The sequence below is a fragment of the Pygmaiobacter massiliensis genome, from assembly GCF_900199435.1.
Taxonomy (GTDB): domain Bacteria; phylum Bacillota; class Clostridia; order Oscillospirales; family Ruminococcaceae; genus Pygmaiobacter; species Pygmaiobacter massiliensis.
The window spans coordinates 1-57,671 of the sequence record NZ_OAML01000002.1; the positions used below are offsets into that span (position 1 = coordinate 1).

Genomic DNA, 57,671 nt, shown 5'->3' on the forward strand with positions numbered 1-57,671 from the left:
AGACGACCCGGGAGGATAGGTAGGTGCCGGCTCTTTTTCTTTTTTATGGCCCGTTGGTCAAGCGGTCAAGACGGCGGCCTCTCACGCCGCAAACGGGAGTTCGATTCTCCCACGGGTCACCAAAAGCTTCTGTACGATTGTACAGAAGCTTTTTTCTTTGTTTTTGGCCATGGATGGTGTGTGATGCAAGAAATTAAAAACGGGATGCTTAAAATTATTGATTTAAATACAAGCCGTAAAAATATTTCAGTGAAAGTTTGCATTAGGAAAAAGGCCTCATATACGATAAAAAGAAATTGAAAAATCTAGGCATATGATGGCGATATGAGCAAATGATTCAAAGAGAAAGACAGGAAAAATGATTTTAATTAGCAATGATAGATAAAATTTTTCATTCCCGCCGAGCTGTAAATTTATGATTTTAGCATTTTGGAAAATATTGTCTAATATGTATATCAATGTAAATTATTTTTTATTCAAGATCCTGTTTTTTATAGGGTGATTAATACATGTTAGGATTTCCTTGAAGATGCATTAACTTTTACACGCTGCAATCTGAATATGTTGCTATTAGTAAAAGAATGCATGAAAAATAAAGCCATGGCAATTTATCAGATGCAATATAATAATAGAGTGCTAAGCTTTAGAATAAGAGTGCGATGAATTTGTTTTGATGTAAAATTTGTAGATGGGGGAGAATAATTCTCTTAAAATTCATTTAAAAAGGTAAATCACCAAAAGACAAAAAATCAGCCAGCAACTTTAAAAGCTGCTGGCTGGAAAATAATTAGTGAGAAGCCTCATGTTTTTCGAGCATGATAGCGGCAAAATCTAATGCATTATAAAGACCGTTCTTATCGGATTGCTTTAAGATACGATCTTTAGGAGACAGAGAGGTGTCGGTAGAAAGCAACATCAGGTGGACGCGATCTGCGACCTCCTCGCCTACTTCCTGTTTCGTGGTAAGGATCTGCATAAAAACAACAGCTTTTCCTTCCGGCATGCCGTAATAAAGTTCATTTTTGCATCTCAACAAAGGCCGCCCTTTGTATGTCAAAGGCGCATTATAAGCCATAACTTCCATCCTCCGTGTTGTTTTATTGTATATATATGATAATTAATTGTAACATAAAAAGCAATCGATTACAAGCGCGCCTGGTGTTCGAGTGTTTTGTTAGAACAGACCATGTGTAAAATAAAACCATAAGTTTAGCCTTGGACGGGCTAAACTATTTATACAGAAAAAATAGGAATATTTTACGCTTGCCATTTTTGTTTGGTAATTGGTAGGGGCTAAAAAAGAAAACCGGGAGGTACAGATACCACCCGGTTTTTGTTTTATACATCAAGAAAATTTTTGAGCAGTGCTTGCAATAAATCGTCTCGATCTATTTTGCGGATTTTATTGCGAGCGCCATCAAAAGTTGTGATGTAGGTAGGGTCTTCGGAAAGAATATATCCAACCAGCTGATTTACTGGATTGTACCCTTTCTGTTTCAAGGCATCATACACTTCCGTGAGTGTTTCGCGGATTTCTGTATCTTTGTCTCGATTAATCGAAAAAATAGTTGTCGGTTCGCTCATGAAGTCCCCTCCTTATCGCTTCGCTTGTCTTTTATTATACTGTCATCCGCATATTTTTGCAAGGGGAAAAGCCAAAACTTAACGAGGAGGAAATATGTTTTTAGCTACGCAGCACTACATTAATTTCTTCCAGATTTTTAAGCACTTTTTTTACCGCGTTATCGGCTTCCTCGTCGGTGAGGGTTCTTTCAGCAGTACGCAGTACAAGCTTGTAAGCAAGGCTCTTTTTGCCGGTGCCCAAGTTTTCGCCACGATAGATATCAAAGAGAGTCAAGCTTTCGAGCAGTTTGCCGGCGCCTTTTTGGATGCGGGCAGCAATATCTGCAGCAGCTACTTCTTCCTCGCAAACGAGGGCCAAGTCACGCGTCATTGCAGGATGTTTCGGCAAAGGCTTGAACTCGGGGGTGCCGCCGCGGTGCTCAAACAGCAGGTCAAACGAAATATCCGCAACGCAAGTACGCGGTTTAATGCCATAGTTGGCGAGAACTTTCGGGTGCAGTTCACCGATGCAGCCGAGTTTTACATCGCCCAGCATAATGTCAGCAGTGCGGCCCGGATGGTAGGTGGTTCCATCTGTGTTGCGCACAAATGCAGCGTTTTTGATGCCAGCACTTGCAAGCAGTTGCTCCACAATACCTTTCAAAGCGAGATAATCGTGGCCTTCGCCATACATTGCAAGAATGAACTTTTCATTTTCAGTAGGCAGCTCTTCCGGATTTTCGGCGGAAATATATTCCGTTGCATTCTCAAAAACCGCCACTTCTTCTACGCGAGCGTTATAGTTGCGCGCTACGACGTCGAGCAGGCTCGGTACGGCGGTGGGACGCATAATAGAGGGATCTTCACCGAGGGGGGTGGGAATGACCACAGCGCGGCGCAGAGGGGGGGTCTCAGGGAGGGTGATGTTGTCCCAGGCTTTTTTGCCGTAGAAACTGAACGTTTCGCATTCATACAGGCCATAGCCCACCAGTGCCTGAATCATCTTATCATGGAAAATCTGACGCTCGGAAGGACGAGCCGTAGCCGTACCGTGCATGATGGTGCTGGGCACTTTGTTGTAGCCTACATAACGGCAGACCTCTTCGGCGAGGTCGCAGTCCCGAGCAACGTCGTAGCGCTCGGGCGGCACAATAACAGTGTACGCATGCTCTTTGTCAAACAGTCCAGCCAGTGCTTTTTTCTCTACTTCAAAGCCGAGCGGTTCGAGAATATTAATCATTTCTTCCACCGAAACATCGGTGCCCAGTAATTTGTTGATAGCATCAGGACGCAGCGGAATTTCGCGCGGCAGACGGGGCTGGGGATAAACGTCGATAACGCCACCGATGATGTCGCCCGCGTCCAGCTCTTTTACCAGCTCGAGTGCACGGTAGATAGCGGGCAGGCAATTGGCGGGGTTGAGACCTTTTTCAAAGCGACCGCTTGCCTCAGTGCGCATACCCAGCTTTTTTGCAGTGACGCGAACCGAAGGACCGTCGAAGCAAGCACCTTCAAATACGATGGTTTTGGTGGTGTCATAGATGCCGGAGAATTCGCCACCCATAACGCCGGCAACGGCCATCGGCACCTTATCGTCTGCAATGACCATCATGTCTGTGGTCAGGGCACGCTCTACGCCGTCCAGAGTAACAATTTTCTCGTCCTCTGTGGCCATGCGAACCTGAATCGACTTGCCTCCAACATAAGCATAATCAAAAGCATGCATCGGGTGGCCGTATTCCAGCATGACGTAGTTGGTAATATCAACGATGTTATTGATGGGGCGAACGCCGCACAGACGCAGACGCTCGCGTAGCCAGCGGGGGCTGGGTGCAACGCGCACGTTGGTAACCATAGCAGCAACGTAACGGCTGCAAACCGGAGCGGAAATATCAACCTTAAGCATCTCCTGAATATCGCCCTCGCCACGGGGGGCTTCCGGAGTATGGTCTTTGAATTCCACACCATAGGTAGCAGCGGATTCGCGTGCCAAGCCACGGATAGAAAGACAGTCGGGCCGGTTAGGGGTGATTTCAAATTCGACCGAAACATCGTCAAGACCGAGTGCATGCACGGCATCGGTACCGGTGGGCCATTCTTCGTCCAAAACCATGATGCCGTCTTCGATGGCATTCGGGAAATCGTGTACGGTTAGGCTCAGCTCGCCAAGGCTGCACAGCATGCCGTTGCTTTCTACACCGCGCAGTTTGCCACGACGAATTTTGATGCCGCCGGGAAGGGTGCTGCCATCCAGTGCAGCGGGGCAAAGGTCGCCCACTTTAAGATTCTGCGCACCGGTGACGATAACGATGGGGTCCGCCTCGCCAATATCAACACTGCAAACCCAGAGATGATCTGAATCGGGATGTTTTTCAAGGGAAAGAATTTTACCGATGACGACGTTTTTGATTCCGTCAGCCTCACACTCGAAGCCTTCTACCTTGCTGCCGCTCATTGTCATACGTTCTGCATATTCATGGGGCGTCGTAACGATATCTGCGAAGTCGCGCACCCAGCCGAGAGGTAATTTCATATATAATCTTCCTTTCAGGGGAATTTATTTAAGGTAAAGTATGCCTGCTTTACATAGTGTGAAAATTTATGGTGTTTCACAAAAGCAGTTTTTGAAAAATAGAATTAAAACTGGCGCAGGAAGCGCAGATCGTTTTCGTACAGCAGACGCATATCGTCGATGCCATAACGCATCATTGCAATGCGCTCAAGGCCAATGCCAAAGGCGAAACCGCTGAACTCTTCTGAGTCGATACCGCAGTTTTCCAGCACTTTGGGATGAACCATGCCGCAGCCCAGAATTTCAATCCAGCCTTCGCCTTTGCAGAGGCTGCAACCTTTGCCACCGCATTTAAAGCAGCTCATATCCATCTCGGCAGAAGGCTCAGTGTAGGGGAAGTGATGCGGGCGGAAACGCACGCGGGTGTTTTCGCCATAGAGCTTTTTGATAAAGGCTTCGAGAGTGCCTTTTAAATCGGTAAAGGTAATTCCCTTGTCGACTACCAAGCCTTCAATCTGATGGAACAGGGGAGAGTGGGTAGCATCTACGGCATCGCTGCGGTAAACGCGACCCGGGCAAATGATGCGAATGGGAGGCTTTTGAATCTCCATGGTGCGAATTTGCATCGGGCTCGTCTGAGTGCGAAGCAGCATATTCTCGGTAATATAGAAGGTATCTTGCGTGTCGCGAGCAGGGTGGCTTTTAGGCATGTTGAGCATTTCGAAATTATAATGGTCGAGCTCAATTTCCGGACCTGCTTTGATTTCAAATCCCATGCCGAGGAAGATTTCTTTCATCTCATCCAATACCTGCTGGAACGGATGTCGTTTACCCTGTGCCACTTTAGCGCCGGGCAGGGTAACGTCGATGGACTCTGCAACCAGGCGTGCTTCCATAAGTGCATCAGCAAGCTCTTTGCTGCGAGCACGAATTTCAGTATCCAATGCGGTGCGAATCTCGTTTGCCAAAGCGCCCATGACGGGGCGCTCTTCATTAGAAAGGCTGCCCATCTGCTTTAAAATGGCAGTTAACTCGCCCTTTTTGCCAAGAAAGCGAACGCGCAGCTCTTCCAGCGCAGCTTCGCTGTCTGCTTTTTTCAGCAGCTCTTCGGCATTGGTGCGAATAGTCTCCAATGCTTGTTTCATCATGTTACATTCACCTCATAGAAAAAATGTGTTGTGCGGGGCATCGCCCGCAAAGAAAAGTGAGGGACAAAAAAAGCTTCGCCCCCGAACAAACAGGGGCGAAGCTGTAAACTCCGCGGTACCACCCAGCTTTCCGCCATTAAAAAAAACAGCAGACACTTTACTGCCGAATAACGAGGCAAACCGTTTTGACCTACAAGAACAAACCTTCAGCCAAACCTCTCCTGAGTGAACTTCTGATGCATATCTGCCTGCAACGCTTTCAGCCGGTGACGCTGCTCTCTAAAAAGCCCTTTTGCACATACTCTCTCATTCTGCGAGTTTATGGATATTCTAACACGTTTTGAAAACAAGCGCAAGCATTTTTGCCTTGAGTATGGTACAATAAAGCAAATATCCTGCAAGCTGCCAAACATATGGCTTGCAAACGGAAAGGAAAGTCCAACATGATCAATATCGGTTTTGATGCGGTGACCGTTTCGCGCATCGAAAAAAGCATCCGCAACCAGCATTTTTTAGAGCGTCAGTTTGCCCCCAGCGAGCTGGCACTTTTTGAAAGCCGCGGCAATAAGCCAGAAACCATTGCTGCAAATTTTGCCGCAAAAGAAGCACTCTCAAAAGCTTTAGCTTGCGGCATTTTTGGCTTTGATTTGCGAGAAGCTGCGGTGCTGCGCCGAGATTCCGGAGAGCCCTATTTTGAGTTTACCGGTATTTTAAAAGAGAAGCTGCGTTCGGTGGGGCTGGCAGCAGAGGTTTCGCTTTCGCATGAAAACGGAATGGCCTTTGCTATGATTTTATTGCAGCCAGAGATGGAATTTCGCGGCGAATAAAACAAAAAAACGATTCTCCTGTAATTGGAATGATTAAAACCCTGCGTGCGCGCACAAAATATTTCCGGAAGCTAAAATAACGTGCAAAGCACGTAAGCCAAAGGAGGACCGCACCAGGAATGGATATCAAGGATGTGAAACGAGGAGAGGTTTTTTATGCAGATCTTTCCCCCGTTGTCGGCAGTGAGCAGGGCGGCACAAGACCGGTACTTATCCTGCAAAACGATGTGGGCAACAAATACAGCCCGACGGTGATTGCAGCAGCTATCACTTCACGGCAGGATAAAAATGCAATGCCGACACATATCGGTATTCGGGGAGATACCTGCGGATTACCCAAAGACAGCATAGTGCTGCTGGAACAGGTACGTACATTAGATAAACGACGGTTGCATGAGCGCACCGGCCGTATTGACGAGCAAGACCAGCAGCGGGTCGATCAGGCACTTAACGTCAGCCTTGGCCTTTCGACCTTTTAAAATAGTTTTGTGTCAAAGTAAAATAAGATGATAAAAAGCCGAAAGCAAAATGCTTTCGGCTTTTGTTGTTTAGCGCAATGTTAAAGCGTGAATACCACATGGTAAAAATAGGCTTTTGCACCAACCCTGCAAACAAAGGGAAAAGATGCGCCTCTTTTACAGCTTACAAAAAATGTGTTATACTGTCGAAAAAGCAAAAATGCATCTTTTAAAGCGAGGTGTGCTATGAAGAAATTTTTACTGTGGCTGTTGATGGTGCTACTGGGCATCGCTGCGCTGCTGGGGGGCACTGTGTGGTATTTTTACAGCGGCGCCCAAATAGAGGTACTGCCGCAGATTACCGCAAACGGACAGGCGATAGAAGCATCCGGTTGTGATTATCAGGTGCCGGTGCTGGGAGGCGTGCTGTTTAAGCAGGATGCCCGCGCCATTGACCGACAGCCTGTGCTGATTGAAACAGAGGAGCGGCATATCCCAATTACTACCGATGCGGCAGCGATAGAAACAACTGTGGCCATTATAAAAGAAAATCAGACGGTGTTTGAGGGCAGCTTGGGAGAATATGAAGTGTTTCGTTTTCCTGCCAATGGCACCTATGATTATAAAGTGGTACAAAAATTTGCACCGGCAGCGGAAAACGAGCGCCCGCGTGCTTATGGCAGCGCAAGCTATGAATTTCAGGTGCGCGTTTCGGTAGAACTTAGTGTTACTTCAACCCCATCTACAGCAAAACAGGGGGATATTGTGATGGTGCGGGTGGCAAATAATTTGGATAACACGCAACCTTCAGCAGTACTTTCTGATGGCACTCGCCTGAACTTTATTCAAGTAAATGGCGATTATACCGCCTATTTGCCAATTTCATATATTCAGGAAACCGGCAAGTATACGATTACGGTTACTCTGAATGGGCAGACCTATGAGCTGCCGCTGACGGTAGAATATCTCACTTATTCCAAAATCAATGTGGCGGATGCTTCACAGCTGCCGGATGCAGCGGGCGACAGCAGCCCGGCTTCGACCGAGCAGTTCCGCAGCGCTATCTGGCCTTTGTATCAGCAAATGTCAGCGGAAAAACTATGGGATGGCGTATTTATCGCTCCGCTGCCCGGCGTTAACGTCAGCTTTGGATATGGTACAGGCAGTATGCTGCCAGGGGCCTCCACGTCCATTCGGCATGGCGGCGCAGATTATACGGCACCGGATGCGACCGAAGGCAGTGCGACCAACGCAGCCGCTGTGGTTGCCCCTAACGCAGGCAAAGTGGTATTTGCAGGAGAACTTGGATTGACTGGTAAAACCATCGTGCTCGAGCATGGAGGCGGCCTTAAGAGCTTTTTGTTCCATCTTAGCTCGGTGGATGTTTCCACCGGCAGCGCAGTGACAAAAGGGCAGCAGATTGGCGCCCTTGCACCGAAAGCGACGTTGCACTATGAAGTTCGTATCGGAAATAAAACCGTCGACCCGGTGCGGTTGATGAAAGGTGACAGCGCCTTATATCGCTAACCTTAATAAAAAAGAGCCTTCTGCATAATCGGCAGAAGGCTCTTTTGCTTTTTATTTTACAATCATCATTTTTGCGGCTTTATAGATATCTCCGCAGCCAAGCGTAATGACAAGGTCATGCGGGCCTGCGTGCTCGTTGATATATCCGACAACGCCGTCGAAACCGGGGTACCAAACGCTGCCGGGAATCTGCGCAGCAAGGTCTGCGGTGTAGATATTATACTTGTCGTTGGTTTCGCGGCTGCCGAGGATTTCGGTCATAACCACCTGGTCAGCAATCGGCAGCACCTTTGCAAAGTCGTTCAGCAGCATTTTGGTGCGAGAGTAGGTAAACGGCTGGAACACTGCAAATACGCGCTGGAAGCCCATCTGCTTTGCCGCAGAGAGGGTTGCTTGCAGTTCGGTCGGGTGATGTGCGTAATCGTCCGCCACAGTAGCACCGGCAGCGGTATATCCCAGCACTTCAAAACGGCGTCCGGTTCCTTTAAAAGCTTTTAGTCCGGCAGCGGCTTCCTCTGGGGTAGCACCTGCAAGGGTAGAAGCAACAAAAGCAGCCAGTGCATTGTAAACGTTGTGTTTGCCCGGCACAGAAAGTTCTACTTCGCCAAGCTTTGCGTCTTTGTGCCAAACCTCAAAAGCATAAAAAGCGGGGCGGGCCATGTGCACGTTCTTTGCCACATAATCGCAACCTTCGCCGAAGCCGAAGGTGACCACTTCGCAGTGAATACCTGCAAGGGCCTCCATGGTGTTTGCATCATCGCCATTCGCGATGATGCGGTGCTCGGTCAAATCTGCAAATTTGCGGAAACTGGCTTTGAGATTTTCCATCGAGCCAAAAAACTCGAGATGGTCATCATCAATGTTCAAAATGACACTGGTGTAAGGTGTAAGGTGCAAAAAGGTATTCGCAAATTCGCAGCTTTCTACGACGATGTTTTCGCCTTTGCCGGATTTGCCATAGCCCTTGATCAGCGGCAGTTTACCACCGATGACGGCCGCGGGGTCTTTGCCTGCCATCTCAAGAATCTGGGTGGTCATGCCGGTAGTTGTGGTTTTACCATGGGTGCCTGCAATGCAGATAGAGTGCGCATAAAGCCGCTGCACATAGCCAAGCATGACACTGCGCTCTACTGCGGGAATGCCAAGCTCCTGGGCACGCGCAATCTCTGGGTTGCCGGGCAAAATTGCTGCGGTATACACCAAAAGGTCTGCGCCGTCCACGTTTTCCGCTGCATGAGGAATTTTTACATCTATGCCCATCGCGCGTTCATAATTAATGATGTCGCCGGGCAATACGTCACTGCCGGTGATGGTGTAACCCGCTGCGTGCAGAATCTGCACGATAGGAAACATGCCACTGCCGCCAATGCCGACAAAATGCAGGTGTTTTTTGTTCTTCAATAACTGTTCGTCAAGGATATTCATATCGGTACTCCTTTACCCCTTGTTTTCCAATCCATACACATTATATAATGAAACTACATTAAATTAAACAGCTCGGTAAAAATTTTGCTGCCAGAATGGTCGAAAAGCGACAAAACAGGAGGAATGACGTTGATTTATCTCGATGATGGCGCGCGCTTTATTTTGCAAACGCTGCATAATGCAGGAGAAAGCGGTTATCTGGTGGGCGGCGCCGTGCGAGATTTGCTGCGCGGTGTACCGGCAGGAGATTTTGATATGGCGTGCTCTGCCAGCACCGAAACGCTGCTGGCTCTGTTTCCCTGCGCAAAATGCATTGGGGGTGTCTGCGGTACGGTGAGTGTGCCCGTTGCGGGGCGAAGCTACGAAGTTACCCCTTATCGCAAAGACGGTGCCTATATCGACCACCGCCACCCGGAACAGGTGGAACGAGCCCAAACGATAGAAGAAGACCTTGCCCGCCGCGACTTTACGGTGAATGCTATCGCCTATGACGGTGAGCAGCTCGTAGACCCATTTGGCGGCGCAGCTGATATCGAAGCAGGTTTGCTGCGCTGTGTGGGAGACCCGGCGCAGCGTTTTGCAGAAGATGCACTGCGCATCTTAAGACTTTATCGTTTTGCCTCGGTACTGGGTTTTGAGATAGAAGAAAGCACTGCCGCCGCAGCCCAGCTGCACGCACAGGCGCTGGCAATGTTGCCCATGGAGCGGGTGCGGGAGGAGCTGCAAAAACTAATGCTGGGCAGCCATCCGGATGCAGTGCTGCCATTGCTGCTGGCAAACGGATTGGATGCTTTTTCGATAAACGCGCCGCGCTGCACACTTTCGCTGGACAGTCTGCCCCAAGGGATGCTGATACGGTGGTGGGGGCTTGCCCATCTCACCGGCAGCCAGCTGATGCACATGGTGCAGTCGCTGGGCTTTTCCGCCGCGTTTTATCGCGACCTTGCTGCGGTAGACGCCTTTTACCATAGCGTTGCACCAAAAGACCTTACTGGACTCAAGCGCCAGCTACGTGGGGGCTTGCCGCTACCCGCAGAAGAACTGTATGAAGCCTTTTGCAGTTTTGATTTAGCCTGGCAGCCGCGCCGTACTTTATATGACACACTCAAGGCCAGTAAAGAGCCTTACACGAAAGAAATGCTTGCTGTAAGTGGAGGTGCCTTAATGGCATTTGGCCTGCGAGGTGCAGAGATCGGCCGGGTGCTGGAACTGCTTTTGGACGCAGTGATTGCCGCACCCCAACTAAACGAGCCACAGAAATTGCTGGGGCTTGCAAAACAATTGACGAAACTCGCATAAGCAGTCGAACAAGATTGTACCACATCGAAAAAACACGAAAAACGGAAATAGACAAGCTTTTTACCTTAAAAATAGCAGCCTGCCGCGACGAAATGCCGCGACAGGCTGTTTTCTTTCTCACAGATTGATTTGCCTTCACATATCATAAGGCAAACGATGTGCCTGTGAGGGTCGGGGGTGTTTTTGTGCAAGAGAAAAGTTTCGCAGTCATCGGGGGCGATGGAAGGCAGCAGGCAGCTGCAGCCGCGCTTCGCACCAAAGGATATCAGGTTTATGATGCCGAAAAGATTTCCCTGGCCGACTATATTTTACTGCCAATGCCACTTTCTGCAGAACGTGCAGAACTGACGCGTTTGCTCAAGGCAGCCAAAAAGGGAGCAATTGCGTTTGCTGGCAGAGTCAGCGAAGAGGCGGCCGGGGTCGCGCAAGAAGCAAATGTGGAGTTGATTGACTATCTGAAACGGGAGGAGCTCGCCGTATCCAATGCGATCCCCACCTGTGAGGGAGCCATCGAAATTCTGCTGCGAGAGCGCAGCGTTACTCTGTGGCATTCCAAAATACTTATTACCGGGTTTGGCCGCATTGCCAAACTGCTTGCGCACAAGCTGCTTGCGCTTGGGGCGTATGTAACTGTGGCTGCCCGCAAACCGGGCGACCGGGCGCTGGCAGAAGCGATGGGCTATCGCGCGGTGGATGTTACCGAGCTTGCCGGAGAATGCGTCAAGGCTGATGTTGTCATCAACACAGTGCCGACACGTATGATTACGCGCGAAATGATTGAAGAGATGTCTAAAACGGCATTTTTGCTGGATCTTGCCTCCGCGCCGGGCGGTATTGACCTTGCGGCAGCGGGCACGGCAGAAGTGCGCGCGGTATGGGCGCTTAGTTTGCCTACCCGCAGCGCGCCGGTAACGGCAGGGCAGTTTGTAGCCCAGACAGTATTGCAAATCATAGAAGAGAGGGGCAACATTTAATGAAGGGAACCACCATTGTTTACGGGATGTGCGGCAGCTTTTGCACGTTTGAAAAAAGCCTTGCCGCACTTGCTAAAATAAAAAACGAGGGTGCACGCATTTTGCCAGCGATGTCTTTTAACGCAGCATCGATGGATACCAAGTTTGGCAAAGCGGAGGATTTTCGCAATCGGTTAACCGCTCTCGGCGACGCGCCTATCATCGATACGATTCAGGCCGCAGAGCCCATTGGCCCGCAGAAATTATGCGATGTATTGGTGGTGGCGCCCTGCACGGGCAACACACTGGCAAAGCTTGCGCTCGGCATTACCGATACACCGATTACGATGGCCTGCAAGAGCCATTTGCGCATTGGTCGGCCCATTGTACTTGCTGTGTGCACCAATGACGCACTGGGCGCCAGTGCGCAGAATATCGGCAGGCTGATGAATACCAAAAATATTTATTTTGTGCCGATGTATCAAGACGATCCGATTCGCAAACCCACCTCGTTGGTGGCGGATTTTGACCAGCTTTCGGACACAATAGAGCTTGCGCTGCATGGGCGGCAGGCAGAGCCTGTATATTTTTAATCATTTACGAAAAGATTGCGAAATGCCCTCAAATGCGGTACAATAACGAAGAATAATAGCCCAGCGGGCAGACATATCGGTCTGCCCGCTGGGCTTAAAATAGAACAGATTGGAAAATGATTGCTATGGCTCAAATTGTTATTGTTGGCGGCGGTGCCGCAGGAATGCTCGCAGCGGGAACGGCGGCGCGGCGCGGACAGGCTGTTACAGTTGTGGAGCACAGCAAAGCAACTTGCCGCAAGGTACTGATTACCGGCAAAGGGCGATGCAATGTAACCAACAACTGTGACGCTGCAACTATTATGAAAAACACCCGGAGCAATCCGAAATTTTTATTTTCGGCACTGCATGCGTTTCCGCCTGCTGCCACGATGGAGCTGTTCGAATCGCTCGGGGTGCCCTTAAAAACCGAGCGCGGACGCAGAGTATTCCCGGTGAGCGACCGTGCAGTAGATATTGCAGATGCGCTTGCGCACTATGCAAAAGGATGCCGCATTGTGTCTGGCGATGTTACCGAGGTAACCGCAGAAAATGGCGCAGTTACCGGCGTGAAACTTGCAGACGGGGCCTTTTTGCAGGCTGATGCTGTCATTATCGCCACCGGCGGACTATCTTACCCTGTCACAGGCTCGACCGGTGACGGGTATCGCTTTGCTGAAAGGCTGGGCCACACCGTGGTGCCTCCTCGCGCCAGCCTTGTGCCGCTGGTCGAAAAAGGCAACACCTGCCGAAAAATGACTGGCCTTTCGCTGCGTAACGTGAATCTTCTGGTACGCAAAAAAGGCAAAAAGGTATTTTCGGAACAGGGCGAAATGATGTTTACACACTTTGGTGTTACCGGGCCGCTGGTGCTATCGGCAAGCGCTTTTATTGATGATGCTGATATTGACGAGTACGAGCTTTCGATTGATCTGAAACCTGCGCTTACAGAAGAAGTGCTTTATACCCGCATTACGCGTGACTTTGAAAAATACTCAAACAGAGAAGCGCGCAACAGCATTTCAGACTTGCTGCCCTCCAGCATGGTGCCGGTAATTGTGGCGCGCTGGGGAATAGACCCGGACAAGCGCACCAACCAAATTACCCGCGAAGAAAAATTGAGCCTTGTATCATTGCTCAAAGATTTCACGCTGCGCCTTGCGGGCAAAGATATTGTGGAGCATGCTGTCATTACGGCGGGCGGAGTATCGGTAAAAGAAGTCAACCCGAAAACGATGGAATCAAAGCTGGTACAGGGCCTGTACTTTGCAGGCGAAGTCCTTGATGTGGACGCCTACACTGGCGGGTATAACCTGCAGCTGGCATTTGCCACCGGCTATGCCGCAGGGCAGGCAGCGGGGGAATAGCGCTTTAAGATTTCTGAAAAGAATAAAAACAGCGTGCTCTGCGGCAGAAAAGCAGAGCAATTCAGAAAGGAATGACATCTATGATTTCGATTGCAATCGACGGGCCTTCCGGGGCTGGAAAAAGCACGCTCGCCAAGCGCCTTGCGCAAGAGATGGGCTACCTCTATGTCGATACGGGTGCACTTTACCGCAGCATTGGCCTTGCCGTACTGCGTGCAGGCAAAGATACACAGGACAAAGCCGCCGTGGTCAGCTGTTTGCCGGATATTGTGCTCGATTTGCGTTATATTGATGGCACACAGCACGTATTTTTGTGCGGAGAAGATGTTTCAGACGCGATTCGTAGAGAAGAAGTTTCGATGGCGGCAAGCCATGTGGCGGCCCTTCCTTCGGTGCGCGAGTTTTTGACTGAAACTCAACGTGAACTGGCCCGTAAAAACAATATTATTATGGATGGCCGGGATATTGGTACGGTGATTCTGCCGAACGCGCAGATTAAAATTTTCCTTACCGCTTCGCCTGAGGTGCGCGCGCAGCGCCGTACCCGCGAGCTTCAGCAAAAAGGCCAAAATGTGCCATATGAGGAAGTGCTTGCAGATATTCGCGAGCGGGATGCAAACGATATGAACCGCGCTGTGGCTCCATTAAAACAGGCAGAGGACGCAATTTTAGTGGACAGCAGCGGAGATGATTTCGAGGCCTCCTATCATAAACTTTATGATGTAATTGCAAGTCGACTCCCGAAATAACATCCAGAGAGAAGGAAGGCTGGACGATGTTCTACTATATCATTATCTGTTTGGCATGGATTATTTTTCATATCCCATTCCGCATTCGCACTGTCGGCAGAGAAAATCTTATCACAGATCGCGGTTTTGTCCTTTGCCCTAATCATCTGAGTGCATTGGATCCTGTATTTGTGGTACTTTCTCGCTTTTGGGGCAAACCGATGTGGGTAATGGCAAAAGAGGAACTTTTTCGCAACCCATTTTTCGCTTGGTTTTTTCGCAATGTAGGCGTTTTTCCGGTAGAACGCGGCAAAGGTGATAAAGGCTTGCTGAATGACGCAATTGCTTCGGTGCAGAGCGGACGCGGCATGCTGATTTTTCCGGAAGGCACCCGCTCGAAAACGGGCGAGCTGCAAAAACTCAAAAGCGGCGCGTTTGTAGTGGCCGAAGCTGCCCATGCGGACATTATCCCTTGCCGCATTATCTACAAAGGCGGCAAAATGCATCTGTTCGGCACTGTAACCGTGGTTTACGGCAAGCCGATTTCGATTGAAAGCTTAGGCCTTGGTGGCGAGCACGCAGCAAGCAAACTGCGCGAAGCAAAAGCGCTGTTAATCGAGCGTTACGAGCAGCTTTTAGCAGAAAATTTGCGTTATGTGTGACAAAAATTAAAAATGGTTTTATTTTCCATGATTAGAAGGAGAAATTGAGCGAAAAATGGAAATTGTGAAAGCAAAGACTGCCGGCTTTTGTTTTGGCGTAGATCGTGCAGTAAAATTGACCGATTCGCTCGCTGACGCAGGGCATAAGGTAGCAACGCTGGGGCCGCTGATTCACAACCCGCAGTGCGTAGCGCGGCTTGAGCAAAAAGGCGTGGTCACGGCACATTCGATGGAAGAGTTGCCATCTGGCTATGAGGTAGTGATTCGCAGTCATGGCGTAGATGAGAAGACTTACGATGCACTTGCAGCCAAAGGACTTACGGTGCATGATGCTACTTGTCCCTTCGTCGCAAAAATTCAGCGCATTGCAAAAGAGGCCGGCGAAAACGGCGCATTACTCTTAATTGCAGGCGATAAATCTCACCCCGAAGTGCAGGGAATTGTGGGACATACGCGCGGCGAAGTTTTTGTTTTTAGTGATTTAATGGAACTGGAGGCATTTTCTGGCCCGGAAAATGTCAAAAAAAGCGTCTATGTCGTCGCACAGACCACTTTTCAGATTACAAAATGGTTAGAAAGCGTAAAGTTTATAAAAAAACTCTATACAAATCCCAAGGTTTTTGATACAATATGTAATGCAACGTGGGCGAGGCAGCAGGAGACAGAGGAACTTGCGCATAAATGCGACCTTATGGTCGTAATTGGTGGACGAGATTCTTCTAACACCCAAAAGCTGGTAAAGGTCGCAGGCAACCATTGCAAAACCATTGCGGTTGAAACCGCAGCAGAACTTTCTGCTGAAGATTTTGCAGATGTTCGCTGTGCGGGTGTAACAGCTGGTGCATCCACGCCATCGTCTATAATTGAGGAGGTACTTAACAAAATGAGCGAGACAGTACAGAACGAAGAATTGAGCTTCGCGGAAATGATTGAACAGTCCATGAAGCCCGTCTTCAACGGCAAAGTAGTGACAGGTGTAGTCACCGGAGTATCACCGAGCGAGGTTACCGTGGACATTGGCACAAAGCAGACTGGCTTTGTGGCATCATCCGAGTGGTCGGATGATCCCAGCGTAAAACTTGAAGAGGCGGTGAAGAAGGGCGACGAGCTGGAACTCGTGGTCGTTAAGGTTAACGATCAGGAAGGCACTGTCGCGCTCTCCAAAAAGCGTTTCGAGGCACGTGCAGGCGCTGAGGAGCTTGAAAAAGCTGCTGAAGAAGGCACCGTACTCGAAGCCAATATCACCGAGGCTGTCAAAGGCGGCCTGGTTGGCTTTGTCAAGGGCATCAAAGTGTTCATCCCCGCTTCTCAGGCATCTCTGCGTCGTGGCGAAGACCTGAGCCAGCTTGTCAAAACCAAAGCAAACATCCGCATCATCGAGTGCAACGGCCGTCGTGTCATTGGCTCCATCCGCGCTGTCCTGGCTGAAAAAGTCGCAGCTGCGAAAGATGCTTTCTGGAGCGAGGCAGAGGTTGGCAAGCACTACGAGGGCGTTGTCAAAAACCTGACCGATTACGGCGCATTCGTCGATGTCGGCGGCGTTGATGGCCTGGTTCACATTTCTGAGCTTTCTTGGGATCGCATTAAGCACCCGAGCGAAGTGCTGAAAGTCGGCGATACCATCGAGGTCTACATCAAGAGCCTCGACACCGAGAACCAGAAGGTTTCCCTCGGTTACAAAAAGAGCGAAGATAACCCCTGGGAGCGCCTGAAAAACGAGTTCCCGGTTGGCTCTGTTTTCCGTGCTTCGGTCGTTTCCACCACCAAGTTTGGTGCATTTGTCCGCATTCTGCCGGGCATTGACGGCCTGGTTCACATCAGCGAGATCTCCAACGATCGCGTTGAGAAAGTTACCGACGTCCTGAACGTTGGCGACGAAGTCGAAGTCAAACTCATCGAGGCTGATTTTGACAAACACCGCGTTGGCCTTTCCATGAAGGCTCTGCTCAACGGTGCTGACGAAGAGACTGCTGAATAATCTCTTTGGTTCAACAAAAGCAAAGCGCAAAGTTCACGTTAAGTGAGCTTTGCGCTTTTTCTTTTTGCACTGTATTACTCGCTGCGAAACTCGGCACTTATAAAAAGGCTTAAAAAAATATAAGTATTTTATCACATAGATAAGGGCTGGCAAAGGTTTTGCCCGTTGTCGGTGTGGCAGCATGGCGCAAAGCCCACGGTTGCTATAAAAGCCGAGTGTTGCATAAGCGCACTCTAAAAACGCTTGAAGTAATTCTTCAGGCGCTTTTTTATCCCATCTTTTCTATTACGGCACTCATAGAATCCGCGTGAAACTCATACAGTTTTGAAGGTGCCGGAAAAAGGTGCGCATCGGTGCAGTTTACCCCGTATGGGGCGCTGTATAGCCGAAAAGCGTAAATGTAAAAACGGCAACAAGCCAAAAACCAATGGTTAGAAAAACAGAAGAATGGGGCGGCTTTATGCAAACAAACAGAAAAGGATTGACCAGCGCCGAAGCACGCGCGCGGCTGGATCAGGAAGGGAAAAACGAGTTGACGCAGCAGGCTGTGCCGACTGCAGCAGGTATTTTTTTCTCGCAATTTAAAGATTTGATGAGTATGATTCTTGCGGCAGCGACTTTGCTTTCGGCAATGCTGGGCGAGTTCACCGATGCGGTTACAATTCTTGCGATTGTCGTTTTAAACGCAATTATGGGATTTGTGCAGGAGTACCGTACGGAGAAGACAATGGAAGCACTGGCGCAGCTTTCTGCGCCGGTGGCACGCGCATGGCGTGACGGCAGTCTTACGCGTATCCCCGCAAACGAAGTGGTGCGGGGCGATGTCGTATCCCTCACGGCAGGCGATCGCATTCCAGCGGACGGACGCGCCATCGATCCGGCAGGGATTTCTGCGGACGAATCGCTTTTGACCGGTGAAAGCTTGCCGGTGGCAAAAAAGCCGGGCGATATGCTCTATATGGGCACCAACCTTTCTGCCGGGCGCTGCGAAATGGAAGTCACATCCACCGGAATGAAAACCGAGATGGGCAAAATTGCTGGCATGCTCGGCGAGAGTGAAGAAAAACGTACGCCGTTGCAGGTTCGGCTGGATGATTTAGGCAAAGTCATTGCCGTTGGCTGCATTTTAATCTGCGCAGCAGTCAGCGTGATTGGCTGGGTGCGCGGCGAAGACCCAATGACGATGCTGTTAACCGGTATTTCGCTTTCGGTTGCAGCTATCCCAGAAGGGTTGCCAGCTATCGTTACTATCGTGCTGGCGCTTTCCGTTGGACGTATCTTGCGCAAGGGCGCCATTATACGCAAGCTGCACGCAGTGGAAACGCTGGGCTGCGCAGGTGTCATCTGCACCGATAAAACCGGCACGATAACCCAGAATCGTATGTCGGTTCGTCGTGTTTGGTCTGCCGGCACCCGGTATGAAATGACCGGCACGGGGCTGAGCACGAAAGGTGGTCTGACCAAAGACGGTCGAAGTGTGGATGCGGCAAAGGACCAGGTACTGAGCCGTATGCTTACCGCCGCAGTGCTTTGCAACGGGGCAACCCTCGAGAAAAAAGGAACCCACTACCAAGTACAGGGAGAACCGACCGAAACCGCTTTGCTGGTAATGGCAGCAAAAGCGGGGTATATCAAAGAAAAAATGCGTAGCAGGCAGCTTTCAGAGCGGCCTTTCGATTCGGCACGAAAACTGATGAGCGTTACCGTACGTCTGCCAGAAGGAGATATTCTTCTGTGCAAAGGCGCACCCGACGTATTGCTGCGACGCTGCAACCGCATTGCAACTAAAGAGGGCAGCCGGCCCATGAGCGCGGCTGACCGCCAAGCTGCAGGCCGCGCAGCGGCAGAAATGGCCCAAGACGCACTGCGCGTGCTAGGCTTTGCAGAGGGCGCCCCAAGTGGCGGAGAGGAGGACCTTGTCTTCCTAGGTCTTGCCGGTATGCTTGACCCGCCGCGCCCCGAAGTTGCCCCGGCTGTTGCAAACTGCAAAAAAGCAGGCATTCGTCCCGTTATGATTACAGGCGACCACCGCGACACAGCGGCAGCTATCGCAAAAGAAGTTGGCATCTACAAAGATGGCGATATGGTTGTAACAGGTGAAGAACTTGACCGTATGAGCGATGCCGAACTGACTGCCGCCAGCAGCAAAATCAGCGTGTTTGCACGTGTTAGCCCAGCACATAAGCTGCGCATCGTGCGTGCTTTCCAGACTGCGGGGCAAATTGTTGCTATGACAGGCGACGGTGTAAACGATGCCCCCGCAGTAAAACAGGCAGATATTGGCGTTGCGATGGGCGGCAGCGGTACAGATGTTACGAAAGAAGCTTCGAGTGTTGTTATCCTGGACGATAACTTTGCTACGATTGTTTCCGCCGTTGAAGAAGGGCGCGTCATCTATCGCAATATCCGCAGCTTTATCCGATACCTGCTCACCTGCAACCTGGGCGAAGTAACCAGCATGCTGTTCTCGCTTTTGCTCGGTGCCCCTGTGGCTTTGATGCCGATTCAGATTTTGATGGTGAATCTGCTGACCGACGGTTTGCCCGCAGTTGCGCTGGGCATGGAGCCACCGGTGCGCAGCGTTATGGAACGTCCGCCGCGCCCGAAGGATGAAGGATTGTTTGCACATGGGCTGATGGCGACCATTATTGTGCGCGGCATTTTCCTTGGGCTTTGCACTTCCGGTGTGTTCAACTATGTCCTCAACCAAAGTGCAGATCTTGACCTTGCCCGCAGTGCCTGCTATCTGGTTCTGGTACTCTCTCAGATGGTGCATCTGTTTGAATGCCGCGGCAAGGGAATTTGGGTGCTGGATAATCCCTGCTTATTGGGTGCTTCGGCATTTTCTGTTCTGCTTACTTTCCTCAGCGTTTACCTGCCGCCGCTGCAGGCGATTTTTGGAACTACCGCTGTTGGCCTTGAATGGGCATTACCGGTTGCAATTGGCATCTTTGCCGGTCCGGTGCTGTTCTGGCTGCTGCGTGTGGTAACCAGACCCTTTCGATATAAAAAACGGTAAGAGTAAGCGGCTCTTTTCTGCTCATACTAGTCTCTGATACTTCGGCTGATCGGAGGGAGCTATTTGGCAGAAAAAATAAAAAAATGGGTGGCATTCAGTCTTCTTGCAGTGCTGTGTACCTTGGCAGGTGCGCGCATTTGGGCGGCTTCTTTGCTGCCGGATACCTTTTATTTGATGGAAGGGGAGACACTTACTATCGCAAATCTTCCGTTTTTATCTTCAAAACAAAAGTCCGGTGAGGTCCCGGCAGCATCGGCTCAGGTGGGCAGCTCGTACAACGTAGAGCTGCGCTTAATGGGAGTGCTGCCGGTCAAAACCGTGCGCGCAGAGGTTTCTGACCGAAGGAAAGTGACCGTCTGCGGTACACCATTCGGCATTAAAATGTTTTCTGATGGTGTAATGGTTGTAGGCTTTACAGACATTTACACAGGTGCCGGCTATAAAAACCCGGCAAAAGCAGCAGGCTTGGAGCTGGGAGATTATGTTATATCGGTAAATGGCCAAAAAGTGAAAAGCAATGAAGACCTTAAAGCAATCGTAACCGAAAGCAAAGGTGCGGCACTAACTGTAAGGTATACCCGTAAGGGCAAAACCCATACGGCGAAACTGGTACCCGCAGAAGATCATCTCTCTGGAGGGTTCCGTACCGGTATGTGGGTGCGCGATTCTTCCGCCGGAATAGGAACACTTACTTTTATTGATACTGCTACCGGTGTGTTTGGCGGTTTGGGACATAGCGTTACCGACGTAGACACCGGAGAAAGCCTCACCCTTTCGAGCGGTGAGATTGTTCCGGTCACCTTATCCGGTGCAGTAGCGGGCACCCCTGGTGTTCCCGGTGAGCTGCGCGGCAGCTTTTCCGGCGGGCTGCCTTTTGGCAGTATCCGGCAGAATGGTGAAACAGGTGTTTACGGCATTCTTTACAGCTTATCGCTAGGCGGTACCGTGATGGAAACAGCAGTAATGCAGGAGGTAAAAACGGGTCCGGCAAAGGTGATTACAACAATAGATGACCGCGGGCCGCGTGCATATGACATCGAAATTGAACGTTTGGCTTTCAATGCAGAAAATCCCAATAAGAATATGCTAATTAAAGTAACGGATAAAGAGCTGTTAGCTGCAACAGGTGGTATCGTGCAAGGTATGAGCGGAAGCCCTATCATACAGAATGATAGACTTGTCGGCGCGGTCACGCATGTGCTTGTAAAAGACCCTACTCGCGGATTTGGTATATTTTCAGAGAATATGCTCAAGACGGCGGATTCTGTAAAATCGACCGAGGTTAGGAAAAGTGCATAAAGTTTAAAACTAAATATCATTAAAAATTTTGTCTTTTATCCTCCAAAATTCTACAAAATACCTTTGCAATATATGGGAATTTATGGTAATCTATTAGCAGGTAAGGTGGTTGCAATACTTTTTTGGAGGAATTGTAATGGAACAGCAGGTCAAATTTTTGATGACCGACACAGGGGATAACCTGGTCGCACTTTGCCGTCAAGTTTTAGCACAAAAGAGCATCGAGGTTGTATTGTGTGAAAAAAATGGCAATGCCGTTTTAGAAGCACTTGAAAAATACAAACCGGCAGCTGCACTGCTGGATGCTTTTATGCCAGGGCTTGATGCCGTTAGTGTCAAAAGAAGATACGAAGCGAACAGTGCGAATCCCCCTGTGAGATTTTTTGTCATGGGAACTTCCAGCAATGAAGTCTTGGAAAAAGAGATCCTGGACAGTGGAATCGGCTATTACTTTCTGAAACCCTTTGATGTGGATACAATGGCGGAGATTGTGTCTCACAGCATCGGGGCAGGGCAAGCGCTCCCTTTGCAAGACGACGAGTATGAGGTAACTGAAATCCTGCACCAAATAGGCGTACCGGCGCACATTAAAGGTTATCAGTTTCTGAGAGATGCTATTTTAATGAACGTAGCAGATCCCACCCTCATTAACTCGGTCACAAAGCGCCTGTATCCAGATATTGCAAAGCACAACGGCACCACTGCAAGCAGGGTGGAACGTGCCATCCGTCATGCAATCGAAGTTGCATGGGATCGCGGTGATGTAGATGTGCTGAACAGCTATTTTGGGTACACGATTCACAATCTTCGCGGAAAACCCACCAATAGTGAGTTTATTGCGATGATTTCTGATCGTATGCGTCTTGCGAAGAAGCGGGGTATGGCCTATACGGTGTCCTAAAAAACTTCATAGTATGCAACCAAAAAAATCTGCCGAAAGGCAGATTTTTTTTTGCATTTTTTATACATTTTACCCATGCAATTGCTCTAAATATCAAGAGGGTAACAGCTTATCTTGAACTTTGATGAATTTGCAATATAAAACACATTTTTGTTACCTTTTTAAGTCATTTCCATAAATTGACAATTAATCAATTGAGGTGGTAGAATGGGACCAATTTAAGGGAAAAAATAATTGAGTCCAGGGATTTTTAGCTAAAACAGTGTGCAAGAAAGTGGTGTGCGTGATGTTGAATCTGAAAAAGAAGGAACCCTCGCCTGGAGCGGTGCCTTCCACAGAAAAAACCAAAAAATCTTTGAGTGAAATCGAGATTCCCAACTGGTTAGCAGCGGTTATTATTTTGGGGCTTCTCGCAGCAATTGCGCTCATATTCTTTTTGCGAGGAGCAGGCGAAACACGACCCGTCGGCACCACCTTTGCAGATGCCCCGTCCTCCGAGGCAACGCAGGTAGAAGTGCTGCCCCAAAAGGTGCGCAGTTTTACGGGCGGAGAAACGAAAAATCCCTTTGCCTCAGATAATTTAAACGAGGTAAAACTGACCGGAATCATCAAAAACTCGGCCGGTAAGGCCACTGTCATATTGCAAACCGGCGAAGCTTCTTACATTGCTAATGAAGGCGAAACGCTGCCGGATTCAAAGTGGACAATCACCAAGGTGGGGGAGAACTATGTTGCGTTCTCTCTGGGTGGTAATGAAAAAACAATTTGGCTGAATGAGACCAAAGCAACCACAGAAACAAAGACAGAGGTGAAAGCGAATGGATAACAAAACAAAACGGGCGGTAGCTGCTTTTATGGCAGCACTGATGCTTAGTTCTCCTGCAATCTCCGGTATTTCGGCATCTGCAGCCGGAACAAGCACAACTACCTCAAAATCTGTCGCCAGCACCGGCAAAACCTCTGCCAGCCGTATGTCCATCAATGTACAGAATGCGGATATCCGTGATGTGCTTTCCGCGATTGCCGTGAATATGGGATACAGCATTGTCTACACTGCCGATCCGGCAGAAATTACGATGAAAATGGACAACGTAAAGCCAGACGAAGCCTTTGAATATCTGCTGAAAATGCTGAATCTGCAATATATTCCGGAAGGAAAGAACCTGATTGTCGGTACCCGAGAGGTGTTGACCGAAAACTTCAAGCGTTCACTTGCCCTTACCAAGTTTAGGCTCAACTATATCTCCAGCGAAGCGCTGACGGATAAAATCCAGCAGCTCAATCTGCCGGTTACAGTAATTACCGTAGACGGCAACAACAAAATGCTGTGGGTGCAGGGCTTTGCTTCTGATATTGCAAAAGTAAACGAGCTTGTGCAGCTGCTGGATATTGTAGAAAATGCAGCGAGTCTGGAGAGCAGCGGCAAAACGCTTACATATGTAAATACAGGCAGCAATGTTACTGCCTATGAATTTGACCGCATTCTCAAAACGTTAGGGCTGGACGTCGGAATCTGTTTGAACGACACCGATACACGCCTTTTCCTTTATGTCACTTCCGACGAGCTCAAATCAGTTAACGATATCCTTTCAAAAATCAATACAGGTGAGTTTGGCGGCCTTGCTTCAGGTACCGGCGTGTTTGAAATGCTTACGGTCAACAACATTTCAAAGCAGACAGCGATTGCAGCAATCACTAAAGTTTGCCCGCAGCTGTCCATCCTGTCGGTAGACACCTCATCCAAGAGCTTTTTTGTCAGCGGCACCAATGATGATGTTCGCCGCGCGAAAGAACTGCTTACCGGCGTTGATTTGGTATCTATGAACGGTGTTGGCAATACGGTAAATATTTATAAGCTACAACACGTTACCGCGGCTGAGGCCGAGCGTCGCCTTGAAAATGTAAAATTTGATGATGCTGTCAGTGTATATACATCCAGCATGCCAGAGTTTTCGAACACTCTCTTTGTTTACTGCAATGAATTCTATTGGACGCAGGTGCAGGCACTAATTGCCAAAATTGACGTCGCAAATGTAAATGCCATAGGTGTTCCGGTATATGCAGGAACTGCTGCTGAAGTAGCCAGCCTGCAAAGTGCACTGACCCAGCTTTTGGGGAGCGCTGGCATGAATGGCGCAAGTTTTGCCACAGTGGATTTGGGCAGCAAAAAGGTTCTTTATCTCTCCAATGCCGATGTGTCCACCACAACAGTGGTAACCTCTATGATTACACAACTGAATGCCGTAAGTGGCAACGTTTCGTCGCAGGATATTTCTTACACGGCATTCCTTGCCTACTGCAAGAGCACAGGACAGACGGATACCAGTATGGCCGCATACGGCGCATGGGTAATGCTCCAACTAAGTGGCTCAACTGCCACAACATCTTCGCCGTCTGGTGTGGCTGGCCTTGCAGTACCAGCTCCTCAACCCGTGGTTTCCCCGGCGGAGCAATTGACCCGGGCTGAGGCGAAAATGAGTGAGCTGTTCAACTACGGCACAGGCACCTTTGTGCCAACCAGCAATACCACCGTAGAAAATGTGCTAAGTGCTGCACGCGATGCCCTGGCTGCAGCAGGCCTTGCCACAGTATCGGTAGAAGAAAACACAACCAACGCAACAACAACTTACACGCCGTCTACCACCACCACAAAGGGCGAGCTGGCGGTATCGGTTAAGCTCTCGGTAAGTAGCTCCTTCAGCAACTACTTAGTGCATCTTAGCCTGCCGTACCAGACCTGTGCAACTTGTGGAGAAGCACCCTGCGTGTGCCCGCCGGCAGCGGCTTCGTCTGATCCCACAACAACCCCGTAAATAGACGAATTGCTGAATCATTTCAGCGCCATGCACGTGCGGCACAAAAGCAACACCGACTGGCCGAAAAGAGGAAACGAGTATGCTGATTATTGAGCGCCCCTCACAATATCCGGCCCAGCTGGAAGAATTGCTGAAGCTGGCAGTGGAAAAAGAGGCTTCCGACCTGCACATGGTAGTAAAGCTGCCACCATGTCTGCGCATCAACGGCGAGATGCTTCGTACAGACCTTCCCCCACTTGAGCCAGAAGATATTCAGGCGATGCTGTTCGACCATTTAACCGAGCAGCAACGTCTGGAACTTGAGCAAAACTGGGAGCTAGACTTTTCTTATGCACTGCCCGGGTATGCACGATTTCGAGGCAATATTATTGTGCAGCGTGGCTCGCTTGCCGTGGTGTTTCGTGTGGTTCCATTCCATGTACCCACACTCGGCAACCTGGGGCTACCGCCGGATTTGGTGCGCCTTTGCAATTTAAACAGAGGTCTGGTTTTGGTGACAGGGCCTACCGGCAGCGGTAAGTCCACAACGCTTGCGGCGATGATAGACCATATCAACCATAATCGGGCGATCAATATTTTAACCATTGAAGATCCAATCGAATTTTTGCACCCGCACCAGCGTGGTACGGTGCGCCAGCGCGAGGTGGGAACCGACACTCATAGCTTTGCAAAAGCATTGCGGCAGGCACTCCGGCATGATCCAGATGTGATTATGGTGGGCGAGATGCGAGATGCCGAAAGTATCTCGATTGCGCTGACTGCGGCAGAAACGGGGCACTTGGTATTATCTACGCTGCATACCCAGACCGCTCCGCTTTCGGTGGCCCGTATTTTGGATTCTTACCCGGCAGAACACCAGCAGCAGGTGCGTACCCAGCTGGCGGGGGTGCTGCGAGGCATTGTTTCCCAGCAGCTGTTAGAGGATACCACAGGCAAACGCGTGGCTGCCGTGGAATATATGACAGATACCCCTGCGGTTATCAGCATGATTCGTGAGGGAAAAGAGCATCAGCTTTACAGCACGATTCAAACCGGCAAAGAGTTTGGAATGCAGACAATGGACCAAGCGCTGGTTGCTTTGTTACAGGCCGGGCGAATTACCCGGGAAACGATGATGCAGTATTGCATTGATGAAAAAGAGGTCCTGCGGCTGGCACGCCTTAGTATGTAATGGAGGAAAAAGCAGATGGCGGTTTTTCAATATGAGGTCATGAATCGGCAGGGTGACATTCAAACTGGGCAAATCAGCGCAGCGGATGAAGCCGCCGCGCTTGCGCGCTTACAGGAAAATGGATTTGTCGTAACCGAAATTGCCCAGCAAAAAGACCGCGCCCAGAAAAAAAGCGGACGCAATAAAAAGGTAAAGGTCGCAGACCTTGCGTTATTTTCGCGTCAGCTCGCCGCCATGCTCAGTGCGGGCATTCCTGTCACGCAGTCCATCGATACCTTGTCGCGACAGACAGAAAACGCTACATTGCGTGCTGCGCTGGAGGGAATTGCCTCTGCGGTAGAAGCGGGATCAAATTTGACGGATGCATTTTCGCTTTATCCCAAAGTGTTTTCGCCGTTATACGTCGGCATGATTCACGCAGGTGAAGTGGGCGGTATTCTTGAAACTGCCTTGCTGCGCCTCTCGGTGCAGCTGCAAAAAGAAAAACAGCTCAACGACAATATCAAATCAGCAACTTCCTATCCCAAAATGATTGGTGCGTTTGCGATTCTCATGTTTGTTGCCATGATTGTAGGCCTAGTGCCGGTGTTTGAAGGCTTTATCTCGCCAGATGTCGAGATTACAGGGCTGACAAAGGTAACCTTTGGACTTTCTCATAGTATTCGGAGTTATTGGTACATTTGGATTTTGTGCGTCGCGGTTATTATCTTTGCCTTGCGTGCCTTTACAAAGAGCAAAACAGGCCATGACCTGTGGGAAAACAATAAAATGCGGATGCCGATTTTTGGTGAGCTGATTCAGAAATCCACAATCGCGCGTTTTTCAAGAACACTTGCCACTCTTTTGCAGGGCGGCATTCCAGTAGTGCAGGCATTGCAGAGCGCAGGCCCGACCGCCGGCAGCGATTTGCTTAAAAATGCAGTGAACCGCGCAGTAGAAAAAATAGAAGCAGGTAAAAATATTTCTAGCCCGTTGGAAGAAAGCGGGTTATTCCCGCCAATGGTGATTAACATGATTGCAATTGGTGAAGAAGCTGGCACCTTGCCGGAATTGCTGGACAAGGTAGCGGAGTTTTATGAGGAAGACGTTGCCACGATGACGAAAAACCTGGGCAGTGTGATTGAGCCTATTATGTTAATTTTGATTGGTATTATCGTGGGCGGTATGCTGCTAAGCTTGTATCTGCCGATTTTCACCGCAGTCACTTCTTCGACTTAAGGAAGCCGCCAAGTAGCAGGGAGGAAACATAAAATGAGAAACAGCATCAAACGGTCGGCCATTGGCTTGACTATGGATTCCACAGAGCTGCGTGCGGTAGAGGTGGCGTTTGCACCGCATCCTTATGTTGTTACAGCTGGCAGTATAGCGTTGCAACCGGGACTGATTCGTGACGGTCTGATTACCGATTTGCCAGCAGTCAGCGGTTTGCTTAGCGAATTATTACGTACTTACGGCTTTTCTTCGGCACCGTTTGTAATCGGTGCGAAAAACGAAAATATGCTGCTTCGTTTGGCATCGCTTCCGCGCGTGCCAGACGACAAGTTGCGCACAACCGTGATGCTTCAGGCACAGCAGTTTATCCCGGTACCGGTACGAGAGCTGGTGCTGGACTATGTGTTCAGTGGAGTGACCGAGCAAGAAGGCCGCGCAATGGCAGATATTCTGTTGGTAGGTGCCAAAAAGGCTTATGCCGAAAGTTTGATTGAGTTGGTCCGTTCAGTAGGGGGCACACTTGCGAATATCGATGCAGCGGTGCTCGGCCTGGTGCGCATGGCAGAAACACAGGCGTATAAACCAGGCGAGGTTTATCTTGTTGCCGATATCGACCATGATGGCGTCAATATTGTGTTTTTAGAAGAAAATCACATACGTTTGGCGCGCGCTGTCATGCATGAGGTGCCGCTCCAATCAAACACGGTGCTGACAGAAGAGGCCCAAAACCGGCTTGCGACTTCGCTTGCTGAGAATATCCGCACCTCGATGCTTTATTATGCCAACCTGCATCCCGGCGAGGTACCGGCACGTGTACTGCTAACCGGTGTGGTGCCGCAGCTAAAAGAGATTGCCCGGCAGGCAGAAGAAAAACTTGCGCTCGAAGTTAGCGTGCCATCGGTGTATCAGCAGGTGGATGATATTTCTCAAGAAGAGCTACCTGCTTATGCGCTGGGTATCAGCCTCGCACTTTCGGCAGAGCAAGCGTCGAAACCAACGGTGCAGTTGCTTCCGGAAGAATATAAGTGCAACCAGGCACAAAATCAAAAGTTGCTAAAGCTGCGCAAGAGATTGACGGCTGGGGCTGCAGTTTTACTGGCGGTTGCACTTGGCTCGTTTGGCGTGTGCTTAGGTGGCAATGCACAAATCGTTGCTGTACGCAACGAGCGAACCGCTCTAGAGGAAAAGGCAGCCTCCATGTCAGAATATCGGGTTCTTTATCAGCAAAAAACAGACTTGCTGTCACGGCTGGTAAAGGCCGAGACGGCAGATCCGAAATGGATGAGTGCAATCCATGCAATTGTGAATGCATTGCCGCAGGATGCATGGATTGAAAGCTTTACTTCAAGCACGACCGAAGATAATGTAATGAAATGTGAGCTGCAGTGCGGCGGTGTGAATTATGAAAGCGTTGCGAATACAACTGCAGCGTTGCAAAATTGCGAGGTGCTCAGTTCTGCTGTCTGCACTTCTACCACAGAATCCGAAGGTGGAATGACGTTTACACTTTCTCTCACGCTCACAGACCCCGCAACACGATGAAAAGGAGGCAGAGGTATGACATTTTCAGATTTAAAATCCAATAAAACACTGCAAAGCCTTGTCCTCATAGGGGTTATTATGCTGGCGTTGGTAGCGTGGTCTGTGCTGAATGTAACAAGTATTCTAAGCAACCGCACCACCCTTGCACAAGAGCAGGTGCTGCTTGCCGATGCACAAAAGCAAGAACTTGCGCTGCGGGAGCTGAAAAACAACGAAAGCGAAAACCGCGAACAAATCAAAGAGTACCAGGTGCTTTTGCCTCAAAACTTTAACCAGGATGCGCTGCTGGCGCGCTTAGGAGCAGCTGCTGCAGATTACGACGTAAGAATTAGTGCGGTTACTTTTTCTGATGCAGTGGCAGCCGAAGAGGTAAGCACTGTACCGTTTCAACTAAGCCTTTCGGGCGAATACGAAAGCATTATGCGCTTTTTGGAATCGGTGGCATTAGACGGTGAGCTTGTTATCATCCGCGATTTTGCGCTTGCAGCTGCAGCGTCAGGCATAGAGGCTACCGCAGAGTGCAGCGCTTATTTTGCCAGCTAGGCAAAAGAAAATTTTTGAAACACGAGAGGACCAGGTATGGTAGCTAAAAAAGTAATGCTGGGTGCAAGGCTGATTCAAGACGGCACCATTACACCGGATCAGCTGAATGATGCGTTGGAATATCAGCGCCGCCGCATCGAAGAAAGCGGCCGCCGAATTCAGCTGGGCACCGCGCTGGTTGCGCTGGGGTATTGCACCGACGAGGATATTGCCAACGCAATGAGCCGTAATACCGGCTATGACCTGATGTCTCTCAATTCCACCCCACTGGATATGGAAGCGGCGAACCTGATTGCGCCCGATGTGGCACAGCGATATCATGCAATTCCAGTTGGGTTTGACGGCGAGCGTCTTCTGGTTGCTATGCGCAACCCCAATGATCTGATAGCGGTAGACGATTTGCGCCTCATTACCGGCAGAGAGATTCGCCCGGTCATCGTTTCTGACGACGAGCTGGCAGCAGTTATCGAGCAATTTGCAAACCTTTCCTCTACGGTAGAAGCCACCCCGGATGAACTGGACGAAAAAATCCCGTCTTTTATTGAAGAAACAGACACTGCCGATAAACCGGCGGTTATTTTGACAAGTCAAATTATCAACAGCGCAGTGCGTACTGGCGCAAGTGACATCCACGTAGAGCCGCAGGAAAAAACTTTGCGTATCCGTTTTCGAATCGACGGTGTGCTGCATGAAATGATGACACAGCCAATGTCAATTTTCCCGGCAGTTGCCTCCCGCTTAAAAGTATTAGCCAATATGGATATTGCAGAGCGCCGCGTTCCACAGGATGGCCGCGCCACTTTAAAGGTAGATGACCGTGTGATTGATCTGCGTGTCGCATCGTTGCCCTCCGCCTATGGCGAAAAAATCACGATGCGCCTTCTGGACCGGTCTGCGCGCAATATCACAATCGACGAGTTGGGCTTTCCTCCAAACGACAAAAGCCGCTATATGGAAACGGTAAGCCGTCCGTACGGCTTCTTGTTGGTTACGGGGCCTACCGGCAGCGGCAAATCAACCACGCTTTATGCAACCCTGGCACAGCTGAATACCCCTGAAAAAAACGTAATTACGCTGGAAGATCCCATCGAGCGGCGTATGAACGGCCTAAACCAAGTGCAGATGAACGAGCGCGCTGGCATGACCTTTGCTTCCGGCTTGCGCAGCATTCTGCGCAGCGACCCTGATATCGTGATGATCGGCGAAATCCGCGATAGAGAAACGGCGAAAATTGCGGTAGAGGCGGCGCTTACAGGACACTTTGTTTTGTCTACACTGCATACCAACGATGCCTCCAGCGCAGTAACACGTCTGGGCGAAATGGGTGTAGAACCTTTCTTGACAGCCTCCTCACTGGTCGGTGTCATCGCGCAGCGTCTTGTGCGCGTGCTTTGCCCCCGCTGCAAAAAAGCAGTGGTAATCCCAAAAGGAAAAATGCTTGCCACAGTGCCGGATTTTCCGTTTGAACCGGATGAAAACAGCGTAACCGTCTACCAAGCAACGGGCTGCCTTGCATGTAACAATACCGGTTATAAGGGCCGCCGTGGCGTTTACGAATTTTTGCAGATAGACGAAGAAATTCGTAATCTGATTTTAGAGCACGCATCCAACCATGAAATTCAGCGTGTTGCTATGGCACATGGCATGGTTACACTGCGTGGAGACGGCTTTCAAAAAGTGCGCGGTGGAATTACCTCCATGGAAGAAATGCTGCGCGTGATTGTTTGATTTAAAAGAGAGGGGAGAAGCGCCGTGAATTTTGCTCAAAAAGTAAAAAGAATTCTACAGGAAAAAAGCGGCGTTGCACTCATCACTGTGCTGGGTATCATGACGGTCATCGCCATTTTGGCAACCGGTATGTTCTACTTCTCAACAAATGAGCTTAATTTCACCCAAAACGATATTAAAATAGAACAATCGCAATATCTGGCGCGCTCGGCAGTTGAGGTTGCATGCAAGGCGTTCCCGAATGTTGCGGGACAATTTGACGCCCCCACTGCGGAAAAACCTGTAACCATGACGCTGTACTTACATAAATCCGGAGACGACATTGCACTCAATTCAGAGTCTGACGGTGCTGACGGTGTTGCAAACGTTACAATCACCTCAGAAAAACGCGGGATTAAGCAAGCAGACGGCACAACCCTTGAGCATGATGCCTGGATATATGCCGCAAAAGCGACAATTGGCAATATGAGTGCACGCGCCCAAGGTTATTCGATGCCACAGGCAAAGGCGTATAGCACCGGTGTGCAGGATATTAACCTCGGCTGGTTAAGCAGCGGTGGTGCTTTAGAAGAAAGCAATACTCAATACAAACAACTTGCGGCACAGAATATCGGTGCTTTTGGCGGCACATCTATTTACCCGTTTGTTCCGCAAAGTCCCTATCCCGGTGTGGTTGTGGTAGATAAAGATAATACCCCAAAAATCACCCTCAGCAAAAACTCTGCAAAAAGTGGTGTAACCAACACTCTTTTTGCGTGGGCAGCCCCGACAGTGTTTGTGCAGCCGGCAGTAGATTTAACTGGGGTGAACCGAATCGCCGGGCTTAAAATTAAGTCAGACAGCATCATTTTTGATAAGGAAATACGTATTTATGCAAACCGTCTGGAATCTAAAGTAGGCGACCTTATTATTGAGCCGTATTCGAGCTCCGGGCAGGTTTATTTTCGAGAAAATGTTTACCTATATATTGGCAATGAGCGAACGCTGCTTTTTCCGGCGGGTAGCTCTTACACTTATACCAACGAATTGGATTTCTTCTCGTACGCGATAGAAAATGGATATGTCAGTACGGGTATCAGTGGATGGATTAAAGAGTTGCTTGGCGGTGGAAAAATTACCACAGGGACAATGACAAAAAAAGCGGTAACTGAAATACCAACAGTAAACAGCCTTTCCAAAGTGGTTTGGGAATAACACAGCAGAGAGGAGTGCGGCATCATGAACAACAAAAAAGGCTTTACTTTAGCTGAAATACTTGTCGCGCTCGGCTTGCTGGTGCTGGTGGTATTTTGCTTTACACCGCTTATGCTTGCCAGCTTAAAAAGCGTGCAGGTTTCCGGCAAAAAGCAACAAGATCGGTTCGAACAAAAAAGCGCGCTGGAAGAAAAACTGTCAGATGGTATTAATTATAATGCAATGGATACAACGGACAATGTTTCTGCTGTGTTTTCACAAAGCGGAAAACCGGATGTTATAGGAGCGGCCGAAGGCAAATATCTGCAAAGCAAAGACAACTTGAGCGAATCAATGTTTGAAAGCTTTATTGCGAAGGATAATGCTTCTTTGGTGCTTTCTCCAAGCTCTGTGCCGGAGAACTGTAAAACAGGATTGATTAGCGGCACCCAGGTTACTATTACTACTGATTTCATCAATTTTGAGGATGCTGGCCAATTTTATTTGCTGGTGAATGGATCGACCAAATACGAAAACAACACGAAAATCAAATTCACTCTCTCAAACGATTCTCCGCGCCAGGCGACAATGCAAATTCTAGCAGCAGATTTATTGCGGATGGGCAATACTTATCAAATCTGCTATGGGAGCAGCGGCGTTTCGGCCTATCTGCAAGTAACTCCACCATCGCTGATTGTAGTAGGGGCAGAGGGCGCTTATTATGGACGTAACAGTGAGGGCGTTTGGAAACAAGGCAACAACCACTTGGGGAACAATCAGTTTAACGATGTGATTTGGACGGGCACACAATATGTGGCTGCGGGCGAAAAAGGCACCTGGTGGTATACCGAAGAGAATGCTTCCGGCGCAAACGTGTGGAACCAGATGGAGCTGGAGAATAGTTCTAATAAAGCAACTCTCTATGATTTGCAAATTTCTGAACAAGCAGGCAATGCACTAACAGCAACAGGAACCGTTCCGGTCACTCGACTGTTTGTTAGCTTTAACCGTTTGTTTGCGCAACAAATGGACAGCGCAAACGCGATTGATGTTAAAAATAATGACTATATTACCTATAAAGCAGCGACAAATATTGCAGGACGTGCAGTAAGCGATGCTTATATTAACGGTTCTACAAGATTTTTATGGCTATACTCTAACGTACCTTTATGGGAACCGGAAACCTATTATTCCGTATCCACACCGGTGGATGGCAAGGTGTCCGTGGATGCCAGCGATAAAAAACGCATTCCTGCTTCCGGTATTCCTAAAGGCCTTGTGTGGAATGGGAAAACGGACGAAAACAATGAGTATATCGCTGTTTTTGACAGTGGGCAAATCTACAGTTTGCACCCCGGAACCAGCACAGAGAGTTACTTAAATGCAAAATGGAAACAGGATGTTAACGAGAATATTCCTTATCGGGAAACAGGAACCGATGAGCCAATTTATATATTGACTTATCCGGGTGATTGGTATGGGGACGATGTTGTGATTAAAACGGATACGCCCCCTGAGTTCAAGTGGAACAAAGGTGAGCTTTACGTTACTTGGTCAGAAGGTCAAGAGCCGATCACTATTAATAAATCCTATGTCTCCGATACAAGTTTGACGATTACCACGGTAACGCATTACGAAAGAAATATAGCGGAAATCTATGGAAATCTAAATTCAGTAGCTTATGGTAACGAAACGTTTGTGGCGGTGGGTGACGTAGCACTTCGCAGCATTTCTTCCACTTGGCATAGTACTAAAGTCGCAACTCAAAGTGCACCCAGAAATTCTAACGGACAGGTGCTTTGGGAGCAAAGCTCCCGCACCACAGATCCTGTGTTGGATAGCCAGCAGACAAGTGATTCAAAGCCGGCCAATATTATCTACCGAGATGCTGCTGGTGTATGGAAGGCGGCACCCAAAGTTTCCAATGGAACGTTAAACAAGGTGGAATACATCGCCGGTAAATTTTATGCTGTGGGCCAAAAAGGCACTGTGCTCACCTCAACAGATGGGGTGAATTGGAAAAACGACACCGCTAAATTGGGCGACGAGCTGGCGAGGGATAAGCCCAACTTATACGGCATTGCCGGATGGGGTGAAAACTAAAGGAGGGGATGTCTTTGAAACTTTGGACAAACAAGAAAGGCTTTACCCTTGTGGAGTTAATGGTGTCCGTAGTGCTGCTTGGCATTGTGCTTGCACTGGCTTACCAGACGTTTGCATTTTTGACGGGCACATATACCCGTACCGAAAAAAAGTGGCTGATTGAAAGAGATGTAAAGCAGACGGCCAACCGCATTACTCGAGCGATAGACCGTTCTTACGCAGCAAAGCTGACAAATACCACCCCCACCGCTGACGCATTGGGGGAGGGTGATCGCTGCTTTTATTACCAAACAGATGCTGCGGGCAACGGATATATCTATTTTGTAGATTACGACCCTGCAACCAAAACACATCTGGCGCCAGTTCAAGTGAATGAGCTGCCTGTTCAGGCTGCTTTTTCTAACGAAAGTGCGGCCGGAGAAAAAAAGGACAACTTGGTTTATTACACGGTCACCACGGAATCACCAGATTCAGATTATTCGCTGGAAACTGCCACCTGGCTTGCGAACGTACATCAAAGCGTCGTGGTAGCAGATGGAGAAACCTCGCCTTATTCAACTTTGATTTTCAATGTCGCTCAAGACGGCGTAATCGACATTTCGGTGGGTAACCTAGGCGGGGCAGGTTGCTTTATTGCGACAGCTGCCTATGGCGACTATGACCAAACCAGTGTGATGCTGCTGCGTCGGTTCCGTGATCAGGTGCTACTGACAAACGAGCCGGGACAGTGGTTTGTAGATACATATTATAGGCTTTCGCCTCCGATTGCGGACGTGATTGCTGTTCACCCCGCCTTGCGCTTTTTGACGCGTGTGGCACTGCTGCCCGCAGAGGGCGCGGCGGTATTGGTATTGCACCCGGTTTTCTCTGGTGTTGTGCTGGCAGGTTGCGGGTTGCTATACAAAAAGGGCAAAAGAAAAGCGTCACGCCGACGAAACAGCCAGTAAGCGGGCATGCATTTGCCTTTCTGCCGGGGGCAGAATCAAGCTCCGACAAATGTGTCGGTATTACTTATGTCGAAAAGAATCAGCAACAGACGGCTGCTGATTCTTTTGAAAATTTTTTATCAATGGAGGAAAAAACATGTTGAAGAAACTTTACGCACTCAAAAACAAAAAAGGCTTTACCCTCGTCGAATTGATGGTAGTCGTAGCCATCCTCGGCATCCTCGTCGCAGTTGCAGTACCGGTGTATAATAATGCTACCACCAAAGCAGAAACCAACACTTGCGCGGCTAATATCCGCACCATTCAGTCCGCGTTGATGCAAGCACAAATTGATGGTCAGTTAGCTGATAATGATACGGTACAAAAATTGGTGGACAATGGATATTTACAGGCTAACGCAGTTTGTCCTAGCAGCAAAACTGCGTATAAAATCACAATAAACAATAAGAAGTTTACTGTTGAATGCCAAGATACGAAAAATAAAACAACCCATAATGCAGCAGTTTCGGCCGTTACGCCCACTCCTACCACGAAACCTTAAGACTTTAATAAAAAGTTTTCGTCTCGCTGAAGTATGCATCCCCGTGTTTTCACGGGGGTGCATGTTAGCCCGGCAAATGCCCATACTCTTGCCGGGTTAACATGTGCCTCTGTTTTGCTCTGTGCAAATTCCCTTTATGAAAGGACTTTTTCTTATGATATCTGTCCATGCCGTAATTGAAGCTGCTCTTGCGCAATCTCCTTCAGACCTGCACCTTTCGGTCGGTGTGCCGCCGGTTTGCCGTGTCAACGGGCAGCTTGTGCGTATAAATGATTTGGGCATCATCAATAGCGAAACAATGGAAAGCTGGTTGGCAGAGCTTCTCTCTCAAAACCAGCTTTTAGAATTGCGCAACAAGGGCGATTTGGATATTTCTCTAACGCCGCGTGCAGACCACGCAGTGCGTATGCGTCTAAATGCTTACCGGCAGCGCGGCAGCTATTCTGTTGCGCTGCGTGTGCTGAATCAGGACATCCCTTCTTTTGAAGATCTTGGAATTCCCCGCAGCATTGGAGAGCGGTTTTGCAATATGCATCACGGGCTTGTCCTTGTCACAGGGCCAACTGGTACCGGTAAAACCACTTCAATTTCTGCGATGATTGACTGGATTAATCATAACCGCGCCTGCCATGTCATCACCATTGAAGACCCGATTGAATACTTTCACAAGCATGACCGTTCGATGGTGCATCAGCGTGAAACCGGCACTGATACGGCGAACTTTGCGACAGCACTGCGCGGTGCACTGCGCGAGGACCCCGATGTGCTTTTCATTGGTGAAATGCGCGACCTGGAAAGTGTTGCGACAGCGCTGACGGCAGCGGAGACCGGGCACTTGGTGTTTTCTACGCTGCACACCATCGGCGCGGCGAAAACAATTGACCGTATCATCGATGTTTTCCCGATGAACCAGCAGCAGCAGATACGTGTACAGCTTGCATCCACGTTACAGGGCATCATCAGCCAGCAGCTTTTGCTCACCGCAGACGGTACAAGCCGTGCACTTGCAGCAGAGATTATGATTGCAACACCTGCGATTCGCAATATGATTCGCGAAAATCATGTGCAGATGGTGGATTCTGTGATTACGACCAATGCGAAAATCGGCATGTGCTCGCTGGATGCCAGCCTTGTTCGGCTGGTGAAAGAGGGAAGAGTGGCGGCAGATGAGGCACGCGTTTATTCCTCCACGCCGGAACAGTTCGACCAGATGCTCAAACGGCACTGATTTATCGCCGCGCAAATTTAAAAAATAAACGTTTTAAAAAATGCCCGCTTTGTTGGATAAACCGGTATCAGCTCTAACAGTAAACCAAGCACAGGAGTATTCTATGACCTTTTTTCTCATTGTTGTTTTTTTGTTTGGACTTTGCATCGGCAGCTTTCTGAATGTGCTGATTTATCGTCTGCCGCGCGGGTTAGATATTGCACATGGGTTTTCGATGTGCCCCACTTGCCAGCATCGACTTTACCCGCTGGACCTAGTGCCACTTTTCTCGTGGCTGTTTTTGGGCGGTAAGTGTCGTTATTGCAAAGCCAAGATATCATTTATCTATCCATTTGTGGAGTTGCTCAACGGCTTGCTTTGGGTTGGGATGGCGATGCGTTTTGGACTGACAGTACAAGCGCTTGCATATGCCATAGTTGCCTCTTGCCTCATTGTCGTTGCATTTACAGACTGGCAGCATATGGAGATTCCTGACAGCATGAGTGTTGTCATTGCACTGATGGGGCTTGTGTTACTTGCAGCAGACGGCAGCTTGCCCCTTTCTGCGCGAATCATTGGGGCCTTGTGCGTTTCGGTTCCGATGGCACTGCTTGCACTGGCGGGCGCGATGGGTGGCGGAGATATTAAGTTGATGGCAGCACTTGGGCTTTGCTTGGGGTGGAAGTTAACCCTTTTTACAACGTTTTTTGGAGCCGTATTGGGCACTTTGGTTTTCTTCTTGCTCTTTAAAACGAAAGCAAAGCTGGGCAGAATGATTCCGTTTGGTACATTTCTTGCCATTGGCGGGGTTTGTGCCGTGTTTTTTGGAGATGCATTTATCGGCTGGTATTTTGGCCTGTTGGTTTAATGATTCTATTTACATAGCTTACGAAAAATCCATTCTTACGGTTTTTTGCCGAATGAATGGATTTTTTTTGCATTTTCCTGTATCATTAAAAGCAGGAATTTTCCTTAATTCGCCTTTGCGCCTTGATTTTTTAAGATAAGTGCGCGTATAAAATATATAGCAAAATGTTTTTGAGAAATGAGTGAGAGATTTGATTCAGCAGAAAACAGTGACTGCGCTGATTGTTGCCGCAGGAGCTTCACGAAGAATGGGCTTTGATAAGCTGCTCTATGAAATAGAGGGCCACCCCGTCATTTGGCATACCGTTATGGCATTTGAGCGCCACCCTTTGGTAGATCAGATTTTAGTGGTGGCAGGGGAGAATGAGCCGGAAATACGCAAAGCACTGATTGGCTGCGAAAAGTTAACCGATATTCTTCGAGGCGGCGCCACCCGGCTGGATTCCGTTAAGGCGGGTATTGCCGCGCTGCCCGCGGTAGATGGTCTTGTCGCGATTCAAGATGGCGCTCGTCCTTTTGTGAGTGAAGCGATTATCACCAAAACCATCGAAACAGCTACCCGCATAGGTGGTGCAGCGCCGGCTGTGCCTGTAAAAGATACGATTAAAGCCGTAAATAAAAAAGACTTCGTTATTGCAACACCAAAGCGGGCAACACTGTTTGCAGTACAAACACCGCAAATATTTGATACCACGCTGTACCGTTATGCATTAAGCAAGCTGCACGACCATGACGTAACCGATGATTGCAGCGTTTTTGAACGTGCCGGCTATACCGTCCAACTGGTGGAAGGCGATTATGCCAATTTGAAAATTACCACAAAAGAAGATTTGCCGGTAGTGCGAAGGGAGCAAAACAACATGAGAATCGGCCACGGATACGATGTTCACCGTCTGGTGGAAGATAGAAAGCTAATTCTTGGCGGGGTAGAAGTGCCCTATGAAAAAGGCTTGCTTGGCCACTCGGATGCTGACGTGCTGACCCATGCGGTAATGGATGCGTTGTTGGGCGCTGCCGCTCTCGGAGATATCGGAAAGCATTTTCCGGATACCGACCCGGCGTATGCGGGAGCAGATAGCATTGCACTGCTGCGCCATGTAACGGCATTGCTGGATGGGGAAGGATACCGGATAGAGAATATCGATGCGACAATTCTTTGCCAGCGCCCCAAACTGGCACCTGCAATTACGCAAATGCGCCAGAATTTAGCCGATGCAATCGGCGTTTCACTTAAGCAGGTTTCCGTAAAGGCCACCACCGAAGAAAAGCTAGGGTTTACCGGCAGCGGCGAGGGAATTGCTGCTCATGCCGTTTGCCTGCTGCAATCAAAATAAGCCGCTGTTGCAGCGGGATAAATGATTGAAGCAGGAGCCTTTTTATGGTATATTATAAGTTGGCACAGTTTTTGCAATATACTTGCAAAAGAGTGAAAACAGACGGGAGGCAGTTTTATGCCGGGAGAGGTTACGCTGGCCGATGTGGGCAGCTTGTTGCGCAATAGTTTTGGTGCAACGTTATCAGAGGTCATCAATGTCATCAGCCACCCTAAGCTAGCTGATATTATTGATATTATTATTGTTGCCTTTTTGGTGTATGAGGTCATAACACTGGTCAAACAGACTCGTGCGGCCCAGCTGATGAAGGGCATTCTTGTGCTGTTTCTCGCTTTTTTTGGCTCGGCGGTGTTTCAGCTGCGCACACTTAATTTTTTGTTGCAGCAGGTATTGCAGTTTGGTGCGCTGGCGCTTGTTGTTATCTTCCAGCCAGAGCTGCGCCGTGCACTTGAGCAGATGGGGCGCACCAATATTTTCAGCTTTTCATTTTTTAAAACACATACTGTGGATGAACAGGTGCGCGAGCAATGGCAAACCGCAATTGCAACTGTGTGCGATGCGGTAGAGCAGATGAGCGATTCCCGCACTGGCGCGCTGATTGTTTTTGAGCGTCGCTCCAACCTTGGCGAAATCATCAAAACCGGCACCGTGCTTAATGCAGACATCAACGTGGAAGCGATTGGCACGATTTTTTACGAAGGCACCCCTCTGCACGACGGTGCGGTGGTGGTTCGGGATGCCCGCATCAAAGCTGCTGGTTGTGTGCTTCCGCTTTCCGCAAACCTTGAAATTAGCAAAGATATGGGCACCCGTCACCGCGCTGCGCTTGGCATGAGCGAAAACTCTGATGCAATCTGCGTGGTTGTTTCTGAGGAGACCGGCATTGTTTCTCTTGCGAAAAACGGCGTATTGATTCGCCGTTTAGACCGCCAGAATCTGTTTAGTCTGCTTAAGAGCGAGTTAGTGCCAGAGCTGCCGAAAACGGAAGAGAAAAAGAAAAAGTCCTTCCGCATCAAACGAAACAAGGGGGGTGACGATCATGGAAAAAAAGCAGAGTAAGCTGCAAAAAATGTTTTCCAACAGCCAGTTCAACGTCGTCATTTCAATTATCATTGCGGTTATTGCGTGGCTGTTTGTGTCGCTGTATATCAACACCCGCGACACCAACATTATCCGTAACATTCCCGTAAAGCTTAATTATGCAGCCTCGGCGTATCAATCGCTGGGGCTATCCATCGTAGATGAACAAAAATATACCGTGTCGGTAAAAGTAACAGGTGACCGGAAAATCATTAATGGTTTAGGAGCATCGGATATTCTCGTGTATCCACAGCTGACCAGCGTTACTGCGGCTGGCCGTTATGACCTTTCACTCAATGCTACCAAGGTGGATACGCTGAAAGACTATCAAATTGTTGCGGGCAGCATTACGCCCAAAACAGTAAGCGTCCGCTTTGACACGCTGGATACCAAAAAATTTGTGGTAGAAGTAGATACCACCGGTGTTCGCCCGGCAGAAGGCTATATTTTGGATAAGGCTTTTGCCACCCCGAGCGAGATTACACTCGCTGGTCCGAGCAAAGAGCTGTCGGCAGTTTCTAAGGTTGCGGTGCAGGTTGACCTCGCGGGTGAGGAGCTCAGTGAAAGTAAGCTGACTGCGGGCACATTGCTATTATATGACCGCGATGGCAACCCGCTGAGCAAAAACCTTTTGACGTTCGACACAGAAAATATTGAGGTAACAGTGCCTATTTTGAAAAAGGCGACTTTGCCGTTAAAACTTGAATTTGCCGGTCTGCCGGAAGGGCTCGATAGTAGCATTTTCAAATACACCCTGTCCCATCCCTCCATTAATGTAGCAGGACCGGGTGCAAAGATTGATAACATGAGCGAGCTGGTTATTGGCTATCTCAATATCCCTAAAGAGTTCCGTCTTGGTGGGGAATATACGTTTGACGTTAACCTCGAAAAAGGTTTCTTGAATCTCGATAATATTACAAAAGTGACCGTTTCATTCGATACCAGCGCGCTGGCCTCCAAAACGCTGACGGTCAACGATATTAGACTGATTAATGCGCCTCAAAACTACAATGTAAAGATTGAAACTGCGCGGCTGTATGATGTAACCATCATTGGCCCGAAAGATGAAATAGCAACGCTTACCTCCAGCTCGGTGGTCGCACAGATTAATGCAGGCGACCTTGACGCAGAGAGAGGCCAGCAAACCGTGCCGGTAAGCATTCTTGTGCCGGGCAGCAAAACCATGTTTGCTGTGGGCGAGTATACGGCACTGGTCAGTGTAAGCGCAAAATAAGAGACAGCCGCGCTTGCGGCTAAAAATGAAAGGAGGAGCGGTATGCTGCAAATCTCAGGGCTCAGACTTCCGCTTTCTGCAACCGAGCAGGACGCGCTGGAAGCTGCCCGCAAAAGGGTAGGGCTTTCTGCCTCGTCGGTTGTGTCTGGCGGTGTCAGTAAAATTTCGGTAGATGCGCGCCACGGCAAGGTGTGCTTTGTGTACGGTGTGCTGCTCACTCTCCAGCCGGGGCTGGATGAATCTAAATTTATCGGTGTTCCCGGTGTTTCGGCAAGGCAAACGAAGCCGCTGGTTATTGGCCGCGGCAGCAAAGCGGCAGGGCAGCCTGTGGTTTGCGGGCTTGGTCCGGCGGGGCTTTTTGCTGCGTTGCTGCTGGCAAAGCAAGGCGCAAGGCCCATTGTGTTGGAGCGAGGCCCTGCCATTGAAGAGCGCGCGGCTAAGGTAGAGCGATTTAACCTTACTGGCGAGCTGGACGAAAACGCTAACATTCAATTTGGTGAAGGCGGCGCCGGAACTTTTTCAGACGGTAAACTGGTTACCCGCATTGGTGACGAGCGGTGTGATTATGTGACAGAGGTGCTGTTGCAGCACGGTGCACCGCAAGAAATTGCCCTGCGTGCAAAGCCGCATATCGGCACCGACGAGCTGCGCGGCGTGATTACCTCAATTCGTAAAGAGATTGAGGCACTTGGCGGTGAAGTTCACTTTAATACCAGGCTGACCGGGTTGCTGACGGCCAACGGCCGACTGACCGGCGTTGCTACCACAGCAGGTGACATTGCCACTGAAGTATTGGTGTTGGCAGTAGGGCATTCCGCGCGCGACGTATTTGAATTTTTGCCGCGCTACGAAGTAAAGATGGCAGCAAAGCCGTTTTCAGTTGGTTTTCGCGTAGAGCATTTGCAGCGCGAAGTAGACCGCGCACTTTACCACGAGGCCGCGGGGCACCCCGCATTGCCGCCGGGGGAATATCAACTTTCTACCCACGTAGGTGACCGCGGCGTTTATACTTTTTGCATGTGCCCGGGTGGGCAGGTGGTCGCGGCAGCGAGTGAAGCAGAACACCTTTGCACCAACGGAATGAGCTACCATGCGCGCGATGGAGAAAATGCCAACGCAGCAGTTGTGGTAGGCGTGCTGGACAGTGATTTTAACGGCGACCCGGCGAAAGCGATTGCATTTCAGCGTGAGCTGGAAGCACGCGCTTATAAAGTGCATGGCGGCTATGTCGCCCCGGCAGAAAACGTCCCCAGCTTTTTGCGGGGGGAAGGGCAGCTTTGCGTTGGCAGTGTCTGCCCCACCTATCCGCGTGGGGTGGCTGCGGCTGATCTTGGCAGCCTGTTACCCAATCATTTAACGCGCGCTTTGCGTGAGGGCATCGCCCGTTTTGAAAAAAAGCAAACCGGCTTTTGTGCACCGGATGCTATTTTGACAGGGCTTGAAACACGCACCTCCAGCCCCGTGCGTATTGCGCGCCGTGCAGACACCTGCAGCGAAACAATCGAAGGCCTTTACCCCTGTGGCGAAGGCGCCGGTTATGCCGGTGGCATCGTTAGTGCTGCGGTGGATGGCCTGCGTGTGGCACAGAACATTCTCGAGACTTATTCTTTCTCTTAAAAGGCAGTTTGCCGGTTAAGGGTTATCATAAAAAGGAAGATTATCATCATGGTTTATCGCTCCTGGCTTGTGAACAGGCCTGACAAAACAGCATCTAAAACGTTGAGCAAAGCCACCGGTGCTCCGCCGCTGGTGTGCGACGTGCTTCTTTCTCGCGGACTCGACACCCCCGAGGCAATCAATCGTTTTATTCGGGAAGAGCCACCGCTTTCTTCACCCAGCCTGCTTAAGCAAATTGACATTGCGGTGGAGCGTATCCATGCAGCGGTGGATGCGGGTGAGAGAATCGCGGTGTTTGGGGATTATGACGTCGACGGTGTTTGCTCCACCGCATTAATGTACACCTACCTCGAAAGCATCGGGGCAGAGGTTTACTATAAACTCCCCAGCCGTGCCGACGATGGGTATGGGCTTTCTAAAGCGGCAATCGACCTGATTGCATCCAAAGGCATCACGCTGGTTATTACGGTGGATAACGGCATTTCGGCTTATGAAGAGATTGCATATGCTAAAACATTAGGTGTAGATGTGATTGTCACTGACCATCATCTGCCTCCGCAGAAGCTGCCCGATGCAGTGGCAGTCATCGACCCATTGCAAGAAGGGGACGAAAGCCCCTGCAAAAGTCTGGCAGGGGTTGGCGTTGCATTTAAAGTAATTTGTGCCATCGAGGGCTGTGCACCCGAGGATTTAATGCCTTATTACGCGGATTTTGTCGCAATTGGTACTGTGGCAGACATCATGGCATTGACCGGAGAAAACCGTATTATGGTGCGGCACGGCATTCAGCTGTTGCAGCAATCAGAGCGTCCAGGTCTGCGTGCGTTACTTGATGTCAGCGGGTTTACCAATAAAACAGTTACCGCCGAAAATGTCAGCTTTGCCATTGCTCCCCGCATCAACGCGGCGGGGCGTATGGAAGATGCAACGGCGGCACTACGCCTGCTGTTGACCGAAGAAGAGGAAGAGGCAGCAGCTCTCGCGCGCCGTTTGGATGAATACAACCAGGCACGCCAGAAAACAGAGCAGGAAATCGTGCAGGGCATTGTAGACCGCATTGCTACCGATGATGTGCTGAAAAACCGCCGCGTGATTGTGGTGTGGGGCGAAGGCTACCACCCCGGCGTTATCGGCATCGTGGCCAGCCGTTTGGTAGAGCGTTTTGGTCGCCCGGCTATCGTATTTTCGATTGATGGCGATGAGGCAAAAGGTTCTGGCCGCAGCGTAGCTGGTTTTTCGCTTTATACCGCAATTTCAGCATGTAAAGAAATACTGGTACGGTATGGCGGGCATGACCTGGCAGCCGGCATGTCCGTAAAACGCGAAAATCTGGTTCGTTTTTCCGAGATGATTAACGAATTTTCGGCGCGCGAATTCCCGTTTATCGGAGCGACCCCAATTAAAGTGGATGCTCCCGTAGAACTCGGCGATATCACGACCGATGACGTTGCAGGGCTGCGCTACCTTGCGCCCTATGGCAATAGCAACCCTTCTCCGGTATTTTTGCTTGAAAATGCGACCCTCGAGGCGGTTTATCCCATCTCGGACGGCCATCACTCCCGGCTGCGGTTGCGGCAGGGCGGGGCACAACTGTTTGCGGTGTTATTTGGCGTTTCACCCTCGGCACTTTGCTACAAGCCCGGCGATAAGGTTGAAGCGCTGCTTTCGGTTTCTATCTATGAAGGGCCTTCGGGCGCCCAAATTTCCGGCCGTGTGCGTGCAATTCGCCCGGCGGGTATCGGTAACGATTACGTACAGTTTACCGAACTTTACCGCGCTTTTTTAGGCGGCGTGCCGCTGACCCGCGAACAAAAAGATATGATTTTGCCCACCCGTGAAGAGACCGCGCTGGTTTACCGCATGGTACGCACTGAGGGCATTTTTGCAGAGGATTTTTGCCCCTGCTTTATAAAACTTGCGCCGTTAAATGCGGGTAAGATTATGGTGGCCCTGCGCGCGCTGCGTGAGCTGGGTCTCATTGAAAAGACCGATGTTAACGGTCAGGCGAAATATACCGTCAGCAAGACTTCAGAAAAATGCAACCTTGCAGACGCCCCTATACTGAAAACGCTGATGGCGGACTAATGCCAAAGCGTGCGGCGCAAATGGCGCCCAAACGAGGTGATTTTGTTGGAAGAACTCATAACCTATGATAAATTAAAAACGCTGATTGCGGACTCTGGCCGCAGTTATGACCTTGCGGTTATCGATAAGGCCTATGCTCTGGCAGAAAAAGCACACCGCGGTGTTGCAAGAAAAAGCGGGGAACCCTACATTACTCATCCGCTGAATGTAGCGGCTTTGCTGATTGACCTTGGGCTTGATACGGAAAGCATTGCGGCAGCACTTTTGCACGATGTGGTAGAGGACACCGAGGTCAGCCTCGCCAATCTTAAATCTGAATTTGGTGAAGAGATTACTGCGCTGGTGGATGGCGTAACGAAGCTCGGCAAAATTACCTTTTCGACGATGGAAGAACAGCAGGCGGAAAACCTTCGTAAGATGCTGCTCGCCATGAGTCAGGACATTCGCGTCATGCTGATTAAGCTGTGCGACCGATTGCACAACATGCGGACGATGGACGCTATGCCGGAGCAAAAACGGCGTGACAAAGCACTGGAAACGATGGAGGTTTACGCCCCCATCGCGCACCGTCTTGGCATGAATAACGTGCAGGAAGAACTGGAAGACCACAGTTTGCAGTATCTGGATCCTGTCGGCTATGGTGACATCACCCACATGCTTTCGCAGAATGGCGGCGCACATCAGTTTGTACAGGATTTGGCAGACTTGATTCGCGAACGGCTTTCGGAAAATGGCATCGTCGATGCACAGCTTTCCAGCCGAATTAAATCCGTTTATGGCATCTACCGCAAAATGTTCATCCAGAACAAAGAATTTGCGGAAATCTATGACGTTTATGCGCTGCGCATTATCGTAGAAAACGTGGGCGAGTGCTACAATGCACTGGGCATTATCCATGATATGTTCCACCCATTGCCAAATCGGTTTAAGGACTATATTTCCACCCCAAAACCGAATGGCTACCAGTCGCTGCACACTACCGTGCTGGGCCATCAGGGGATACCCTTTGAGGTGCAGATTCGCACTTGGGAAATGCACCATACCGCAGAGTACGGCGTTGCTGCCCACTGGAAATATAAAGAGGGCATTCGCGGCGCAGATAAGCTGGAAGAACGGCTGGCCTGGGTTCGCCAGCTGTTAGAAAGCCAGCGCGATTCTGAAGATGCAGTCGATTTACTGCGCAATATCAAATCGGAGCTTCTGCCCGAAGAGGTGTTCGTATTTACACCGCGCGGTGACGTAATTAACCTGCCCACAGGCGCTACCGTCATCGACTTTGCTTACGCGATTCATTCCGCAGTTGGCAACCGCATGACTGGCGCGAAGGTCAACGGCAGAATTGTGCCGATTGACCATAAAGTTGTTACCGGCGAGATTATTGAAGTTTTGACCGGTGCAAAAGATAAAGGCCCTTCGCGCGACTGGCTGTCTATCGTCACCACAAGTGAAGCGAAAAATAAAATTCGCAGCTGGTTCAAAAAGGAACGGCGAGAAGAAAATATCCTCGAGGGTAAAACGGCGCTGGACCGCGAAATGCGGCGCAATCTCGTCACACTGCCCGAAGACAAATACGTCTCTTTTATGGAGGACATTGCCCGACGCCAGCGCATGAACAGTGCGGAAGAAATGTACGCTGCCATCGGTTATGGCGGCCTTCAAGTTTCGCGGCTGATGCCTAAAATCAAAGAGGAATATACAAAACTTATCAAAGCCAGCGACCCGGTGGAAACCTTCCAGCTGCCGATGAAAAAGCAGAAGAGCAGCGAGGGCGTTATTGTGGAAGGACTGGATAACTGCCTTGTTAAATTTGCAAAATGCTGCAACCCACTGCCGGGCGATGCTATCGTAGGCTTTATTACACGTGGCTTTGGCGTGTCGATTCATAAAAAAGACTGCCCCAATGTGCAGATTGGCATGAATTTGGACGACAACAGCCCGCGCTGGGTAAAAGCCTGGTGGGCAGATGGCGTGAAAGAGAGCTTTAAATCCACGCTTGAAATTACTGCGATGGATCGAGAATCTCTGATTGTTGATGTTTCCAGTTCGCTTGCCAATATGAAGGTGCCCATCTACTCTTTTGTGGCGCGCCAAACGGCAGACGGCCGCAACAATATCACGGTTACTGTGGGCATCAGCAATATCGACCACCTTGGGTCGGTTATCACAAAGCTTAAAAAAGTCAAGGATGTAGTCGCGGTGAACCGCCTGTAACGGCATGCCGCGCGGTGCGGGCGGAAGACCCGTAGCGCATGATTGCAATAGGAAAGGGAATACCGAATTATGAAAGCTGTACTGCAGCGCGTAAAAAACGCGTCAGTCACCATCAACGGCGCAGAGACCCACACTATAGGGGAAGGCCTTTTGATTTTGCTGGGGGTTGCCGCCACCGATACACTGGACGATGCGAAGCTGCTTGCCAGAAAATGTGCCGAGCTACGTATTTTTGAGGATGAAAACGAAAAGCTGAACCTCTCTGCCCTCGATCTTGGATATGACATTATGATTGTGAGCAATTTTACGCTGCAGGCGGATACCAAAAAGGGACGCCGCCCCAGCTTTATTGCTGCCGCAAAACCGCCGCTTTCGGTAGAAGCATACGAGCTTTTCATCCAGTGCGTGCGAGAGGCAGGAATCTCCAAGGTGGAAACAGGAGAGTTTGGCGCAGAAATGCAAATTGCACTCGTCAATGATGGCCCGGTTACGCTGGTGCTGGATACCGAAGAGTGGAAGCGAAGCTGAATATTCTGCCTAAGAGGATAATCGGCGCCAGTGTAATGCGGTGCCGATGGTCAAGAAAGGAATAATAATATGAAGATTTTTCATTTAAATGCACCCGGCCCATATTACACAAACAGCTTCTTGCTGATTTCAGATGCCGGGAACGCCGTGATTGTAGACGCTGCCGCTGATTCTAAACTGTATCTGGGCGCGCTGAAAAAAAACAGGGCAAAGCTGGTTGCCATTTTGCAGACGCATGGTCACCACGACCACGTAGGCTCGATTGATGTACTGCGCGACGAAACCGGCGCAAAAATGTACATTGCCCGCGGTGATGCCGAGCAGTTCGGCCTCTCTGCCGATGCATTTTTGACCGATGGCCAAAAGCTGAAGTTTGACGAGATGGAATTTACGGTCATTGCAACCCCCGGGCACACCCCGGGCAGTGTTTGCCTGCGCTGCGGCGAATATCTTTTTACCGGCGACACGCTCTTTTGCGGCGACATCGGCCGTACCGATCTGCCCGGCGGCAGCTTTACTCAAATTCAAGAATCGCTTCACAAGTTATGTGAAGCAGTGCAGGACGATCCGCAGGTACTGCCCGGTCACGAGATGTTCTCGACGATGAAACAGGAGAAACTGCACAATCGTTACCTGAGATAATTGCGAAAGGGGGTTGCCTTATGCAGCTTTATATCGACGGCATGCCCTCGATTTACGAAACCGAAAATGTGACACGCTTATTTTTGCGTCAGGTCACTGTAACAAGCGGATTTCCGCGCGCAAAAGATGACATTATTGTAGCGCGCGCCGGCAAATACCGCTTGCTTTGCGCAGTGCGCAGCAAAGGCCAATGTCTTGTTCGCACAGCACCGGCGGAAGCGGGCGAAGAGCAGGAATTTGCATTGGCACGTTTGCTCTATGGTCTGCTGAGTGAATTTACCGGCGCATGCCCACCATGGGGTGTATTAACCGGTGTGCGCCCGGTGCGCCTTGTGCACGAGCGCTGGAACCGCGGAGGAGACGATGCTGCGGTACGTGAAGAGTTTCGTATGAAATTTCTCGCGTCAGAGCAGAAAACTGAGCTTGCCCTCGCTACGGCACATGCGCAGCGCCCGATTATGGATGCATTGCCGCCACACAGCTGTAGCTTATATATCGGCATTCCTTTTTGCCCCTCTAGGTGCAGCTATTGCTCGTTCGTTTCCCGCACCATCGGCAGCGAAAAAAAGCTGGTAGCGCCCTATGTAGAAAAACTCTGTCTTGAAGTTCGCGACATTGCAGGGTATATCAGCAAGCTGGGGCTGCACCTTTGCACCATTTATATTGGTGGAGGTACGCCTACCTCGCTTTCTGCGGATGAGCTGCGTATGTTAATGGGCACGGTGCGCGAATGCTTTGATATCGGCGCACTCGAAGAATACACCGTTGAAGCGGGACGCCCTGACTGTACCGATTTTGAAAAGCTTGCCATATTGCGTGAATATGGGGCGACTCGTATTTCCATCAATCCGCAGACCCTTTCGGATGAGGTGCTGGCCGCGATTGGACGCAAGCACACGGCAGAAGATATTTATCGCTGCTATGAAGATGCGCGCCGAGCTGGGCATAACAATATCAATATGGACCTGATTGCCGGGCTGCCCGGAGATACCGTAGCAGGCTTTACGCAAAGTCTGCAAGGGGTCATCGCGATGGAACCTGAGAATATCACGGTGCATACGCTTACGTTAAAGCGCGCTTCGAATCTTGTAATCGACCACGCAGAAGACAGCTACGAAGACGTTGCGCGGATGGTAGAGAAAAACAGCTTGCTTACGGACGCAGGATATTTGCCCTATTACCTCTACCGGCAGAAGGGTACTTTGCAAAATCTTGAAAATACGGGCTTTGCAAAACCTGGGTTTGAAGGACGGTATAATATCTACATCATGGAAGAGCTGCACAGTATTTTTTCGGCCGGGGCAGGCGGTGTAACAAAGCTGCTCGCACCGGATACAAAGCGCATCGAACGGGTATTTAATTATAAATATCCGCAAGAATACATCAGCGGGTTCGATACAATGCTGAAGCGAAAAGAAAGGATTGAGAGCTTTTATGCCAGCCATTTGGATTCCGAAACGTCTTGTTGACATTGGTCTTGTCAACACTGCGGCACAAAGCCCCGAAAGCTTTGTCCGCCATTGTGAGATTGAATATGAAAGCCGTGTGCGCGCTGCCGCTAACGAGGTGCACGAGTCCGGCTGCCGCGTTGTTATGCTCACCGGCCCTTCTGCTTCGGGCAAAACCACAACAGCACACAAACTGTCTCAGCGCATTCAAGAGATGGGGCAGCCTTCCTGCGTGATTTCGCTGGACAATTTCTTTAAAAACCTCGATGAATATCCTCGCTTGCCCGACGGCACAAAGGATTACGAGAATATCACGGCCATTGATGTGCCGCAGATTGTGAAAAGCCTTGGCGAAATTATCAAGCAGGGGCATACAAAAATCCCTGATTTCGATTTTCTAAGCGAGATGCGCAAAGAAGAGTGGCTTGATATTTCGGTAGGCGAGGGCGTAGTAGTGGTAGAGGGCATTCATGCGCTGAACCCGCAGTTGACTGACACGCTGCCCCGCAACCAAATCTACAAGATTTATGCAGGCCTGCGGGAAGAGTACGCGCTGAAAGGCCAACGCACCCTTTCTACCCGCGAAATTCGGCTTGCACGCCGTCTTGTGCGCGACTATAAATTCCGTGGACACAGCCCGGAAAAAACGCTCGAGATGTGGCCTGGTGTTTGCTCAGGCGAAGACCGCTTTATAAAAGTGTTTAAGCCGGAGGCTGATTTGCTGCTGGATACTTCGTTCAGCTACGAAATCTGCGCGCTGGCACCGCTGGTGCGAGAAACCTTCGAAGCTGTTGCAGAAAACAGCCCGGCGCACGACCGGATTGCGCAGCTGATGCTGGAATTTGCGCCTTGCCGCTCAATCAGCCTCGACCTCATTCCGAAAAAGTCTATGCTGCAGGAATTTCTCAGCACCAACTAGTCCGCCGCATTGCGCCATTGGCGTGTTGCATAAATTGGAAGAGAACGTTTTTTACTATATTTAAGAGAACAGAAAGAAGGGGTATTATGTCCGAATTCGACAAATGGCTCGCTATGGGCAAAAACCTTGCCAACCGTGCAGCAGACACCGCGGGCGAAATCGTCACCAAAGGCAAAGAGAAAATTGACCGTGTAGCGCTGGAAAACCAGCTTTCGAAAGCACAGCGTCAACTGGGCGCGCTGGTCTATTCGCTCAAAAAGTCCGGCGAAGAGAATGACGACTTGATTAACCACTATGTAGAAGTGATTGCTGCGGTAGAAGCAAAGCTGAATGAGCAGGAAGCTCAGGAAGCAGAAAAATACTGCGTTTCCATTTGCCCCTCTTGTGGCGCGGAGGTCAGCAATGAGGCCGGGTTTTGCGCTCGTTGCGGGGCAAAACTTGACTAGTTCCAAGCCAAAATTCTGGTATGTAACAGGGGCGGCACCTAAGCCGCGCAAAGCGAATCGCTCTGCGGCGGCTTTGGTGCCTGCTGCAAATGCAGAAAAAGCCCATCCAAGTCCGGATTAAGCCGCAGTAAACCGGGCAATATCCTTAAAGTCAAGAGAGAAAATTTCACGCCGAAAAAGAATTTATTCAAATTCTCTTTCATTTTTGTGAAAACTGCTTGTCTTTGCCGAAAAAACGCGCAAACCCTTGCAACAGGCGGCTTTTTGCGGTATCATAGTAACATGTTTCAAATCGTACAAGTCGCATTTAAATCACTTTTTTGCATCGAAGGAGCCATATACTATGGAGTTTTGTCAAAAAGAAAACTACACGATTGCAGATTTGTTGACGATTGTTGCATTGCTGCGCGACCCTGACAATGGATGCCCGTGGGATAAGGTGCAAACCCACCACACAATTCGTATGAACTTTATTGAAGAGACCTACGAAGTGGTGGATGCCATTGACGCAGAGGATACCGAAGGTCTTTGCGAAGAGCTGGGAGATATTCTGCTTCAAGTTGCTTTGCATACCCAGATGGAAGAAGAGCAAAATAACTTTAGCTTCAATGATGTCTGTGATGGCATCTGCAAAAAGCTGATTTATCGACACCCGCACGTTTTTGGCTCGGTAGAGGCAGATTCAGCCGATGAAGTGCTGAAAAACTGGAACGAGCTGAAAAAGACGGAAAAGAACCAAACGACGGTAACCTCACAGTTGAATGCTGTGCCGAAAGCGTTTCCGGCGTTGATGCGGGCGTCAAAGATTCAAAAACGAGCTGGCGCACTGGGGCTTGACTACCCGGATGCCGCCACCGCCCTGCAGGACCTCGAAAGCGAGCTGAAAGAGCTTGCAGCGGCCCAAAGCCGCGACGAGAAAATGGACGAGCTGGGCGATGTGTTGTTCTCGGTAGTGAACACCGCGCGCATGATGGGCATTGACCCCGAACTTGCGCTGACCCGCTCTACGGACAAGTTTGCCTCCCGCGCGAAGGCAGTAGAAACGATGGCCTCACACCAGAGCGATTCGCTTTCTGAGCTTTCACCTGAGCAGCTTGATGCCTTTTGGCAGCGCGCAAAACAATGTTTTCCCTAGAGCAAGGTGCTCTCAAATGATAAAATTATTCTATTTATTTTCTGGAGGTTATTATTATGACAAAAGCAGATCTGGTCGCAGCAGTTGCAACCGAAGCTCAGCTCACCAAGAAAGATGCAGACAAAGCTGTTTCCGCAGTTCTCGACGCTATCACTGAAGCACTCGTGAAAGGTGACAAAGTTGCTTTGGTTGGCTTTGGTACTTTTGAGACCCGCAAACGCCCGGCTCGCACCGGTCGTAACCCCCGCACCAAAGAGACCATCGAAATCCCTGCAACCACTGCTCCCGCTTTCAAAGCTGGTAAAGCTCTGAAAGACGCTGTTGCGAAATAAGAGAAAATAACACAGATAAAAAGGACAGGCTTAGGCCTGTTCTTTTTTATATGTAGTTTTTTAGTTAGCTATAACTATTTATAAAATGCGGCAAAGCCAATATCTTTTGAACCCGAAAAACAAAGATAAGATAGAGGAGAATTTGTTTGACAAAAAACACAAAACTGGTATAATATGACTTATATATAAAATACGTTGACCGGGAAAAGTAAGACCCTGTGCAGGTGCCAGAGAAGGGAAGTCATTGGCTGAAAGCTTCCCCCACAAAGCCAGAGTACGAAATGCACCCGGTAGTACAGACAGGGAAAGGCGAGTTTTGCCTAGTATCTGGCTGCGGGATGCCCCGTTATCGGCAAAAGAGTTAAAACCGAAGTGGAACCGCGGAATATTTCGCCTTCGTCTGTGTAAAACAGAAGAAGGCGTTTTTTTATTTTAGCGGTCTTCGGCCTGATTCGAAAGGAATGGTTTTCAATGAAGATTTTTAACACACTGACCCGTCAAAAGGACGAGTTCATCCCCATCAAAGAGGGCGAATACCGCATTTATGTTTGCGGCCCCACGGTTTACAACTTTATTCATGTAGGCAATGCCCGCCCGGTTTGCGTGTTCGATACGCTGCGCCGCTATCTCGAGTTCTTGGGCAATAAGGTCTACTATGTGTCTAACATTACTGACATCGACGATAAAATCATCAAAAAAGCAAACGAAGAGGGTACAACCTACGATGTGATTGCCCGTCGATATGAGCAGGAATATTTCACCGACTGCCGAGGCCTTAACGTAAAGCCTGCGACCGTACACCCGCGTGCAACAGAGCACATTGACGAGATTCTCGCCATTACCAAAGATCTGGTAGATAAAGGCTTTGCTTATGTGGCAAACAACGGAGACGTTTACTTCCGTGCGCACAAAGACCATGACTACGGCAAGCTCTCCCATCAGCCGCTGGAGGACCTTGAGGCGGGTGCGCGCATTTCGGTGGGTGAAATCAAAGAAGACCCGATGGATTTTGCTGTGTGGAAGTCTTCTAAGCCCGGCGAGCCGGCATGGGCATCTCCGTATGGCCCGGGCCGTCCCGGCTGGCACATTGAGTGCTCTGCAATGGCACGCCGCCATCTTGGAGATACCATCGACCTGCACTGCGGCGGTGTCGACCTGGTTTTCCCGCATCACGAAAACGAGATTGCCCAGTCCGAATGCGCAAATGGCTGCACCTTTGCAAACTACTGGATGCATAACGGCTTTTTGAACATCGACAACCATAAAATGAGCAAGAGCCTCAACAACTTCTTTACCGTGCGCGATGTGGCAGAGCAGGTTGGTTATGAGCCCATTCGCTTCTTCCTCATCAGCGGCCACTACCGCAGCCCGCTCAACTACACCAAAGAGGTTATTGAAAGCTGCAAAGCCAGCCTCGAGCGTCTGTACACCTGCCGCAACAATCTTGATTTTGCCATGGGAAACGCAAGCGGAGAAGGCAAAGAGCTGATTGCAAAAGCAGAAGCAGCGAAGGCTAAATTCATCGACGCGATGGACGATGACCTAAACACCGCAGATGCCATCGCAGCTGTGTTTGAGTTTGCGCGCGAGATTAACACACTGTCGGCAAGCGAGAGCAAAGAATCGCTGCAGGCTGCCGCAGATATGTTTGATTCTCTGACCGGAGTGCTCGGCCTTCTTTACAATCGCAATACTGATGACGTGCCGGAGCATGTTAAATCTCTGGTTGCAGAGCGTACCGAAGTGCGCAAGGCGAAAAACTGGGCTCGTGCAGATGCCATCCGTGATGAGCTTGCCTCGCTTGGTTATGTGGTAGAGGATACCGCATCCGGACCGAAAATTGTTAGAAAATAACCTCGCTTTTGCGAACTTGCACTTTGCAAAAAGAGGTAGGAGAACATTATGAGAATCGATAAATTTTTAAAAGTATCGCGCCTGATCAAGCGTCGTACTGTTGCCAATGAGGTGGCTGACGCAGGCAGAATTATGGTCAACAACCGTTTGGTAAAGGCAAGTTACCAAGTAAAAGAAGGCGACGTCATCGAAGTCACGTTCGGCCAAAAGCCTGTTCGCGTAAAGGTGACTAGCATTACACCACCCACAGGCAAGGATGTTGCCCGCGAAATGTACGTGGTACTGGAGGACGAAACTCCAGTCCAGTAGCCAAATCTGCGTCTTTCTTCTACAATTAAGGCACATTGGCTTACTTTATGGCATAAAAGCAAAAAGACTGGCAAAACACTTTACAGTGGTTTGCCAGTCTTTTTTATTGCTGCAAAAAACATTTACATAAAGCAGCTACACCAGCTGATAGTGTAAGCCATGCACAGTGCAGTAAAAATAGAGTTTGCCATGGCCTAGGCGAGGCATACGGAACTGCAATCCCCACTCAGGATATTGCTTGATGACGAGCAGTTTGTCTCCGCTTACAAAAGCGGCAAAAGAGATGAAATGTTCTTTTTTCATTTCATGCTCGCAAGAGACAAAGTATTCATCTTCAATAAGCTCCAGATTTAAAGCGTGGTGTTCATCTGCCTTTTGCGCGGCGAGAGGTGATAAAATTTGCCCACAGCAGCAGACCTGTGCCGGCGCGGTTGCAGTTAGTAAATTGCCGCATTTAGGACAAACGTAAAATTCTGTTTTTTTCATATTTCCTCCAACTGGTTCAGTGGCAAGAGAGGTGCCGCATAACAATGTTTCAATAGGGGTGCCGAAAAGGCGTGCCAGTTCCGGCAAAAGTGAAATATCCGGGCAGCCCAGACCACACTCCCACTTGCTCACGGTTTTGTCGCTAATATTAAGAATATCCGCAACGGCGCGTTGGGTTAAGTTTTTTTCGCGGCGCAGATGCTGAATCAGCGCCCCGGTTTTGGTGCAATCCATACGAAATTCCTCCCTTTCTGACATCAGTATAGCGCAGCGTCTGCGCTTGTGCAATCCACGAAACGTAGAGTACTGATTCTTTTGAAATCCAGCATGGGGAACATTGGGAAAGTGCAACGCTTAAATTTTGTGTGGAGCAAATTTAAAAATGCTGTTTTATGCAAAAGCACAAAGCAGCATTTTTCTATCAATATTTCGATAAAATATCTAACCCGCCGCAAGGCGCCGACAGGTCATATCGGATTATATTTCTTCAAATTGCGAGGCAGGAACGCCGCAGATGGGGCAAATGAAATCCTCCGGCCAGCCCTCAGGACCGGTTTCGGTAATATCGCCACAGATTTTGCAACGAAAGCGTCGTTTTGCTTTTGGTGTAATTTCTTCAAACTGGTCAGCGCCTACGCCGCAGATGGGGCACTGGAAGTCCGCTGGTAGTCCCTCAGAGCCTGTTTCAATGGTTTCATTGCAGATTTTGCAGCGGAACACACGCGTGCCGGATCCAGATGTCGCAGACGGCTCAGAGGTCGGCGGGACGGTGGCTTCTAACATGCCAGCAGCGCCTAAATCCTCATGGCGGTCAAAATAGATGGTATGTAATATGGATTCGGCAAGCGGGGAAAGGGGTTTGCCGTAAAATTCGCGGTACACTGCGATAATGTCCGGATTTTCATAAGAGCAGCGCACTGCCATGGCATCGTCCTTAGAGTAAAGTCCGACAATTCTTGCAGCGCGCAGTGCATCACCTTTACCTTCGCGGTCTTTCGGCTGCCCACCGCCGCCAATGCAGCCGCCGCGGCAGGTCATCACTTCGATAAAGTCAAACGGAGCTTCGCCCGTTTTTATCTGCTCGAGCAGTGCTTTGGCATTTGCCAGCCCGTGGGCGATAGCAATGCGTACCGGCACACCACCAATTTCCAATGTAGCCGATTTGACACCTTCCATACCACGCACCGGGCTAAGATGATACAAATCTTTTGGCGGAGTTTCGCCGGTAACGAAATACCAGGCAGTGCGTACGGCTGCTTCCATCACGCCGCCCGTATTGCCGAAAATAATGCCGGCACCACTGCCGCGGCCAAGCAGCGAATCATATTCGCTTTCTTGCAAAGCGGTAAAGTCCACCCTCGCGGCCTTCAGCCAGGCGGCGAGCTCACGGGTGGTAATGATATGGTCCGTATCGGGCACAGGGGTGCGGCCATCCTGCAGCGCGGCAGCGCACATCTCCCGACGCCGGACTTCAAACTTTTTGGCGGTGCACGGGGTCAGCGCGACATGAACAATTTTAGTCGGGTCAAGGCTCCGCTGTTTTGCAAAATAGGTTTTGACGGTCGGCCCTTGCATGCCGATAGGGCTTTTTGCAGTAGAAAGATTCGGAATAAAATCCGGGTAAAATGTTTCTATAAATTTGACCCAGGCCGGGCAGCAGCTGGTAAACTGCGGCAGGGGACGGCTTTTCTGTGTTACACGCTCTACCAGCTCGCTCGCTTCTTCCATAATTGTCAAATCAGCAGAAAAGGTGGTGTCCAGCACATAATCAAAGCCGAGAGCGCGTAGGGCAGCCACCATTTTGCCTTCTACATAGCTGCCGGGCTCCATTCCAAATTCTTCACCGAGCGCTACGCGTACCGATGGCGAGGTGCTCACCACAACGATTTTGTCAGGATCCTGAATGGCGGACCACACTTCGCC

The 57,671-nt window shown here is 49.7% G+C and carries 48 protein-coding genes, 1 tRNA gene and 1 other annotated feature (1 of these 50 running past the window's edge); of the genes, 42 read left to right on the top strand and 7 right to left on the bottom strand.

From position 1 onward, the window contains the following. Nucleotides 1-47: 47 nt before the first annotated feature. Nucleotides 48-122: transfer RNA gene (locus C1A11_RS00015), tRNA-Glu, on the top strand. A 665-nt stretch (nucleotides 123-787) separates the two neighbouring features. On the opposite strand, the gene C1A11_RS00020 is transcribed toward C1A11_RS00015, so the two are convergent. The 4 genes from C1A11_RS00020 to pheS form a co-directional block, all read right to left on the bottom strand. Further along, a complete protein-coding gene (locus tag C1A11_RS00020) occupies nucleotides 788-1,075 on the bottom strand; it encodes a hypothetical protein (RefSeq protein WP_102048389.1) in 288 nt (95 codons plus the stop codon). A gap of 263 nt (nucleotides 1,076-1,338) precedes the next feature. Further along, nucleotides 1,339-1,584, bottom strand: coding sequence for an IreB family regulatory phosphoprotein (locus C1A11_RS00025; RefSeq protein WP_102048390.1), 246 nt, complete (start codon nucleotides 1,582-1,584; stop codon nucleotides 1,339-1,341). A gap of 100 nt (nucleotides 1,585-1,684) precedes the next feature. After that, the gene (gene pheT, locus C1A11_RS00030) at nucleotides 1,685-4,096 is read right to left on the bottom strand and encodes a phenylalanine--tRNA ligase subunit beta (protein ID WP_102048391.1); all 2,412 of its coding nucleotides are present in this window, start codon (nucleotides 4,094-4,096) and stop codon (nucleotides 1,685-1,687) included. A gap of 104 nt (nucleotides 4,097-4,200) precedes the next feature. Then, on the bottom strand, nucleotides 4,201-5,220 hold the full coding sequence (pheS, locus tag C1A11_RS00035; protein WP_102049190.1) for a phenylalanine--tRNA ligase subunit alpha: 1,020 nt from the start codon (nucleotides 5,218-5,220) through the stop codon (nucleotides 4,201-4,203). Between the two features lie 91 nt (nucleotides 5,221-5,311). Beyond that, nucleotides 5,312-5,546 (bottom strand) — a binding site (T-box leader). Between the two features lie 120 nt (nucleotides 5,547-5,666). Between pheS and acpS the strand changes: the two genes are divergently transcribed. The 3 genes from acpS (at nucleotide 5,667) to C1A11_RS00050 (ending at nucleotide 8,035) form a co-directional block, all read left to right on the top strand. Further along, nucleotides 5,667-6,050 (top strand): holo-ACP synthase, encoded by a 384-nt coding sequence (acpS, locus tag C1A11_RS00040; protein WP_180950178.1) that lies wholly within the window; start codon nucleotides 5,667-5,669, stop codon nucleotides 6,048-6,050. A gap of 119 nt (nucleotides 6,051-6,169) precedes the next feature. Continuing rightward, complete coding sequence (locus C1A11_RS00045) at nucleotides 6,170-6,529, top strand: type II toxin-antitoxin system PemK/MazF family toxin (protein ID WP_102048393.1); 360 nt, start codon at nucleotides 6,170-6,172, stop codon at nucleotides 6,527-6,529. A gap of 225 nt (nucleotides 6,530-6,754) precedes the next feature. Further along, nucleotides 6,755-8,035 carry a M23 family metallopeptidase gene (locus C1A11_RS00050; protein ID WP_102048394.1) on the top strand — a complete coding sequence of 427 codons (1,281 nt, stop codon included), beginning with the start codon at nucleotides 6,755-6,757 and terminating at the stop codon, nucleotides 8,033-8,035. Nucleotides 8,036-8,086: 51 nt separating this feature from the next. Here C1A11_RS00050 and murC read toward each other — a convergent pair whose 3' ends face one another. Then, entirely contained in the window at nucleotides 8,087-9,460 is a 1,374-nt protein-coding gene (murC, locus tag C1A11_RS00055) for a UDP-N-acetylmuramate--L-alanine ligase (RefSeq protein WP_102048395.1), read from the bottom strand. Between the two features lie 129 nt (nucleotides 9,461-9,589). On the opposite strand from murC, the gene C1A11_RS00060 reads away from it, so the two are divergent. The 38 genes from C1A11_RS00060 (at nucleotide 9,590) to C1A11_RS00245 (ending at nucleotide 55,262) form a co-directional block, all read left to right on the top strand. After that, nucleotides 9,590-10,759: a CCA tRNA nucleotidyltransferase gene (locus tag C1A11_RS00060; protein ID WP_180950179.1), complete on the top strand. Its 1,170-nt coding sequence runs from the start codon at nucleotides 9,590-9,592 to the stop codon at nucleotides 10,757-10,759. Between the two features lie 185 nt (nucleotides 10,760-10,944). Then, on the top strand, nucleotides 10,945-11,733 hold the full coding sequence (locus C1A11_RS00065; protein WP_102049191.1) for an NAD(P)-dependent oxidoreductase: 789 nt from the start codon (nucleotides 10,945-10,947) through the stop codon (nucleotides 11,731-11,733). Further along, nucleotides 11,733-12,305, top strand: a complete 573-nt coding sequence (locus tag C1A11_RS00070) for a dipicolinate synthase subunit B (RefSeq protein WP_102048397.1) — start codon at nucleotides 11,733-11,735, stop codon at nucleotides 12,303-12,305. The genes C1A11_RS00065 and C1A11_RS00070 overlap by 1 nt, the downstream gene beginning before the upstream one ends. Before the next feature lie 125 nt (nucleotides 12,306-12,430). Then, nucleotides 12,431-13,651 carry a BaiN/RdsA family NAD(P)/FAD-dependent oxidoreductase gene (locus C1A11_RS00075; protein ID WP_102049192.1) on the top strand — a complete coding sequence of 407 codons (1,221 nt, stop codon included), beginning with the start codon at nucleotides 12,431-12,433 and terminating at the stop codon, nucleotides 13,649-13,651. An 80-nt stretch (nucleotides 13,652-13,731) separates the two neighbouring features. Beyond that, complete coding sequence (gene cmk, locus C1A11_RS00080) at nucleotides 13,732-14,400, top strand: (d)CMP kinase (RefSeq protein ID WP_102048398.1); 669 nt, start codon at nucleotides 13,732-13,734, stop codon at nucleotides 14,398-14,400. Between the two features lie 26 nt (nucleotides 14,401-14,426). After that, on the top strand, nucleotides 14,427-15,041 hold the full coding sequence (locus C1A11_RS00085; RefSeq protein WP_102048399.1) for a lysophospholipid acyltransferase family protein: 615 nt from the start codon (nucleotides 14,427-14,429) through the stop codon (nucleotides 15,039-15,041). Nucleotides 15,042-15,096: 55 nt separating this feature from the next. Beyond that, complete coding sequence (locus C1A11_RS00090) at nucleotides 15,097-17,019, top strand: bifunctional 4-hydroxy-3-methylbut-2-enyl diphosphate reductase/30S ribosomal protein S1 (RefSeq protein WP_102048400.1); 1,923 nt, start codon at nucleotides 15,097-15,099, stop codon at nucleotides 17,017-17,019. Nucleotides 17,020-17,479: 460 nt separating this feature from the next. Beyond that, nucleotides 17,480-20,038 (top strand): cation-translocating P-type ATPase, encoded by a 2,559-nt coding sequence (locus tag C1A11_RS00095; RefSeq protein WP_242965770.1) that lies wholly within the window; start codon nucleotides 17,480-17,482, stop codon nucleotides 20,036-20,038. 63 nt (nucleotides 20,039-20,101) lie between these two features. Next, entirely contained in the window at nucleotides 20,102-21,337 is a 1,236-nt protein-coding gene (gene spoIVB, locus C1A11_RS00100) for a SpoIVB peptidase (RefSeq protein WP_102048402.1), read from the top strand. Between the two features lie 136 nt (nucleotides 21,338-21,473). Continuing rightward, nucleotides 21,474-22,238 (top strand): sporulation transcription factor Spo0A, encoded by a 765-nt coding sequence (spo0A, locus tag C1A11_RS00105; protein ID WP_102048403.1) that lies wholly within the window; start codon nucleotides 21,474-21,476, stop codon nucleotides 22,236-22,238. 286 nt (nucleotides 22,239-22,524) lie between these two features. Then, complete coding sequence (locus C1A11_RS00110) at nucleotides 22,525-23,064, top strand: hypothetical protein (protein WP_145995682.1); 540 nt, start codon at nucleotides 22,525-22,527, stop codon at nucleotides 23,062-23,064. Beyond that, nucleotides 23,057-25,051: a hypothetical protein gene (locus tag C1A11_RS00115; RefSeq protein ID WP_102048405.1), complete on the top strand. Its 1,995-nt coding sequence runs from the start codon at nucleotides 23,057-23,059 to the stop codon at nucleotides 25,049-25,051. The genes C1A11_RS00110 and C1A11_RS00115 overlap by 8 nt, the downstream gene beginning before the upstream one ends. 82 nt (nucleotides 25,052-25,133) lie before the next feature. Then, entirely contained in the window at nucleotides 25,134-26,225 is a 1,092-nt protein-coding gene (locus tag C1A11_RS00120) for a type IV pilus twitching motility protein PilT (RefSeq protein ID WP_102048406.1), read from the top strand. Between the two features lie 15 nt (nucleotides 26,226-26,240). Further along, entirely contained in the window at nucleotides 26,241-27,443 is a 1,203-nt protein-coding gene (locus C1A11_RS00125; RefSeq protein ID WP_102048407.1) for a type II secretion system F family protein, read from the top strand. Nucleotides 27,444-27,476: 33 nt separating this feature from the next. Further along, nucleotides 27,477-28,979: a pilus assembly protein PilM gene (gene pilM / locus C1A11_RS00130; RefSeq protein WP_102048408.1), complete on the top strand. Its 1,503-nt coding sequence runs from the start codon at nucleotides 27,477-27,479 to the stop codon at nucleotides 28,977-28,979. Between the two features lie 15 nt (nucleotides 28,980-28,994). Next, nucleotides 28,995-29,522, top strand: a complete 528-nt coding sequence (gene pilO / locus C1A11_RS00135; protein WP_102048409.1) for a type 4a pilus biogenesis protein PilO — start codon at nucleotides 28,995-28,997, stop codon at nucleotides 29,520-29,522. 36 nt (nucleotides 29,523-29,558) lie between these two features. Next, nucleotides 29,559-31,250, top strand: coding sequence for a GspE/PulE family protein (locus C1A11_RS00140; protein WP_102048410.1), 1,692 nt, complete (start codon nucleotides 29,559-29,561; stop codon nucleotides 31,248-31,250). A gap of 24 nt (nucleotides 31,251-31,274) precedes the next feature. Further along, complete coding sequence (locus tag C1A11_RS00145; protein WP_102048411.1) at nucleotides 31,275-32,444, top strand: hypothetical protein; 1,170 nt, start codon at nucleotides 31,275-31,277, stop codon at nucleotides 32,442-32,444. A 24-nt stretch (nucleotides 32,445-32,468) separates the two neighbouring features. Then, nucleotides 32,469-34,526, top strand: coding sequence for a prepilin-type N-terminal cleavage/methylation domain-containing protein (locus tag C1A11_RS00150; RefSeq protein WP_102048412.1), 2,058 nt, complete (start codon nucleotides 32,469-32,471; stop codon nucleotides 34,524-34,526). Between the two features lie 14 nt (nucleotides 34,527-34,540). Continuing rightward, nucleotides 34,541-35,473: a PulJ/GspJ family protein gene (locus C1A11_RS00155; protein ID WP_180950180.1), complete on the top strand. Its 933-nt coding sequence runs from the start codon at nucleotides 34,541-34,543 to the stop codon at nucleotides 35,471-35,473. Between the two features lie 136 nt (nucleotides 35,474-35,609). Then, nucleotides 35,610-36,014 carry a competence type IV pilus major pilin ComGC gene (locus tag C1A11_RS00160; RefSeq protein ID WP_102048414.1) on the top strand — a complete coding sequence of 135 codons (405 nt, stop codon included), beginning with the start codon at nucleotides 35,610-35,612 and terminating at the stop codon, nucleotides 36,012-36,014. 154 nt (nucleotides 36,015-36,168) lie between these two features. Continuing rightward, nucleotides 36,169-37,242 carry a type IV pilus twitching motility protein PilT gene (locus C1A11_RS00165; protein ID WP_102048415.1) on the top strand — a complete coding sequence of 358 codons (1,074 nt, stop codon included), beginning with the start codon at nucleotides 36,169-36,171 and terminating at the stop codon, nucleotides 37,240-37,242. 103 nt (nucleotides 37,243-37,345) lie between these two features. Next, nucleotides 37,346-38,089 carry a prepilin peptidase gene (locus C1A11_RS00170; RefSeq protein WP_180950181.1) on the top strand — a complete coding sequence of 248 codons (744 nt, stop codon included), beginning with the start codon at nucleotides 37,346-37,348 and terminating at the stop codon, nucleotides 38,087-38,089. 190 nt (nucleotides 38,090-38,279) lie between these two features. After that, nucleotides 38,280-39,422, top strand: coding sequence for a 2-C-methyl-D-erythritol 2,4-cyclodiphosphate synthase (gene ispF / locus C1A11_RS00175; RefSeq protein ID WP_102048417.1), 1,143 nt, complete (start codon nucleotides 38,280-38,282; stop codon nucleotides 39,420-39,422). Nucleotides 39,423-39,539: 117 nt separating this feature from the next. Beyond that, nucleotides 39,540-40,481: a diadenylate cyclase CdaA gene (gene cdaA, locus C1A11_RS00180; protein WP_102048418.1), complete on the top strand. Its 942-nt coding sequence runs from the start codon at nucleotides 39,540-39,542 to the stop codon at nucleotides 40,479-40,481. Further along, nucleotides 40,462-41,736 carry a CdaR family protein gene (locus C1A11_RS00185; protein WP_102048419.1) on the top strand — a complete coding sequence of 425 codons (1,275 nt, stop codon included), beginning with the start codon at nucleotides 40,462-40,464 and terminating at the stop codon, nucleotides 41,734-41,736. Before cdaA ends, C1A11_RS00185 begins: the two co-directional genes overlap by 20 nt. A 42-nt stretch (nucleotides 41,737-41,778) precedes the next feature. Further along, entirely contained in the window at nucleotides 41,779-43,353 is a 1,575-nt protein-coding gene (locus tag C1A11_RS00190; protein ID WP_102048420.1) for an NAD(P)/FAD-dependent oxidoreductase, read from the top strand. Nucleotides 43,354-43,401: 48 nt separating this feature from the next. Then, nucleotides 43,402-45,438, top strand: coding sequence for a single-stranded-DNA-specific exonuclease RecJ (recJ, locus tag C1A11_RS00195; protein WP_102048421.1), 2,037 nt, complete (start codon nucleotides 43,402-43,404; stop codon nucleotides 45,436-45,438). Between the two features lie 36 nt (nucleotides 45,439-45,474). Further along, nucleotides 45,475-47,649: a RelA/SpoT family protein gene (locus C1A11_RS00200; RefSeq protein WP_341458110.1), complete on the top strand. Its 2,175-nt coding sequence runs from the start codon at nucleotides 45,475-45,477 to the stop codon at nucleotides 47,647-47,649. Between the two features lie 69 nt (nucleotides 47,650-47,718). After that, on the top strand, nucleotides 47,719-48,177 hold the full coding sequence (gene dtd, locus C1A11_RS00205; protein WP_102048422.1) for a D-aminoacyl-tRNA deacylase: 459 nt from the start codon (nucleotides 47,719-47,721) through the stop codon (nucleotides 48,175-48,177). Nucleotides 48,178-48,246: 69 nt separating this feature from the next. Further along, on the top strand, nucleotides 48,247-48,819 hold the full coding sequence (locus C1A11_RS00210; protein ID WP_102048423.1) for an MBL fold metallo-hydrolase: 573 nt from the start codon (nucleotides 48,247-48,249) through the stop codon (nucleotides 48,817-48,819). A gap of 20 nt (nucleotides 48,820-48,839) precedes the next feature. Further along, the gene (gene hemZ / locus C1A11_RS00215; RefSeq protein WP_102048424.1) at nucleotides 48,840-50,288 is read left to right on the top strand and encodes a coproporphyrinogen dehydrogenase HemZ; all 1,449 of its coding nucleotides are present in this window, start codon (nucleotides 48,840-48,842) and stop codon (nucleotides 50,286-50,288) included. Continuing rightward, nucleotides 50,254-51,186 (top strand): uridine kinase family protein, encoded by a 933-nt coding sequence (locus C1A11_RS00220; protein ID WP_102048425.1) that lies wholly within the window; start codon nucleotides 50,254-50,256, stop codon nucleotides 51,184-51,186. The genes hemZ and C1A11_RS00220 overlap by 35 nt, the downstream gene beginning before the upstream one ends. A gap of 86 nt (nucleotides 51,187-51,272) precedes the next feature. Further along, nucleotides 51,273-51,632, top strand: a complete 360-nt coding sequence (locus C1A11_RS00225) for a zinc ribbon domain-containing protein (RefSeq protein WP_102048426.1) — start codon at nucleotides 51,273-51,275, stop codon at nucleotides 51,630-51,632. Between the two features lie 343 nt (nucleotides 51,633-51,975). After that, entirely contained in the window at nucleotides 51,976-52,767 is a 792-nt protein-coding gene (gene mazG / locus C1A11_RS00230) for a nucleoside triphosphate pyrophosphohydrolase (RefSeq protein WP_102048427.1), read from the top strand. A 56-nt stretch (nucleotides 52,768-52,823) separates the two neighbouring features. Beyond that, nucleotides 52,824-53,099 (top strand): HU family DNA-binding protein, encoded by a 276-nt coding sequence (locus C1A11_RS00235; protein ID WP_102048428.1) that lies wholly within the window; start codon nucleotides 52,824-52,826, stop codon nucleotides 53,097-53,099. Between the two features lie 471 nt (nucleotides 53,100-53,570). Then, on the top strand, nucleotides 53,571-54,953 hold the full coding sequence (gene cysS / locus C1A11_RS00240) for a cysteine--tRNA ligase (protein WP_102048429.1): 1,383 nt from the start codon (nucleotides 53,571-53,573) through the stop codon (nucleotides 54,951-54,953). 48 nt (nucleotides 54,954-55,001) lie between these two features. After that, the gene (locus C1A11_RS00245) at nucleotides 55,002-55,262 is read left to right on the top strand and encodes an RNA-binding S4 domain-containing protein (protein WP_102048430.1); all 261 of its coding nucleotides are present in this window, start codon (nucleotides 55,002-55,004) and stop codon (nucleotides 55,260-55,262) included. A 135-nt stretch (nucleotides 55,263-55,397) separates the two neighbouring features. On the opposite strand, the gene C1A11_RS00250 is transcribed toward C1A11_RS00245, so the two are convergent. Both C1A11_RS00250 and C1A11_RS00255 read right to left on the bottom strand, forming a co-directional pair. Then, on the bottom strand, nucleotides 55,398-55,982 hold the full coding sequence (locus tag C1A11_RS00250; protein ID WP_102048431.1) for a helix-turn-helix domain-containing protein: 585 nt from the start codon (nucleotides 55,980-55,982) through the stop codon (nucleotides 55,398-55,400). A gap of 243 nt (nucleotides 55,983-56,225) precedes the next feature. Then, nucleotides 56,226-57,671, bottom strand: the 3' portion of a protein-coding gene (locus C1A11_RS00255; RefSeq protein ID WP_102048432.1) for a [FeFe] hydrogenase, group A. Its footprint extends 237 nt past the window's final position; only the last 1,446 of its 1,683 coding nucleotides appear in the window; the start codon falls outside the window, past its right edge; the stop codon is at nucleotides 56,226-56,228.

What these genes read in the sequence shown, in the direction of transcription:
- C1A11_RS00025 (WP_102048390.1), bottom strand. Translation starts at nt 1,584, where the DNA reads ATGAGCGAACCGACAACTATTTTTTCGATTAATCGAGACAAAGATACA.
- pilM (WP_102048408.1), top strand. Translation starts at nt 27,477, where the DNA reads ATGAGAAACAGCATCAAACGGTCGGCCATTGGCTTGACTATGGATTCC.
- C1A11_RS00115 (WP_102048405.1), top strand. Translation starts at nt 23,057, where the DNA reads ATGGATAACAAAACAAAACGGGCGGTAGCTGCTTTTATGGCAGCACTG.
- pheS (WP_102049190.1), bottom strand. Translation starts at nt 5,220, where the DNA reads ATGAAACAAGCATTGGAGACTATTCGCACCAATGCCGAAGAGCTGCTG.
- C1A11_RS00170 (WP_180950181.1), top strand. Translation starts at nt 37,346, where the DNA reads ATGACCTTTTTTCTCATTGTTGTTTTTTTGTTTGGACTTTGCATCGGC.
- C1A11_RS00085 (WP_102048399.1), top strand. Translation starts at nt 14,427, where the DNA reads ATGTTCTACTATATCATTATCTGTTTGGCATGGATTATTTTTCATATC.
- C1A11_RS00220 (WP_102048425.1), top strand. Translation starts at nt 50,254, where the DNA reads ATGCCAGCCATTTGGATTCCGAAACGTCTTGTTGACATTGGTCTTGTC.
- C1A11_RS00190 (WP_102048420.1), top strand. Translation starts at nt 41,779, where the DNA reads ATGCTGCAAATCTCAGGGCTCAGACTTCCGCTTTCTGCAACCGAGCAG.
- hemZ (WP_102048424.1), top strand. Translation starts at nt 48,840, where the DNA reads ATGCAGCTTTATATCGACGGCATGCCCTCGATTTACGAAACCGAAAAT.
- C1A11_RS00020 (WP_102048389.1), bottom strand. Translation starts at nt 1,075, where the DNA reads ATGGCTTATAATGCGCCTTTGACATACAAAGGGCGGCCTTTGTTGAGA.
- C1A11_RS00120 (WP_102048406.1), top strand. Translation starts at nt 25,134, where the DNA reads ATGCTGATTATTGAGCGCCCCTCACAATATCCGGCCCAGCTGGAAGAA.
- C1A11_RS00050 (WP_102048394.1), top strand. Translation starts at nt 6,755, where the DNA reads ATGAAGAAATTTTTACTGTGGCTGTTGATGGTGCTACTGGGCATCGCT.
- C1A11_RS00140 (WP_102048410.1), top strand. Translation starts at nt 29,559, where the DNA reads ATGGTAGCTAAAAAAGTAATGCTGGGTGCAAGGCTGATTCAAGACGGC.
- C1A11_RS00210 (WP_102048423.1), top strand. Translation starts at nt 48,247, where the DNA reads ATGAAGATTTTTCATTTAAATGCACCCGGCCCATATTACACAAACAGC.
- C1A11_RS00075 (WP_102049192.1), top strand. Translation starts at nt 12,431, where the DNA reads ATGGCTCAAATTGTTATTGTTGGCGGCGGTGCCGCAGGAATGCTCGCA.
- spo0A (WP_102048403.1), top strand. Translation starts at nt 21,474, where the DNA reads ATGGAACAGCAGGTCAAATTTTTGATGACCGACACAGGGGATAACCTG.
- C1A11_RS00150 (WP_102048412.1), top strand. Translation starts at nt 32,469, where the DNA reads ATGAACAACAAAAAAGGCTTTACTTTAGCTGAAATACTTGTCGCGCTC.
- mazG (WP_102048427.1), top strand. Translation starts at nt 51,976, where the DNA reads ATGGAGTTTTGTCAAAAAGAAAACTACACGATTGCAGATTTGTTGACG.
- cdaA (WP_102048418.1), top strand. Translation starts at nt 39,540, where the DNA reads ATGCCGGGAGAGGTTACGCTGGCCGATGTGGGCAGCTTGTTGCGCAAT.
- C1A11_RS00160 (WP_102048414.1), top strand. Translation starts at nt 35,610, where the DNA reads ATGTTGAAGAAACTTTACGCACTCAAAAACAAAAAAGGCTTTACCCTC.
- dtd (WP_102048422.1), top strand. Translation starts at nt 47,719, where the DNA reads ATGAAAGCTGTACTGCAGCGCGTAAAAAACGCGTCAGTCACCATCAAC.
- recJ (WP_102048421.1), top strand. Translation starts at nt 43,402, where the DNA reads ATGGTTTATCGCTCCTGGCTTGTGAACAGGCCTGACAAAACAGCATCT.
- C1A11_RS00245 (WP_102048430.1), top strand. Translation starts at nt 55,002, where the DNA reads ATGAGAATCGATAAATTTTTAAAAGTATCGCGCCTGATCAAGCGTCGT.
- C1A11_RS00165 (WP_102048415.1), top strand. Translation starts at nt 36,169, where the DNA reads ATGATATCTGTCCATGCCGTAATTGAAGCTGCTCTTGCGCAATCTCCT.
- C1A11_RS00225 (WP_102048426.1), top strand. Translation starts at nt 51,273, where the DNA reads ATGTCCGAATTCGACAAATGGCTCGCTATGGGCAAAAACCTTGCCAAC.
- murC (WP_102048395.1), bottom strand. Translation starts at nt 9,460, where the DNA reads ATGAATATCCTTGACGAACAGTTATTGAAGAACAAAAAACACCTGCAT.
- C1A11_RS00095 (WP_242965770.1), top strand. Translation starts at nt 17,480, where the DNA reads ATGCAAACAAACAGAAAAGGATTGACCAGCGCCGAAGCACGCGCGCGG.
- C1A11_RS00250 (WP_102048431.1), bottom strand. Translation starts at nt 55,982, where the DNA reads ATGGATTGCACCAAAACCGGGGCGCTGATTCAGCATCTGCGCCGCGAA.
- C1A11_RS00070 (WP_102048397.1), top strand. Translation starts at nt 11,733, where the DNA reads ATGAAGGGAACCACCATTGTTTACGGGATGTGCGGCAGCTTTTGCACG.
- C1A11_RS00090 (WP_102048400.1), top strand. Translation starts at nt 15,097, where the DNA reads ATGGAAATTGTGAAAGCAAAGACTGCCGGCTTTTGTTTTGGCGTAGAT.
- cmk (WP_102048398.1), top strand. Translation starts at nt 13,732, where the DNA reads ATGATTTCGATTGCAATCGACGGGCCTTCCGGGGCTGGAAAAAGCACG.
- pheT (WP_102048391.1), bottom strand. Translation starts at nt 4,096, where the DNA reads ATGAAATTACCTCTCGGCTGGGTGCGCGACTTCGCAGATATCGTTACG.
- pilO (WP_102048409.1), top strand. Translation starts at nt 28,995, where the DNA reads ATGACATTTTCAGATTTAAAATCCAATAAAACACTGCAAAGCCTTGTC.
- C1A11_RS00185 (WP_102048419.1), top strand. Translation starts at nt 40,462, where the DNA reads ATGGAAAAAAAGCAGAGTAAGCTGCAAAAAATGTTTTCCAACAGCCAG.
- C1A11_RS00045 (WP_102048393.1), top strand. Translation starts at nt 6,170, where the DNA reads ATGGATATCAAGGATGTGAAACGAGGAGAGGTTTTTTATGCAGATCTT.
- C1A11_RS00235 (WP_102048428.1), top strand. Translation starts at nt 52,824, where the DNA reads ATGACAAAAGCAGATCTGGTCGCAGCAGTTGCAACCGAAGCTCAGCTC.
- cysS (WP_102048429.1), top strand. Translation starts at nt 53,571, where the DNA reads ATGAAGATTTTTAACACACTGACCCGTCAAAAGGACGAGTTCATCCCC.
- acpS (WP_180950178.1), top strand. Translation starts at nt 5,667, where the DNA reads ATGATCAATATCGGTTTTGATGCGGTGACCGTTTCGCGCATCGAAAAA.
- C1A11_RS00125 (WP_102048407.1), top strand. Translation starts at nt 26,241, where the DNA reads ATGGCGGTTTTTCAATATGAGGTCATGAATCGGCAGGGTGACATTCAA.
- C1A11_RS00110 (WP_145995682.1), top strand. Translation starts at nt 22,525, where the DNA reads ATGTTGAATCTGAAAAAGAAGGAACCCTCGCCTGGAGCGGTGCCTTCC.